Here is a 57,671-nt window from a genome sequence, read left to right on the forward strand (position 1 = left end):
CAGCTTGCGACCGGTCGGGTCGGCGTTGTACTCGCCGACCAGGAACGCCGGGTGCAGCGCCGGGAACGAGTACGGCTTCTGCCACTGCCAGTTCTGCTCGCGGTAGACCTTGTTGCCGCCGTACCAGTTGCTGGAGAACAGCAGGTGGCCCTGCGGATTGGGCAGGATGATGCGCTCATCGAAGGCCTTCACCGTCTCCATCAGGCGCTCGACGGTGAGCGGGTCGCCCCAGTTGAGGTACAGCATCGCGCTGTTGGTGTTGATGCCCTCCTCGTAGGCATGCAGCTCGTCGGTCTCGATCGTGCTCAGCCCGTGGGAGAACATGCCGTTGCGGTACACCGCGTCGGACAACGCGGTCAGCGAGGCGTTGAGCTTGTCCGGCTGCACGCCCATCAGGGCCAGCCCCGGCCACTGCTGGGTCAGGTCGGAATCGTCGGAGATGCCACCGCCGAAATCGCCGTATGCCACCTGCCGTTCGTCGATCCACCAGTCGACGAAACGGCGCACGTGCTTGAGGTCCTCGAGCTGGTTGAACGCCCACGCCGGCACGCCCTTCGGCGCTTGCGGCGCGGTGAACGGTGGCTTGCCCTGGCTGTTGTAGCTGATGTAGTTCCAGTACAGGCGGCCGAGCGCGTGGTCCGGGTCCACCCGCAGCAGGTCACTGAGGTCGGCGTAGACGCGCGCGTACAGGCGCTGCCGCTTGGAGGTGGTGTGCTCCTCGACCAGGAAGCCCCAGTTGTCGCGCACCTGGTTGAAGCGGTCGGCGACGTGCTCCTTGAGCGCTTCGCTGCGCTGCTTGAACACCAGGCGCACTTCGGCCCCGTCCAGCGAGGTGGCGTTGAAGCCCGGTGCGGCCGAGGCGATCGACAGCCACAGGCTGTCGGCGGTCAGGATGCGGTCGCGCAGGTCCAGCCACAGTGTGCGTGCCTGGCCCGGCTTCACCGACACCGAGACGTCGATCATGTCGCGCGCCGGCCAGATCGGGTCCTTGATGCGGATGTTGAGCGGGATGACCTTCCCGTCCGGACCGTCATGCGTGGCCGGCAGGTCGAGCGCGGGAATGTCGATGGCCACGCCATCCAGGCCATCGTGCATGTTCTCCCAGCTGTAGGCCCAGCTGCGGATCAGCGGCTGCGCCGCCGGCGCATCGCCCACCCCGGAGGTGATCAGCACGTGCACGATCGGTGCCGGCGCGGATGGCAACGTGTCCGCGCCACGCTTGCGTGCGCCCGCCCCTTTGGGCAACGCCATCACCGTGCTGCGCTCATCGGCGGCGAAGCGGCCGTCGATGTAGTCGCGCAGGGTGGCGATGTTGGTGTAGTCCGGCAGCACGCTGCTGTCGATCAGGTAGCGCTGCTTGACCGTGCCTTCCGGCTCGGCTGCATCACTGACGTGGTAGCCCCAGAGTTCCTGGATCGGCGTCTCCTGCGCCACGTTGCTGAAGTGCAGCACCCCGCCGCGCTGCTCGGCGAAACCGTCAACGCTGCGCACCACGCCCTTGGGGCGGGTGAACAGGGTGCCGGCGGTGCCGGCCAGCGTGCCGAACGCCGCGCCGCGGATCTCCACGCGGTTGATGCGTTCGCCTTCGGGCACGGTCAGGTCCAGCCGCTGCCCGCCTTCGACGTAGGTGTTCCAGTCCGGCAGCTGGAAATAGTCATTGCGTCCGGGCAGGCGCGAGCGGTTGTAGACGCCGGGCCAGGTGGTCTCGGCGATGCCGTCGGTGCCCTTCCACATCCACTGCTGCTTGTCCTTGACGTCGGCGAACTCGATCTTGCGGACCGTGGTCACCGGCGTGGACAGCAACGGCGGTGGCGCGCCATCCCAGCCGTGGCGGTGCCACCACGCGCGTTGCGAGCCGGTCCCCTCCCCGGCGATGCGCGGCTCGGCATTGCGGGCCAATGCAGCGACGGCGGTGGCATCGAGCAGGCGGTCGTAGACGCGGATCTCGTCGACGTCGCTGCCGCGCAGGAAGTTGTAGCGACTCTGTACCTGGTAGGGCGCCATCACCCGCCCGGCCAGGCCGAACTGGTCCAGCGCCGCATCATAGTCGCCGGTGGTTTCGGCGCGCGCCACTTCGCGGCCATCCACGAACAGCCGCACGCCATGGTCCTCGTCCCAGCCGAAGGCGATGTGCTGCCACTGCTCGGGACGGGGGATGTGGTCGAGCTTGAACGAGACGCGGGTACGCGCCAGGTTGGCGTCGGTGACGAAGGCGTCGAAGCCCTGCCCGTTCCAGTCGATGCGCAGCCAGGCCATGTCCCAGCTGCTGTGGTCGGCGTAGCCGACGCGGAAGATTACGAACGGCGCCTCACCCACCGCGTAGCGTGCGCGCCAGAAGAACGACAAGGTGCCGCGCGCGGCCTGGATGTTGCCCGGCGCGTTCCAGGACAGCACGCCGTCGTCCTGCCATTGGATGGCGCGTCCGTGCGCGCCGTCATCGACCAGGCTCACCTTGTCCTGGAAGTTCGGTACCGGGTCGCCCTGGGCGCTGTCGGCGACGAAACCGTTGTCGGCCGATACGCGGAACAGCATGCCCGGCGAAGAAGCCCGCGCTGCCACCGGGAGAGCAGCAAGCAGCGCGGAAGCCAGGAGCAACGGGGGCAGTACGGAAACAATGGAGCGTGGGGACATCGGGCGTCTCTTGGAAGCATGCAGCGGCGGAACGGTTCCGCATGCGGGGGGCCAAGTTAGCGACGCCAACGCGTCTTCACATCCTGCGTCGCACCATCATTGCTCCGCCCCGGCCTTGCACCGGGGCGGGTTTGCAGCATCAGAACTTGTAGCGCAGGCCCAGCGTGTACTGGCGCCCGGTCTCGCTGTACTCCAGCGGCAGCGACACCGACGGGTTGGACACCCACGACTCCTGTGCCTCGTTGGTCAGGTTGGCGCCTTCCAGGCTGAGCTCCAGCTGGTCGCTGATGCGGTAACGGATCGAGGCATCGAGGAAGGTGGTGCCGCTCTGGCCGTGCACGCCTTGGGCAGCGCTATTGAAGCCGGCCTCGGTGCCCGGTACCTGGATCAGGTAGTCGTCACGGTTGGTGGCCGAGACACGCCCGGACCAGCGCTCGCCTTCGTAGAACAGCGTGGCATTCCACGCGTTCTTCGACAGGCCGGTGAGGTCGGTCTTCTGCGCCGCGGCGCCGGAGCTGGTCAGGTACTGGATCTTGGATTCGACGTAGGTGTAGTTGAGCTGCATGCCCAGGTTCGACCACTTGCCCGGCAGGAAGGTGAACGGCTGGGTGTAGTTGAACTCCACGCCGGTCAGGTCACCGCCCGGGGTGTTGATCGGCACGGTGAACACGAACTCGTCGGTGACGCTGGCGGTGGTGCCATCGAGCAGGTTGGCCGGCAGGCCGCTCTGCGAATAGATGCGGCTTTCGCGGGTGTTCTGGATGAAGCTCTCGATGTCCTTGTAGAACACCGCCACGCCCAGCATCGCACCGGCGTTGAAGTACCACTCGAAGCCCAGGTCGGCGGTCTTGGCACGGATCGGGTCGAGCATCGGGTTACCGCCGCTCACCGTGCGGGCACTGCCGCTGACATTGACCGTCACGCCGGGGGTCAGGCTGCCCAGGCCCGGACGCGACATCACCTTGGCCGCGCCGAAGCGAACCAGGAAGTCCGGGGTGATCTCCGCCACCAGGTTCAGCGACGGCAGGAAGTCGTTGTACTCGCGGCCGACCGTGGTGCTGATCGGCGTGCCGCTCGCGGTGGCCACGCCGGTGGAGCTCTGCTTGGTCTTCACGTAACGGGCACCGATGTTGCCCGATACCGGCACCGAGCCGATGTCGAAGCCGAACGTGCCCATCAGCCAGGCGCCGCGGTCCTGCTCGGTGACGCTGCGCATGCTGGCCGCGTAATCGACCAGGGCGTAGTCGCCGGTGCCGTTGAGGATGCCGTAGGCATTGACGATGGCGTCGAAGTTGGGGACCACCCACTTGCCCGGCGAGCCGCTCATGCCCTGCAGGCTGGCCTGCTCGGTCATGTCCGCCGGCACGATCTTGCTGCCGTTGAAGGTCGGCACGTTGGTCTCGGTGGCGGCACGGCGGCGTTCGATCGAATCGAAGCGGAAATTCTTGGCCTGGATGCCGCCTTCCAGCGTGAACGACGGCGCGATGGCCCAGGAGAATTCCAGCTGGCCGTTGTCGAAGTCGTTGGAAACGTAGTTCTGGCGCAGGCGCACGGTGGACAGCGTCCAGCCGTTCGGGTCGGTCGGATCGATGCCGTAGTTGAACACCGGCTTGTTGGCGTTGCCACGGTAGTCGTAGCTGTAGCCCTGGACGTTGAGCTTGTCCATCATGATCGTGGCCTGGATCGGGTTCTCGTGCTTGGAACGCGAGGTGCCGACCTTGCCGGTGATCGTGAAGTTGTCGCTCAGGCGGTGCTCGCCGTCCAGGCTGACCTGGTAGAACTCGGTGCTCCACTCGTCGTGGCGGTTCTCGGCGCGGATGTCGACGTTGTCCATCTGCGCGTAGACCAGCGCGCCGTTGCGCACTTCGCCGTCGTTGACCAGGATTTCCTTCTTGCCATCGGCACTGGACTTGCTCAGGCCGTTGGCCTCGATGTACTTCTCGTCGCGCTTGGCGTCGATCTTGGAGTACAGCGCATCCAGGCTGAAGGTGGTGCGGTCGGACGGCTTGAACTGCAGCGCGCCGGTCACGCCCAGGCGCTTCTGGTCATGCTCCATCAGCGTGTAGCGCGGGAAGCGCGGCGAGTATACGTCCGAGCGCAGCGCATCCTTGAACGCGGAGGCCGGGTTGAAGCCACCATTGGTGGTGCCACCAGCCCAACGCACGGTGCCGGTGCCCTCTTCCACCGTCTCGCGCTCGGAATACGCCACCGACAGCAGCGCACCGAACTTGCCGTCGGCCCAGCTGTTGGCGATCAGCCCGGCGAAGCGCGGCATTGCCGACTGCGAGGCATCGTTGTAGCCGGCCTGCACGTTGCCGACGATGGTCAGGCCGTCATAGTCGAACGGACGCGCGGTGCGCAGGTCCACGGTGGCGCCCAGCGAGCCCTCTTCCACGTCGGCCGAGGCGGTCTTGCGCGCGATCAGCTGCGAGAACAGGTCCGAGGCGAACACGTTGAAGTCGAAGCCGCGGCCGCGGTTGGTGCCGCCCTGGCCATCGCTGCTGCCGACCGTGCTCAGCGCTTCCAGGCCGTTGATGCGCACGCGGGTGAAGTCCGGGCCCAGGCCGCGCACCGAGATGTTGCGGCCTTCGCCGCCGTCACGGGTGATCACCACGCCGGGGATGCGCTGCAGCGATTCGGCCAGGTTGCTGTCCGGGAACTTGCCGATGTCCTCGGCGACGATGGCATCGACCATGCCGGTTTCGCCGCGCTTGATGTCCAGGGCCTTCTCGACGCTGGCGCGGTAGCCGGTGACGGTCACCGCATCCAGTTCGGTCGCCGCGGTACCCGCGTCCTGGGCGGCGGCGGAGCCGGCCTGCAGGGCCAGGCCGATGCCCAGCGCGAGCAAGGTAACCGGTGTCTTTTTTGATGCGTTACGTGGATCCATGTGCTTCCCCTCTCCAAGGTCTACATGCGAATCGGCTGATCGTTATGTACTGCTGAGCGCGGATGACACCGCTAGTCAAAACGGAAAGTAGCAGCTGCGTGAAGGTGGGGCATCTTGCACTGCAACAGGCCGCAAGACCCTTGTAATACCTTGTCCCAAGGACATTCCCGCCCATTGCGGCGACGGGACAGGAGGACAGAAACGGTGAAATGACACCGATAGTCAATTTCCCGTGCCATGATGCGCGCCGGTTCGACGATGAGCAGGAGTCCCGATGAATTCCCCCCGCGTTGTCTGTTTCGGTGAGCTGCTGCTGCGGCTGGGCGCCCCCGGCCACCAGCTGCTGCTGCAAAGCCCTTTCCTGGAGGTGCACTGCGGTGGCGCCGAAGCCAATGTCGGCGTGTCGCTGGCCCACTTCGGCCATGACGTGGCCATGGTCAGCGTGGTCGCCGACAACCCGCTCGGTGCGGCGGTCACCGGTGAGCTGCGCCGCCACGGCGTGGACACCGGCCGGGTGCGCCGCGCCGAAGGCCGCATGGGCCTGTACTTCCTGACCACCGGTGCCGGCCACCGTCCCAGTGAAGTGGTGTACGACCGCGCCGATTCGGCCTTCGCCAGCGCGCGCGCCGACAGCTACGACTGGCCGGCGCTGCTGCAGGGTGCGCAGTGGCTGCACCTGTCCGGGGTGAGCCCGGCACTAGGGCCGGAGGCGGCGCAGGCCACGCTGGACGCCGCGCGCGCAGCCTGCGCACTGGGCATCAAGGTCTCCTTCGACGGCAACTTCCGGCCCAAGCTGTGGGAACGTTGGGGCGGGGACGCCAAGGCGATCCTGCGCGACCTGTTCGACTGCGCGCACATCGTGTTCGCCGACTACCGTGACATCGGCGTGGTGCTGGGCGGCGAGTTCGCGCAGGCCGACGCGCAGGCGCGCGTGGACGCGGCCGCGGCGATGGCCTTCGCCGCCTTCCCGCGGCTGCAGTACATGGCCTGCACGCAGCGCACCGCGCACAGCGTGGGCCACCATTCGATCGGCGCGATGCTGCTCGGCCGTGATGGCACGCGCGCGCTCGCACCGGTCGAGGAGCTGACCGATATCATTGACCGCATCGGCGGTGGCGACGCGTTCGCTGCCGGCGTGCTGCACGGGTTGATCGAGGGCCTGGACGCCGACACCACCCTTCGCTTCGGCCTAGCGGCCGGTTGCCTGAAGCACTCGATCCCCGGAGATTTCAACCCGGTCGGCGTGGCCGACGTGATGGCCCTGATGGGCGAAGGAAAATTCGATGTCCGGCGCTGATCCGCGCGTACGCGCAGTGCTCAAACTGGCCCCGGTGATCCCGGTGTTCACCCCCGAGGACGTCGACGATGCGGTGCAGGTGGCGCATGCCTTGTTCCGTGGCGGGCTGCCGGTGATCGAGGTGACGTTGCGCACGCCCATCGCGCTGGACGCGATCAAGGCGATGGTCGAGGCGGTGCCCGATGCGGTGGTGGGCGCCGGCACGGTGCTGACCGCGGCGCAGATGGAACAGGTCAAGGCGGTTGGCGGGCGCTTCGCGGTATCGCCAGGCGCCACCGACCGGCTGTATGCCGCCGCGCGCGACACCGACCTGCCGTTGCTGCCGGGCGTGGCCACCTCCTCGGAACTGATGCGCGGGCTGGAGCAGGGCCTGGATACGTTCAAGTTCTTCCCGGCGGTGCAGGCCGGTGGTGCGGCCATGCTCTCGGCCTGGAACGGCCCGTTCGGCGACGTGCGCTTCTGCCCGACCGGCGGCATCAGCGCGCAGACCGCCGCGCAGTTCCTGCACCTGCCCAACGTGCTGTGCGTGGGCGGCAGCTGGCTGACCACACGTGAGCTGTTGCAGGCACGTGACTGGGCCGGCATCGAGCAGTTGGCGCGACAGGCGTCGGTGTTGCCGGGCTGATTGGAAGACGGGGCAGGGCGCTTACCCCTCCCCAACCCTCCCCTTGGCTGCGCCAAAGGGAGGGAGCAGAAGCGGCAATCGCTGCTATCTGCAAGACCTCGCATGACCGCCCCCTCCCTTTGGCGCCGCCAAGGGGGTGAAGAGGGGCGTGTGCACGCCACGGGCGTGCGACCCGGTGAACGCCCGAGGCCGTGCCGCAGGGCCGGACGGGCCGGGGAGGGGTCTGGCTCCTAAAGCTTCAACCGCCGATACAACGTACTGCGATTCACCCCCAGCCGCTTCGCCGCCTGGCTGACATTGCCATCGCACGCCGCCAGCGCCTGGCGCATCACCTCCAGCGTCATCTCCTGCAGGCTGCCGTCGCCGGCCGGGACGACGGCAGGTGGGGACGCCACAAGCAGATATTCCGGCAAGCCCTCCGCCGCGATCACCGCGGTCGGCTCGCTCAACGCCACCAGCGTGCGCAGGCAGGCCACCAGCTGCCGCAGGTTGCCCGGCCAGTGGTAGGCCGCCAGCTTCTGCAGGGCCTGGTCCGACAACGTGCGCTGCTGCGCCAACGGCGCCCACAGCGCCTGCACCAGCGCGGTACGGTCCGCTTCCTCGCGCAACGCCGGCAAGCGCATCACGTGGTCGGCAATGCGGTAGTACAGATCCGAACGGAAACGACCTTCATCCATCGCCTGCTGCAGATCGCAATGCGTTGCGCAGACCAGCATGAAATCCAGCTTGACCGGCTTGCCACCCCCCAGCGGTGACAGTTCGCGGTCCTGCAGCACCCGCAGCAGGCGTGGCTGCAGGGCCAGTGGCATGTCGCCGATCTCGTCCAGGAACAACACGCCGCCCTGTGCCTGGCGCAGCAGGCCCGGGCTGCCCTGGCGACGCGCGCCGGTGAAGGCGCCTTCCTCGTAGCCGAACAGCTCGGCCTCGATCAATCCTTCCGGCAGCGCCGCGCAGTTCACCGCGACGAACGGCTTGCCGGCACGGCTGCCACGCGCATGCAGCGCGCGCGCCGCAACCTCCTTGCCGGTGCCGGTCTCGCCTTGCAGCAACACCGGCAGACCGGCCTCCAGCACACGGCCGGCGCGCCCCAGCTGCTGTTCCTGCGCCGCACTGAATACCGTGCCGGCCGCCGGCAAGGGCAGGGCGGGGCGCGCCTGCGGCACCGGCACGGATACCGCCTGCGTACGCGCCACGCGCGCCGCCGACGCCTCCAGTTGGCCGTGCAGGATGCGGCCACTACGGTCCTGCAGCATGCCGTCATCGCGCATGCGCGACAGCGGTGCATCGAACAATGCCTCATACGAGGCGCGGCCGATGTCACCACGCTCCAGCCCGAACAGGCGCAAGCCCACGCCGTTGGCCGCCACCAACCGTCCGTTGCGGAAGCCCAGCACTGCTTCGCCGGCCGTACCCAGCAGCGCACGGTCATGGTGCAGGCGCAGCAGCTCGCAGCTGTCCATGCCGTTCTCGAAGAAGCGGTGCTCGATGCGATTGGCCGCCAACCGCGCCAGGCCCAGCGCATGCATCTGCTGCACGCTGGCCGGTCCGGTGAAATCCAGCACGCCGACCAGTTGCCCATGCGGGTCATGGATGGGCGTGGCCGCACAGCTGAGGATGCCGTGCGGCGCGAAGAAGTGCTCGCCGCCGCGCACCTCGATGGCCCGTCCTTCGACGATGGCGGTGCCGATGGCATTGGTGCCCACCGCCGCTTCGCTCCAGCACACGCCGGGCATCAACGCGACGCGGCCGGCCCTGTCCAGGAAGCCGGCATTGCCCTCGGCATTGAGGATCCAACCGGATTCGTCGGTGAGCAGCACGATGCTGTCGGTGCTGGCGGCATGCGCGGCCAGGCCATCGAGCTCGGCCCGCGCCAGGTGCCACAGGCGCTCGTGGCGCTCGCGCAGTTCACGCAGGTTGGCACCGGGCAGCGGTTCCAGCTGCGGCTGCGCATCGACCGCCAGGCCGCTGCGCTGGCAACGTCGCCACGATTGCAGGATGGCATCGGGCACGGTGCCGACGGGCAGGGTGCCCCGCTCGAAGAACGAACGCCGGGCGTTGCCCACGCGGTGTTGCGGTAGCTGTGCCATGGAAACTCCTGTGTCGCAGATTGCGACAGGTGTCCGTTTGCCTGTTCCGATTAACAGCACAGTGCCGTGGCCACTGCAACGTCCGGGGCTGATGCGGCGCAACACCGGCCGCCCCGCGGCGCCGTCCCGGCGGCATTTGCCGCGTGCGGCAACGCAGCACGGCGAAGTTGGCACTGCTCTTGCGCCTTGCAGGGACCACCGCCGCGCGCGGTCCATCCCATTGCTGATCCCGGAGATGCACGCATGAACGCAGTCCTGTCCACCAAGCCCATGGCCACCGACCCGCAGTCGCTGTTCAAGCCCCGCTATGGCAACTACATCGGCGGCCAATGGGTGGCGCCGCGCAGCGGCCAGTACTTCGACAACATCACCCCGGTCACCGGCAAGGTGTTCACCCAGGTGGCGCGCTCCAACGCCGAGGACATCGAACTGGCACTGGACGCCGCGCATGCCGCCAAGGACGCCTGGGGCAAGACCTCCAGCACCGAGCGCGCCAACCTGCTCAACCGCATCGCCGACCGCATCGAGCAGAACCTGGAGCTGATCGCCCACGCCGAGACCTGGGACAACGGCAAGCCGATCCGCGAGACGCTCAACGCCGACGTGCCGCTGATGGCCGACCACTTCCGCTACTTCGCCGGTGCCCTGCGCGCACAGGAAGGCAGCCTGTCGCAGCTAGACGAGGACACCGTGGCCTATCACTTCCACGAGCCGCTCGGCGTGGTCGGGCAGATCATCCCGTGGAACTTCCCGCTGCTGATGGCCGCCTGGAAGCTGGCCCCGGCACTGGCCGCCGGCAACTGCGTGGTGCTCAAGCCGGCCGAGCAGACCCCGGCCTCGATCCTGGTGCTGATGGAAGTGATCGGCGACCTGCTGCCGCCGGGCGTGCTCAACATCGTCAACGGCTTCGGCCTGGAGGCCGGCAAGCCGCTGGCCAGCAGCCCGCGCATCGCCAAGATCGCCTTCACCGGCGAGACCAGCACCGGCCGGTTGATCATGCAGTACGCCAGCCAGAACCTGATCCCGGTGACGCTGGAGCTGGGCGGCAAGTCGCCCAACATCTTCTTCGCCGACGTGATGGCCGAGGACGATGATTTCCTGGACAAGGCGGTGGAAGGCTTCGTGATGTTCGCCTTCAACCAGGGCGAGGTGTGCACCTGTCCGTCGCGCGCGCTGATCCAGGAGTCGATCTACGAGAAGTTCATGGAACGCGCGTTGGCGCGCGTGGCGGCGATCGTCCAGGGCAACCCGCTGGACCCCAACACCATGGTCGGCGCGCAGGCCTCGAAGGAGCAGTTGGACAAGATCCTGTCCTACATCGAGATCGGCAAGGCCGAAGGCGCGCAGGTGCTGATCGGCGGCGAACAGAACGCGCTACATGGCGACCTGGAGGGCGGCTTCTACGTCAAGCCGACCGTGTTCAAGGGCCGCAATGACATGCGCGTGTTCCAGGAGGAGATCTTCGGGCCGGTGGTCTCGGTGACCACCTTCAAGACCGAGGAAGAGGCCCTGCAGATCGCCAACGACACGCTGTACGGGCTCGGCGCCGGGCTGTGGAGCCGCGATGCCTCGCGCCTGTACCGGATGGGCCGCGCCATCCAGGCCGGCCGGGTGTGGACCAACTGCTACCACGCCTACCCGGCGCACGCCGCCTTCGGTGGCTACAAGCAGTCGGGCATCGGCCGCGAGAACCACAAGATGATGCTCGACCACTACCAGCAGACCAAGAACCTGCTGGTCAGCTACTCGCCGAAGAAGCTCGGCTTCTTCTGAGCCCCCACGCCCGGCACGGCAACGTGCCGGGCGTGATCACGATCAATGCGCCGGCCCCGGGTTGGCGTCAGATTGCAGCTACCCCTTGGTATGGAGATCGATGATGGACAAGACGATGAAGGCAGCGGTGGTACGCGAGTTCGGCAAGCCGCTGGCCATCGAGGAAGTACCGGTGCCGCGCCCGGCGGCGGGCGACATCCTGGTCAAGATCGAAGCCTGTGGCGTCTGCCACACCGACCTGCACGCCGCCGAGGGCGACTGGCCGGTCAAGCCGAACCCGCCCTTCATCCCCGGCCATGAAGGCGTCGGCCACGTGGTGGCGGTGGGTGCCGGCGTCACCCACGTCAAGGAAGGCGACCGCGTCGGCGTGCCGTGGCTGTACTCGGCCTGTGGCTACTGCGAGCACTGCATGGGCGGCTGGGAGACCCTGTGCGAGAGCCAGCAGAACACCGGCTACTCGGTCAACGGTGGCTTCGCCGAATACGCGCTGGCCAACGCCGGCTACGTCGGCCACCTGCCGGCCAACGTCGGCTTCGTCGAGATCGCCCCGGTGCTGTGCGCGGGCGTCACCGTGTACAAGGGCCTGAAGATGACCGACACCAAGCCCGGCAACTGGGTGGTGATCTCCGGCGTCGGCGGGCTGGGCCACATGGCGGTGCAATACGCCAAGGCGATGGGCCTGAACGTGGCCGCGGTGGACGTGGACGACGCCAAGCTGGCCCTGGCCAAGCGCCTGGGTGCCACCGTCACCGTCAACGCCCGCACCACCGACCCGGCCGCGTTCCTGAAGAAGGAGATCGGCGGTGCCCACGGTGCGCTGGTCACGGCGGTGTCGCCGAAGGCCTTCGAGCAGGCGCTGGGCATGGTCCGGCGTGGCGGCACGGTATCGCTCAACGGCCTGCCGCCGGGCGACTTCCCGCTCAACATCTTCGGCATGGTGCTCAACGGCGTGACCGTGCGCGGCTCCATCGTCGGCACCCGCCTGGACCTGCAGGAATCGCTGCAGTTTGCCTCTGATGGCAAGGTCGCCGCGACGGTCAGCACCGACACGCTGGAAAACATCAACGACGTGTTCGCGCGCATGCGTGCCGGTGCCATCGAAGGCCGCGTGGTGTTGGATTTCAGCGCCTGATGGCTTGACCCCCTCCCTTGGGCACAGCCCAGGGGAGGGTTGGGGAGGGGTCGCCTCGGGCTTGCTCCCTTACCCGATCCGCACGTGCACCGCGGCAGTCGGCATCCGATCCAGCGCCAGCCACGCATCCTCGATCACCCCGCGCACCTTCTCCCAGCCCAGCCGCGATTCACCACGGCTCTGCTCCCAGTGCGCGGCCAGCTCGGCTTCGGTGTCGGCACTGCCGCGCGGCCAATCCGCCGCGTGCGTGACCAGCGCGAAGGCATAGGCCGGTTGCAGGTCACGCCAGCGCAGTGCGCCACGACGGCGACGCGCGTAGTCATCCAGGCTGTACTGCACGAAGTCCTGCGCCACCTCGTCGGCGGCATGCGCGTTGCGCTGCAGTCGCCCGCGCCGGATCACGCTCGGATCAGCCCTGAACAACGTCGGGGCGGGGCGGTGTTCGACACGGTCAGGGCGGTACATGGCACGACCCTCCTCCTGCGGGGCAGCCACAATTACGCCCCCTCCCGTCAGTTCGCCGTGAGCTGCCTGTTAGCGAACAGTGAGAGACGGCCGGTGAATGGGGCAGGGCAGAGCGGGACCCTGGACGGCTGCCCGCCGCAGGCTCAGGAACCCCGGTCCCACAACCATTGCAGCCCCAGCGTGACACCGCGGTCCGGTCCCGGCTCGTAGTAGCGCTGGTTGCCGTCGTTGACGATGACCGAGCCGATGTAGCGCTGGTCCAGCACGTTGTCCACGCGTGCGAACACCCGCAGCGGGCCGCGCGTGGTCGGCCATTCCCGTGCCGCCTCCAGGTTCAGCAGGGCGTAGCCCGGTGCGCGCGCATCGGCCAAGTCGTTGACCACCATGTCGCTGGCAGCGACCACTTCGGCAGCCCACTGCCATGCCCCCGGCTGCCACTGCCAACGCGCGGACAGCTGCTGGCGCGGCACGCCCGGCAGGCGGCTGCCGGGCGCCACCCGGTTGGTCGGTACCCGGCACGGCGCGGGTAGGCCGGTGCAGGTCAGGTAGCCGTCACGCACGCTGGCCTGCAGCCAGGTCCAGGCCAGCTGCAGGTGCTGGCTTTCGCCGATCGGCTGCTGCCATCCCAGCTCCACGCCCTGGCGACGGGTGGCGCCGATGTTGCGGTAGCTGCTGCGCCCACCGCTGTTGGTCGCCACCGCCAGCTCGTCATCGGTATCGGCGCGGAACAGCGCCAGTTCCAGGCGCGCCCCGCTCTGTGCACGCCACTTGGCGCCCAGTTCGTAGTTGCGGCTGGTCGAGGAGGACAGGTCCAGCGCCATCCCCGCACCGCCATCGGCGCGGTAACCCAGCTCATTGAAGGTGGGGCTCTCGAAGCCGCGGCCCGCCGAGGCGTACAGGCGCAGGCCGTCGTTGGCGCGGAACACCAGTCCGCCGACCGGCGTGGTGGCCGAATAGTCGCGGCGGCCGCTGTCATCCGGGTTGCCGGCGGTGCGGTAGTGGTCCTGCGAGCGGAACCGCACCTGCGTGTGCCGCGCACCGACCAGCGCCGACCAGCGCGGGCTGAACTGCCACCATGCCTGCGCGAACTGGTCCACGTTCTGCACCTGGTCGCGCTGGTCACGGCGCAACCGGCCCTTGATGCCGTAGGTGGTGCCGATGAAGTTCTCGTAGCCGGTGCGGTGCTGGCGCTGGCGGTCGGCATTGGCGCCGAGCACCAGCTCCAATGGCCGGCCGGCAAGCGCGCCATGCCAGGCCCAGCGCGCGTCCAGGCCGCCGTAGTTGCCGTCCAGATCGATCACGCCGCCGGAATGCAGCGGGTTGCCCTGGGTCGCCGGCGGGATCGCCAGGAACTGTTCGACCGCACGCTGCCCGGCATAGCCCATCAAGCGCCAGGTCTGGTGTTCCCGGTCCAGCGTGTAGACCAGCCCGGCCTGGTTCTGCCGCACCGACTTGCGGGTGTCGTACTGGGCGGCGACCGGCGTGGCCTGGCGTGGATCGGCCTGCACCTGCGCGCGGGTCAGGCCCAGCGGGTCCTGCGCGTGCGGGGCATCGAAGCCGTTGAGCAGCAGGTCCAGGCGCTGCCCGGGGGCCAGCGCGAACCCCAACCGCGCCGCGAGCGACTCCCGTCGCGCCGCACTGTGGTCACGCCAGCCATCGGTGCGGAAGTGGTTGGCGGCCACGTTGTAATGCATCGCCCCCGTCTTGCCCTTGAGCTGCACGCCGGTGCTGGCGCTGCCATTGCTGCCGGCGCTGCTGCGCAGCCGCCACGGGTCACCGGCCTGGCCATCGGCGCTCCACAGCTGCAGCACGCCACCGGAAGAGTTGCCATGCAACGCCGAGAACGGACCGCGCAGCACCTCGATGCGGTCCGCGCCGAGCAGGCTGAAATGCGACAGTTGGCCTTGCCCATCGGGCATCGTCGCCGGCACCCCATCGACGAGCAGGCGCACGCCGCGCACGCCGAAGGTGGAGCGCGCGCCAAAGCCGCGGATCGACAGCTGGGTGTCCTGGGCAAGGTTCTGGCGTTCGCGCGCCGACAGGCCCGGCACGCCGCCCAGCGCTTCGCCCACCAGCGCGCCGCGGCCATTGCCAGCAGTGCCCACGTCCACCGTGGTGCTGGAGGCGGGCAATTCGAAGTCATCCACCGCATGCACCTTGGCCGCCTGTACCTGCACGGCACGCAGGGTTTCCGGCACCGGTTCGGCGGCGTGGACGGGATCGGCAAGAAACAGGCCGGAAACGATCAGGAACGGGGCAGGGGGGCGCATCCGTTCATGATCGCGCAGGTGGTGCCTGCGACGCGTGCATGACTGCCGCTGTAGTTCCAACTGAAATCCTCCGGCCATCGCCGCCCCACCCTGCTACGATGTGGCGGTTCTGGCCGCCGTGCGTGATCCGCGCCGGACACCCCCACTCCCCGCCACTCTGAAACGAGTACCGCCGTGTCCTTCTTTGCAAACGTGGAACAGGTTCCTGGCGACCCGATCCTGGGTCTGACCGAGGCATACAACGCTGACAGCCGCCCGACCAAGGTCAACCTTGGCGTCGGCATCTACTACGACGAAAACGGCCGCATCCCGCTGCTGCGTGCCGTCAAGCAGTACGAGCAGCAGTTGGTGGCCGAGGCCAAACCGCGTGGCTACCTGCCCATCGACGGTCTGCCGGCCTACACCCTGGCCACGCAGAAGCTGGTGTTCGGCGAAGGTTCGGACCTGCTGGCCGCCGGCCGCGTGGCCACCTCGCAGACCATCGGCGGCAGCGGCGCGCTGCGCGTCGGCGCGGACCTGCTGCGCACGCTGCTGCCGCACGCCACCGTGGCCATCAGCAACCCGAGCTGGGAAAACCACCGCGCCGTGTTCGGCGCCGCCGGTTTCGACGTGGTCGATTACACCTACTTCGACAACGCCACCCACGGCCTGGATTTCGCCGGCATGGTCGCCGACCTGCAGAAGCTGCAGCCGGGCACCGTGGTGCTGCTGCATGCCTGCTGCCACAACCCGACCGGCGCGGACCTGAGCACCGAGCAGTGGAAGCAGGTTGCCGCGCTGCTGAAGGACCGCCAGCTGTTCCCCTTCATCGACATGGCCTACCAGGGCTTCGACAAGGGCATCGAGCCGGACGGCCAGGCCGTGCGCATCATCGCCGAGGCCGGCATCGACAGCTTCATCGTCGCCAATTCGTACTCCAAGTCGTTCTCGCTGTACGGCGAGCGCGTCGGCGCCTTGTCGGTGGTGGGCCCGGATGCGGCCTCGACCAAGGCCGTGCAGTCGCAGGTCAAGCGCATCATCCGCACCATCTACTCCAGCCCGTCCACCCACGGCGCCGCCCTGGTGGCCGGCGTGCTGGGCAGCGCCGAGCTGCGTGGCCTGTGGGATGCCGAGCTCACCGAGATGCGCGAGCGCATCCACGCCCTGCGTGCCGGCATGGTGCAGAAGCTGGCCGCCCTGGGCGCGCCGGAGTTCAGCTTCATCGAGAAGCAGGCCGGCATGTTCTCGTACTCGGGCCTGAGCAAGGCGCAGGTGGACCGGCTGCGTGACGACTACGGCATCTATGCCGTGGGCACCGGCCGCATCTGCGTAGCCGCGCTGAGCCAGAAGAACCTGGACTACGTGGCCAAGGCCGTCTACGAGGTCAGCCGCGGCTGATCGACCGTCGCTGACCTGTTGAAAAGCCCGGGGAAACCCGGGCTTTTTTAGTGCCGCGCGAAGGGTTTTGCCTCTCCCCAACACGCCCTCGGCGAACCGGAAGCCAGCGGCCAAATGCCTGATGCGTGGGGTTCCGCAGGATCGCAAAGCCCTTCCGCTCCCCGACGTTCCTCATCCGACCAGCCAGGCCACCACTGCAGCGCCAACCACCATCCCGCCCAGCCCCACGCTGACGATGCCGCCATAGCGTGCACCGCCACTGAGGAAGGCCAGCACCGACTTGGCCAACGACGCCGACGCCAGCAGGGCGATCACGCCCCAACGCGCCTGGCCCAGCTCCAGCCCGCCGGACGTGGTCAGGCTGGCGATGCTTGCCGCCGCCGCATGCAGTTCACCCAGCGCCGCCACCGTCGCGCCCACCAGCGCCCCGGCCTGGCCGAACAGCTGGCGCAACCCTTCCGATACCAGCAGCACCGCGGCAATCGCCACCGCGATCATCAGCGCATGCTGCAGCTGGAATGCCTTTGCCGTCGAAGTCTCGGGCACCGCTTCATCCGGCACATGGCGCAGGCCCAGCGCCGCGAACCCCAGCAGTACCAGCGCGCCGGCCAGCAATGGCCACGCACTGGCGCGCAGCAGGGCCGGCGAGGTGGTGCCGATCACCGCCGCGAACAGCAACAACGAGGCCAGGTTGGCCAGCAAGGCGGCCGATGCCGAAGGCGGGACCAGCGCCGGTGCCGCCCGGCTGCTGCGCCCGAACCCCGCCACCGAAGCGGTGGAGGAGGCAAAACCGGAAAAGAAGCCGGCCACCGGCAGGCCCCAGCGCGCGCCCACCGCACGCAGCGCGACATGCCCAAGCATGCCGGTGCCCATCACCAGCACCACGATCTGCCAGAGCTTGTACGGCACCAGCACGCCCCAGGGATCCACCGCCTCGGACGGCAGCATCGGCAGCACCACCAGCGCGCACGCTGCCAGCAGCAACGCATCGCGCACCTCCTGGTCGGTGATGACTTCGCGGCTCAACCGCGCCAACGGCGCCTTGGCCCACAGCAGGATCGCCACCACCACGCCCAATGCGGCGGCCAGCGCCGGTTGCTCCAGTGCCAGCCCGCCGAGCAGCACCGTGGTCAGCATGGTGATCTCGCCGGTCAGGCCCGGGTCGTCGGCCGCGCTGATGCGGTAGCTGGTCCAGGCCAGGGCCGCGGCGGCCAGCAGCGCCACCAGGAACGCAGGCAAGCCCAGCAGCATCGCCACCGCGCCCATCAGCGCCAGCAGGGCGTGCGTACGCACGCCGGCCTGCAGCGTGCGGCTCGTGCCGTGCTGGCGCTCGCGCACCGCACCGATCAGCAGCCCGATGCCCAGGGCTGCCAACAAACCATGTGTCACCTGATTCCAATCCATGCCACTCCCCTCCGGGCCTCCATGGTACGGACCCTGTGGATAAAGCCAACGGCAGCGCCGCATGGCTGCTTTTGTCCGCAAAAGGACACAGCATGGCCATCAGCTCGAAAAAAGCAGGACAACCCGCGACAATAGCGCTCCTTTTGTCTGAAGGTAGCTCCCGTCCATGTCCCGTACGTCGCTGACCCGCTTCCTGATCGAGGAAGAACAGAACAAGCGCATCAACGCCGACCTGCGCCAGCTGGTCGCGGTGGTCGCCCGCGCCTGCACCTCGATCGCCATCGCCGTCAGCAAAGGCGCGTTGGGCGGCGTGCTGGGCGATGCCGGCACCGGCAACGTGCAGGGCGAGGCACAGAAGAAACTGGACGTGATCTCCAACGAGATCCTGCTCGAAGCCAACGCCTGGGGCGGCCACCTGGCGGCCTGCGCCTCGGAGGAGATGGACCACAGCCAGCCGGTGCCGTCGGAATACCCACAGGGTGACTTCCTGCTGCTGTTCGATCCGCTCGATGGCAGCTCCAACATCGACGTCAACGTCTCGGTCGGCACCATCTTCTCGGTGCTGCGTGCCCCGGCCGGCGTGAAGCAGCCCGGCGACGAACACTTCCTGCAGCCGGGCGTGCAGCAGGTGGCCGCCGGCTACTGCATCTACGGGCCGAGCACGATGTTGGTGCTGACCGTCGGCCATGGCACCCACGCCTTCACCCTGGACCGCGAGACCGGCGCCTTCATCCTGACCCAGCGCAACATGCAGGTCCCGGCGGACACCAAGGAGTTCGCGATCAACATGTCCAACCAGCGCCACTGGGAAGCGCCGATGCAGGGCTACGTGGCCGACCTGCTGGCCGGCAAGGAAGGCAGCCGCGGCAAGGACTTCAACATGCGCTGGATCGCCTCGATGGTGGCCGACGTGCATCGCATCCTGACCCGCGGCGGCATCTTCATCTATCCGTGGGACAAGAAGGACCCGGGCAAGGCCGGCAAGCTGCGCCTGATGTACGAAGCCAACCCGATGGCGCTGCTGGTCGAGCAGGCCGGCGGCGCCGCCACCAACGGCCGCGAGCGCATCCTCGACCTCCAGCCGACCCAGCTGCACCAGCGCGTGCCGGTGTTCCTCGGTTCGAAGAACGAGGTGGCGCAAGCCACCCGTTACCACACCGACCACGACGCCAACTGATCACCGCTCGTTGCAGCGGGACCACGCTCCGCTGCAGCCCTCCCGGCAATGCACCGCCGGGAGGGCCTGGCACTACCCAAAGCAGGTGTTCCACGCCACCATCGGCCTCAGTTCTCCTGGGAACCACCGATGAGCGACGTGGATTTCATCGAGGTTTACGACGACGCGCTGTCCGCCCAGGACTGCGCGGCGATCGTGCAGCGCATGCAGCACAGCAACCAGCTGCAACCCGGCCGCGTGGGCGGCGGCGTGCATCCGGACCTCAAGCACAGCCGCGACCTGCGCATCAGCGGCAGCGAGGATTGGCGCGATGTCGACCAGCGCCTGCAGGTCGCCGTCTTCAATGGCCTGCTGCGTTATCTACGACGTTATCCACAGGCCCTGATCTCGCCGCTGATGTTGCAGGTCCCCGGCAGCGACGGCCAACCGCGCCGCCTCACCGCCGATGATTTCCCCGCCATGGACGAGCGCGCGCTGTCCGACCTGGCCCGCACCTGCCTGCGCCCGGGCGCGATCAACCTGCAGTGGTACACCGCGGGCGAGGGCGGCTACCCGTACTGGCATTGCGAGCTGTTCCCGCGCGACGCCAGCGGCGAAACCCTGCACCGCCACCTGCTGTGGACGCTCTACCTCAACGACGGTTTCGACGAAGGCCAGACCGAGTTCCTGTTCCAGCAACGCAAGGTTGCCCCGCGCACCGGCAGCCTGCTGATCGCACCGACCGCCTTCACCCACACCCATCGCGGCAACCGCCCGCAGGGCGGCGACAAGTTCATCGCCACCAGCTGGATCCTGTTCCAGTCCGCCCAGCGGCTGTACGGGCAGCCTTAGGCGCCACGTCCCCCTTCACGCGGCAGGCATTACGCTGCCCCGCACCCGGCCCGCATCACGCGAACACTGGAGCTCACCGATGAACTGGATCGCGCTTGCCGCGCTGTTGCTCGTCCTGGTCAATCTCCTCGCCACCGGCGCGGTGTTCCGTGTGCCGGACCTGTCCGCCTCGCAGCGCGTGCTGCAGATCGCCACGATCTGGCTGCTGCCGGTCATCGGCGCGGTGTTGTGCCTGAGCTTCGCCAGCACCCAGGCCAATGCCGCCGCCACGCCGCGCGATGACTCGTTCTCCGCATCCGACGGCGGCGGGCCGATCCTGGGAACCGATGCCTATGCCAGCGACTGCAGCGGCGATGGGGGCAGCTGCGATGGTGGCGGGGACGGTGGAGGTGGCGGCGATTGACCCGGCAACCGGCCTGCCCGCTCAGAACAACTCGCCCTGCAGCGACGGTTTCTTCGGCGGGGCCGGCGCGATGAAACGGCTGCAGTCCAGCTTCGGCCAATGGCTGTTCTGGGCATCAAACCCCAACCGCTTGCGCGCCAGCTTGAAACGGTTGGAAAGCAGGTCGGCGTACGCTCCTTCGCCCCGCATGCGCTTGCCGAACTGGCTGTCGTAATCCTTGCCGCCGCGCAGCTGGTTGATGGTGCTCATCACGTGTTCGGCACGCTGCGGGTAGTGCGCCTGCAGCCAATCGCGGAACAACGGTGCCACTTCGTAAGGCAGGCGCAGCAACACATAGCCCGCGCTGCAGGCCCCGGCATCGCGGGCGGCCTCCAGCACCGCTTCCAGCTCGGCGTCGTTGATCCACGGGATGACCGGCGCCACCATCACCCCCACCGGGATGCCGGCCTGGCTCAGCCGCCGCATCGCGCGCAGGCGGGCATGCGGGGCCGAGGCGCGCGGCTCCAGCTTCGCCGACAGGTGCGGGTCCAGCGAGGTCACCGAAAAATGCACGCTCACCAGCTGCTGCCCGGCCAGCGGGGCGAGCAGGTCGATGTCACGCTCCACCAGCGCGTTCTTGGTGATCAGCGAGAACGGGTGCCGGGTCTCCAGCATCACCTCGATCAGCTGCCGGGTGATGCCCAGCTTGCGTTCGATCGGCTGGTAGGCGTCGGTGTTGATGCCCAGCGCGATCGGTTGCGGCACGTAGCCCGGCCGGGACAACTCCCGGCGCAGCACGTCGGCCGCGTTGACCTTGGCGAAGATCTTGGTCTCGAAGTCCAACCCCGGCGACAGGTTGAGGTAGGCATGCGTGGGACGGGCGAAACAGTACGAACACCCGTGCTCGCAACCGCGGTACGGGTTCACCGACTGGCTGAAACCCACGTCCGGCGAGGTGTTGCGGCTGATGATGCTGCGCGCGGTTTCCGGGCGTACGTCCGTGCGCAGCCGGGCCTGGGCGAACTCCTCGCTCTCCTCTGTCGCCCAGCCATCGTCCACGGCTTCGGTGAGCTGTGTCTCGAACCGGCCGGGCAGGTAGCTGCTGGCACCGCGGCCTTTGATGGGGGAGGGGGTCGACATCGGCCTACGCTAGCGCGCGCCTGTCTCACTGTCAGCGACTGGCCACATTCAGCTGCCCGGCGCTTCAGCCGGCCTTGCACAAGGTGATCGACCGGCGCCATGGGCGGCTTTTGTCCCTCGCGCGCACCGTCGGATGGCTAGAATCGGCGGATGCGCGATGCCTTCCACAGCCTCTGGGCCAGCTTGTCCAGCCTTCCCCACCTCGGCCAGATCCTGGCCGCCACCTACGTGGTCTACCTGGTCCTGCTGGCCTGCTACATCGTGCTGCAGAAGCGCGAACCGGTGGCCACGCTGAGCTGGATCCTGTCCTTGGCGGCACTGCCCTACATCGGCCTGTTCGTGTTCTACCTGTTCGGCCCACAACGCATCGTCCGCCAGCGCCTGCGCCGCGGGCGCTCGCGCGAGGGGCTGGGCACCTACGACGCGGTCGGCGCGCAGGATGACACCTGCACCGAGCTGGCGCGCGTCGGGCAGGCCACCACCGGCCTGCCGCCCAGCACCGCCACCGAAGTCGACTGGCTGGTCGATGGCGCGGCCACCTACGCGGCGATCATCGCCGCCATCGGCCAGGCACGTCGCCACGTGAACCTGGAGTACTACATCTTCGAGCCCGACCACGCCGGCACCGCCATGCGCGATGCCTTGGTCGAACGCGCCAAGGCCGGCGTCAAGGTGCGCCTGCTGCTCGATGCGGTGGGTTCCTCGCGCATCGGCAAGCGCTTCCTGCAACCGCTGCTCGACGCCGGCGGCGAGGTGGCCTGGTTCCACCCGCGCCAGTTGTTGAAGCCGTTCAAGCGCCCGTGGCTGAACCTGCGCACGCACCGCAAGCTGGTGGTGGTGGACGGCGAGGTCGCCTTCACCGGCGGCATCAACGTCACCGACGAGGAAGACGACAGCCGCAACCCCAATGCGTATCGCGACCTGCACATGCGCATCCGGGGCCATGTGGTGCACAGCCTGCAACTGGTGTTCCTGGAAGACTGGATCTACGCCACCGGGCAGGGCGCGGGCAACTTCCGGCGCGAGGACCTGTTCCCACCCGACGTGCCGCGGCGCGACCAGGGCACGATCCGCGCGCAGGTGCTGGTCTCCGGGCCGGATTCGGCATGGGAGGCGATCCACCGCCTGCACGTGGCCGCCATCCAGGAAGCCCGCCACCGCGTCTGGCTGGTCACCCCGTACTTCGTGCCCGGCGAAGCCGCCCGGATGGCGCTGACCTCGGCTGCGCTCGGCGGGCTGGACACGCGCTTGATGGTCCCGCGCCAGAGCGATTCGAAGTTCGTCACCCTGGCCGCCCGCTCCTACTTCGACGAGTTGCTCGAGGCCGGCGTGCGCATCTTCGAGTACGGCCCGCGCATGCTGCACAGCAAGGCCTTCATCGCCGATGACCACACCTGCATCGTCGGCACCGCCAACTTCGACCACCGCAGCTTCCGCCTGAACTTCGAGCTGTCGATGATGTACAACGACCGCGGGTTGACCGCCGAGCTGGACGCCATCCTGCAGCAGGAGTTCGACAGCGCCACCGAGGTGGTGCCAAGCAGCCAGCGCCCCCTGTGGCGGCAGCGGCTGCCGGAGGCCGTGGCCCGGCTGGCCTCACCACTGCTCTGAAGACCGCGCGGCACGCCCCGCCTGGCATGGCTGAACCGGCGGCGACAGGGGCGTTTCGCCGTCCATGCCTTCCAGCGCTCCGTCCATTCCGCGGCCCATGGAACCGGGCTTGCAGCGGCCGTTAAACTGCAGTCCTCTCCGGGGAGGTCGAGACCATGTATTGGTTGTTCCTGTTGCTTGCGCTGGCTGCATTCGTGTTCGCCCTGTCCACGACGAACATGGCCCTGCTGGTGCTGTCGTTGGTGGCGGCGCTGGTGTTCATGCTGCTGTGGGTGAAGGGGCTGTACGCGGCCAAGTTCGACGGCGTGGTCAACGATGTCCCGCGGCCACTGCACGCGGCCGAACTGCAGGCGCTGCGCGAGCAGCTCCGTCCCGCGGCCACTGCCGACGCCGCGACCACAACGCCCCCTTTGCCGGCGCCGGCAGCGGCTCCCGCCCCCCCGCAGCTGCAGGACCCCAACCAGCCATGACCCAGCTCAGCGTCAACGTCAACAAGGTCGCCGTGCTGCGCAATTCGCGTGGCGGCAGCGATCCGGACGTCGTGCGTGCCGCGATGACCTGCCTGCGCGCCGGCGCGCACGGCATCACCGTGCATCCGCGCCCGGACCAGCGCCACATCCGCGCCGACGACGTCTACGCATTGTCCGAACTCACCCGCCAGCATGGCGTGGAGTTCAACATCGAAGGCAATCCGTTCGCGCCGCCGCGCGAGGGCTATCCCGGCCTGCTGCCGCTGTGCGAGCAGACCCGTCCGGCGCAGGTCACCCTGGTACCCGACGGCGACGGCCAGCTCACCTCCGACCATGGCTTCGATTTCGGCCGCGACAGCGAACGCCTGCGTCCGTTGATCGCCACGCTCAAGGGATATGGCTGCCGGGTCAGCCTGTTCGTCGATGTCGGCAATCCCGACCTTGCCCAGGCCGCAGCCCTGGGGGCCGATCGCATCGAGTTGTACACAGGCCCTTACGCCGAGGCCTTCGCCACCGGCCCGGTGGACCCGGCGTTGGCCCTGTTTGCCGATGCCGCACGCCGCGCGCAGGCCGCCGGGTTGGGCGTCAATGCCGGACATGACCTGTCGCAGGCAAACCTGTATCACTTCCTGACCCAGGTCCCCGACGTGCTGGAGGTCTCCATCGGTCATGCACTGATCGGCGAGGCCCTGTATGAAGGCATCGAAGCCACGGTGGCAGGCTACCTGACGATCATCGAGCGGGCAGGGGAGCCGGCCGTCGACGCCTGATCCAGGTCGGAGGCGGGGTACCCGGCGATGGACGACATGCGCATGCGGCATGAGCACATGATCATTCACATGGTTATCCACAGGCCGGGCGCTGGCTCTCACAGACACCCACTGCCATCCCCTCAAGTGCGGGCCCTGCCCGCCTGATGCCGGAGCGGGGAAGGAACGCCGGGCCACCCGAAGAGGACTTGCAGGACACGCGGGGCATGTAGCAGGAAGCGGATGCTCTCCTGGGCCCCTGACGACAATGCCCTGTGGATGGATTCGCCGTATCGAAAAGGGCAGTTTCGGCGGTTATCTTCTCCTAAATTCTACCAATAGGCCGACAAGTAGCGTTATTTTCCCGGGCGCCGCGTACTTCCGGCCCGGACTTGTCCACAGCTGCAACGGTCCACGTACAGGCAACCCGCCTGATCCGGACAGCGCCTGTGGATAAATCAGGTGTCGTCCGGGTCACGAAGCACACCGGAGGCCTGCGAAGCCGCTTATCCCCAGATTGCTGTGGATAAGCAGGCATCCCTCGTCGCTTGAACGCATTTTTATCCACAAACGGGAGCATCCGGGGCCATTCGGGGTATTGGTGCAGCACTGCTTTGCCCTTCTCCTGTGGATAAACACCGGTTCGATGGCAACCGGCAGCCCTCCCGCTGCTCTGTTGTGGATATCTGGCGCCCGGTACGTTGAGAGGCATGACTTATCCACCGGCCCCCTGTAGCGCTCCTGGACCTGCCACGCCGGGGGTGGGGCAGGCCAGCCTGATTTCGTCGGCGCCCCTGCTCGGGCATTCCTGATGCGTCGGGTTTCAGGCGCAAAGATCGCTGAATATCGCTCAATTTCTGTAGATTCTCGGAAATCCGGCTGTTCTGGTAGTGATAGCGCTTCGCGAGGTATAGCAGGCGTTATCCACAGCCAGACCGATCATCCGCCCGGATCCGCCTTGGCAGAGTGCCGCCACTCGCTGGCGGTTGTGGATAAGCGCCATCCGGCATCCCGAAACGGATGCACCATGGCCTGTGGATAACCCTGGAATCCGCGTTCACCAGGCCGGAGAATCGAGCCGTTCAGCACAGGAGCTGTGGATAACAACGCCTCCTGATGGCCTGCAATCGCGCATCCGGACGATGCATCGGATTGGATGAGGCTGCAGTTTCATCCACAGCCTGCGCCGCATCTGTGGATATCCCAACAGGCACGTCTTGTTTCTCCGATCGATGGCGCCGAATCAGGCTCGGTGCCAAGCATTCTGCAGCGCAATCCCACGTGGAACCCAGCGATTTCCGCACACGTACCTAGCCCGGCGCATGTTTATCCACAGCGGGAGGCTCGCGATGCAGGGCTTTCCGGCGCAACGCAATCTGCACGCCGCCACGCGCTTCCCCTTCCAGGTGCGCTACCGCGGCCGCCTTCTGCTTCGTTTATCCACAAGCCCGTCGCTCGCCACCCAGCACCTGGCGCTCGTGTCCAACCGCTCCCTGCCGGTGCACAGCAGGGCAGGGCAGCAGCGCCCCATCCCGTTTCCACCGCTGCGCACCATTACGATTCGCGAAGCAAAAAAAAACGCCCCCGTTTCCGGGGGCGTTTTCCAGTCGCGTCATGACTTGGTGTTGCAGTATTACTGCACGAAGCCAATCTTCTTCATCTGAGCATTCTTGGCCTGGGCAAGGATCTTGGCCATGACTTCATACTCCGAATCCGGGCTTGCTTCGATGCGAAGTTCCGGCTGGTTGGTCGGATCCTTCTGTACTTCTTCTTCCATCTTCTGCTGCAGGTCAGCCACGTTCACCGGACTGTTGTTCCAGAAAACCTGGTTGCTCGCATCCACGCGCAGATCGATCGGCGGCGGCGGCTCGCGCAGCTGCGGCGGCGGGTTGATGACCCGCTGCGGCAGATCCACGGCGATCGGGTACGTCATGATCGGCGCGGTCACGATGAAGATGATCAGCAGCACCAGCATCACGTCCACGAGGGGCGTGACGTTGATGTCGGCCATTGGGCCCTTGTTGTTGCCACTACTGAATGCCATCGCTTATTGCCCCTTTTCTTTGGTGGCAACGAAACCGACGTCCAGCATGCCCTGACCCTGCGCGATCTTGGTCACTTCGTTGATCACGCTCATCTTGGTGGTCTTGTCACCACGCAGATTCAGCGGCGGCTGCGGCGTCTGCTGCGCAGCGGTGGCGAAACGCGATTCCAGGGTCTCCTTCGAGACCGGCTCGTCGTTCCAGTAGAGCGAACCGTCTTCCTTGACGGCAACCGTGATCGGATTCGGACGCTTTTCAGCATCGTCCGGATTCTGGATCAGGTTGGCCTCGGGCAACTCCACCTTGACCTTGTGGGACATCAGGGGAGCCGTGATGATGAAGATGATCAGCAGCACCAGCATGACGTCCACCAGGGGCGTCACGTTGATGTCGGCCATCGGGCCGCTGCTGTTACCACTACTGAAAGCCATAACGGGCTCCGTCTATATCGTTGCGAGGACTGCTCGGCTTACTGGCTCAGCGAACGCGCGAGCCAGTGGCGAAGAAGTCGTGCAGATCGTGCGCGAAGGTATCGAACTTGCTGATGGTCGCGCTGTTGATCTTGCTGAAGAAGTTGAAGGCGAACACGGCCGGGATAGCCACGAACAGACCGATGGCGGTCATGATCAGCGCTTCACCCACCGGGCCGGCAACGGCGTCGATCGAGGCCGAACCGGTTGCACCGATCTTGATCAGCGCGCCGTAGATGCCCCACACGGTACCCAGCAGACCCACGAACGGAGCGGTTGCACCGACGGTGGCCAGCAGGATCATGCCGCCCTGCAGCTTGTTGGACTCGCGGGTCACGGCCTGACGCAGGGCGCGATCGACGAACTCCGAACGGCTCAGGGTCTCGGCGGCACCGGCCTGCTGGTGGTGGGCAGCAGCCTGGGCAGCGTCCAGGGCGATCTTCGAGAACGGCTCGGAAGCCGGCTGCTCTTCCATGGCGCGGATGGCGTCCTGGGCGTTCGGGGCATCCCAGAACAGGCTCGGAACGCGGCCGGCGGCCGACTTCAGGCGGGCAGTACGGAAGATGTTGATGACAGTCCAGTACCAGGACATGGCCGACATCGCCACCAGGGTGATCAGCACGACCCAGGAGACGGCGAAGTCACCCGGCTTGGAGGTCATTTCGTGGATCAGGTGCTCGAAGCCCATCTGCGAGAGGGCGTTGTTTGCGTTGCCCCCGGCAGCAGCGGCGATGAAAATTTCCTGCAGCATGACGCTTACCTTTGTTGTGTGTGGTGTTAAAGGGTGTAGCTAAAGTTGAACCGTTCCAGCAGCGGCCAGTCCTGGCCGCCACACGGATCAGCTCAGCGCAAAGTTGACCGGGACGCGGACGCGACCAGCCGCCTTCTGTCCACCGCTTGAGGCGGGGTTGAACTTCCACTTGCGCGCCGCTTCCATGGCAGCACGGTCGAGGTCACGGTTGCGGCTGGACTTCTCGACGGCGACATTGGTGACGTTGCCGTTGGCATCGACATCAATGATCAGGATGACCTCGCCCTGGATACCGGCGCGGAAAGCGGCCGGCGGGTAACGCGGCGGGTTCATGTTCTTGGACGAGATGTCCACGCTGGCCTGGATGTCGACCGGCGGGGCGGGCGGAGCCGGCGGGGCCGGCGGCGTCACCACGTCATTCGGGCGCGGTTCCGGCACGTCGATCACCGGGGCTTCCGGCGGCGGCGGCAGCGGCGAGGGCTTCGGCGGCGCCAGGTTCTTGACCGGCGGCGGCGGGATGTCCTGCGGCGGCGGCGGCGGCGGCGGTGGCGGCGGCGGCGGCGGGGCGTCGACCAGCGTCACCATGACGTTGCGTTCCTTCTCCGCAGCGGCCTTCGGGGCCACGGCCGGGATCAGAAGCATCATCAGGGCTGCCAAGTGCAGTGCGATTACAAAGGCGATGCCAGCGATACGGGGCCAGCTCAGACCCTTATCCTTATCGCTGTCGTCGTACCTGTGGTGGAAGACCAATTGTTCCGTCATGCGCCAAGAGCTCTGTAGTGAGGCGGGGCAAGCATTACTGTCGCCCCTGAGATTCAGCGGTGCATGACACCGCAGGAACCTCCAAGCTTATACCAATCCTGACCAGCTGCGCATCTCAAAAACAGCTGTTCAGGCGTTATTCCTGCTTACTTCAGGTTGATGATTTTGTCGGCATCAGCCGGGTTTTTGACACCCTTGGCCTTTGCGTCCCGGGCAGCCTGCTTTGCTTCCGGGATACGGCCTTCCGAATGCAAAACCTTTGCCAGGTTCAGGTACGTCTCACCATCCTTGGACAGCGGAGCGGCCTTCTGCCAGGCCTCGATCGCCTGGGGGATCTGCTCGCTGTAGTAGTACGACTGCGCCAGGGCCAGGTAAACCTGGTAATCCGGCTTGAGGATGCCCTTCTCCAGGCCCTCGTTGATCACCGCAATGACGTCCCGTTCCTTGTTCTCGGTGTTTGCGTAGATCGAGTACAACTGCTTGTACTCGCGCTCTTCGGTGAGCTGTCCGGACGCACGCAGCTTGTCCATCACTGCGGCGGCCTTGTCCATCTGGTCGGCCTGCATGTACATGCTGGCCAGGTTGAGCTGGGCCTTCTTGTCCGAGGGGTTGCGGCTGGCCAGCGCCTCGGCTTCCTTGACCGCTTCACCGGTCTGGCCGGCTTCGGCGTAGGACGCCATCAGCAGCTGGTTCCAGTTGTCCTTCGGCTCGGGCGAGGCGGCAATGGCGGCGCGCAGCACCGGGATGGCCTCGGCGTACTTCTCGGTCTGGTACAGGGCCTGGCCCTTGATGATCAGCTCTTCGGGCTTGTTGGACTTGGACTCGGCGAAGTACTTGTCCAGGTTGGCCAGGCCTTCGGCGTACTGCTCGTCCTGGATCTGCAGCTGGGCCAGCATCAGCAGTGCCTGGTAGTGGCCGTTGTTGTCCAGCTGGTTCAGGGTGAGCGCCTGCTGCAGGTACTGCTTGGCGCCGGCGTTGTCGTCCAGGTTGTAGGCGGCCTGCGAGGCCAGCTGGTTGGCCACTGCCTTGTCGTAGTCGTTGGCAGCCTCGGCGGCGATGATTTCATCGGCCAGCGCACGGGTCTGCTCGAACTCGCTCTTGTTGTAGGCCTCGAACAGCTTCTGCAGCTTGCCGCTCATCTTCGAGGAAGCCTTGCCGTTGGGCTCCTGGCGGGTCGCCTCCGGGAACAGCACTTCAGCCTTGGCGCTACCACGGCCACCGCGACGCTCGTTGCGATCGGACGAACGCGACTGTGCAACGGCATCAGCCACCACAACACCACCGAGCGCGGTCGCGATAAGGACGGAAAGCACGGCTTGTTTATGGCTGCGGAAGATCATGGTTCACCTCGATGGGACCGCTTGGGAGCGGAGTTCGGACTATTCGGAAAGAAACCGAGCACGCAAACGTAGCAGAAATTATTTGACGGAGAAATCACTTCCGTTGGTGTACTGCAGCAATGTCCCGGGTCATCCGCACCGCGGGATCCGTCCGGCCTGGCGGGCCTGCTGGAAAACAGGCATCAGCGCCGGCGCATCGCGCTGCAGTTCACGGATGCGGTTGGCCGGGTCCGGGTGGGTGGAAAGCCATTGCGGGGAGCGGTTTCCGCTGGCCGCCATCATGTTCTGCCACAGGTTCACCGCCTGCGAGGGGTCGAACCCGGCCTGGGCCATCAGCCGCTGGCCAACCACGTCGGCCTCGCTTTCCTGGGTGCGCGAGCCGGGCAGCAGGAACATGGTCTGCGCCCCCATGCCACCGAGCTGGCTGACCGTGCTGGCCGCGCTTTCACCGTAGGCGGCGCCGGCCAGCACGCTGGCCACCTGCAAGAGCCCGGAGGCGCCCATCTGCTTGGTGATGCGTTCTTCGTGGTGGCGCGAAATGACGTGGCCGATCTCATGGCCGATGACGGCCGCCAGCTGGTCCTGGTTGCGGGCCACGCTGAAGATGCCGGTGTTCACGCCGACCTTGCCGCCGGGCAGGGCGAAGGCATTGGGTTCCTTGTCGACGAACACCGCCGTCTCCCAACGTACGCCATGGTACTGGGAGGGCAGCTGGGCGACGAGCGCGTTGACCACGCATTGCACGTAGGCGTTCTGCCGGGCGTCGCGGTTGACGGTTTCCTTGGCCTTGGTTTCGGCGAAGGCCTGCGCGCCCAGCTGGTCCAGCTGTTGCTGGGAAACGCCACCAACGACCTGGCGACGCCCGGTCGGCGATGTGGTGGTCGCGCAGGCGCCGAGCAGCAGGATGGCAGTGATGGCGAAAGCAGCGGCTTTCATGATGGATCCCCCACATTCATGGCTGCAGTGTGCGAGCGTCCTGCTTAATTTTTCGTCAACCGCGCGTTCGGCTTACTGCGCGCCGAACCAGACCAGCGCGCCGAGCGCGATGGCGTTGTTGATCGCATGCGCGGCGATGGCCGCCCACAGCGTCCCGGTCTTGCGGTACAGCCAGGCAAAGGCGATGCCCATGCCCCCGTAGATCAACCACAACAGCAGCATCTCCGGCAGCCCGTTGGGGCTGGTGCCGGGCACCTCGTGCACCAGCGCGAAAGCCGCGCCGCTCAACAGCATGCCCAGCCATGGGCGGCCGGCGGCCCACAGGCGGCCGAACAGGACGCGCCGGAACAGCAATTCCTCATAGGCCGGGGCCAGGAACACGGCGAAGACCACCAGCAGCAGGGGATAGTTGGCCAGTGCCTGTTCCATCAGCGGCAGGTTGGTCGGGGCCGGCTCGATGCCGAACTGCTTGCCGATCCAGCTGATCAGGCTGCTGCCAATGAACACGCAGGCCGCTACCAGCAGCGTCCAGCCCCAGGTCGTGCCGCGGCGGGCATTCCGGTGCGATTGCGCGCGCTCGGCCGGCGTGGCGCGACGACGCCAGAAGTACAGCACCAGTGCCGCGCCGCCGGTGGATATCAGCGCGATCAGGATCTGCGCCAGCGCGCCCGGGTCACCCAGCAGGCCCGACAATTCCTTGCCGGCCGGCATGCCATTGCCGTTCTTCGCGGCCTCCATGCCCACCATGACGCCACGCCACAGGCCCCAGGCCAGGCCACACACCAGGCTCAGGCACAGCAGGAAGCCGGCGGCGAGCAACAGGTCCGCGATGAAGCCGATGACCGGCGATTGCTTGCGTGCCATGGGCGGGGAGAGCGGGGGAGGGACGGACATCGCGGGCCTTTGCAGAGCAGGCGGTGGGCAGAAGACGGGCGCCATGGATGCCTGGCGCCCGGGTCTTGCGGCTGGATCTCTCAGATATCCAGGTTCATGACCTTCAGCGCGTTGTCCTCGATGAAGTCGCGGCGCGGTTCAACCACGTCGCCCATCAGGGTGCTGAAGATCTGGTCCGCTTCCACCGCATCCTCGATGCGTACCTGCAGCAGGCGGCGCGTATCCGGGTTCACGGTGGTGTCCCACAGCTGTTCCGGGTTCATTTCACCCAGGCCCTTGAAGCGCTGGATCTGGCGGCCCTTCTTGGCCTCTTCCATCAACCAGGCCTGCGCCTGCGCGAAACCGGTCACCTCGGTGCTCTTGTTGCCACGGCTGATGGTCGCGCCCTCGCGGATCAGGCCATGCAGCAGCTGCGACGCCTGGTGCAGCGGACGCAGCTCGCCGGACTCGAACGCGGACAACGGCAACACCTGGATGTGCTCCTCGCCCATGTGGCGACGGGTCACCAGCACGGCCGCCGGCCGCTGTTCGTTCGGTTCCTGCAGGGTCAGGGTGAAACGCGGCGTGCCCAGGCTGCCCTGGTTGAGATGCTTGGCCAGCGCATCCAGGCCTTCGCCCTCACCGGCGCTGCGCAGGTGCTGCAGGTCCATCGGGGTGAAATCGACCAGCGCCTCGAGCAGACCGCGGTCATAGCGGTGCGCGTTGCGCTCGATCGCATCCTGCGCGCCGGCGTAGACCATCAGCAGCTTTTCCAGCGCCACGCCCTCGATCGGCGGCTCGCCGGTGGCCGGTACCAGGGCGGCGTTTTCCACCGCGCTGTTGGCCAGGTAGGCATCCAGCGCCGGGTCATCCTTGAGGTACAGCTCGGTCTTGCCCTGTTTGATCTTGTACAGCGGCGGCAGGCCGATGTAGACGTAGCCGCGCTCGATCAGCTCCGGCATCTGTCGGTAGAAGAACGTCAGCAGCAGGGTGCGGATGTGGGCGCCGTCGACGTCGGCGTCGGTCATGATGATGATCTTGTGGTAGCGCAGCTTGTCCGGGTTGTACTCGTCGCGGCCGATGCCGGTACCCAGCGCGGTGATCAGCGTACCGACCTGGTCCGAGGCCAGCATGCGGTCGAAGCGTGCGCGTTCCACGTTGAGGATCTTGCCGCGCAGTGGCAGCACCGCCTGGTTCTTGCGGTTGCGACCCTGCTTGGCCGAGCCGCCTGCCGAGTCACCCTCGACGATGAACAGTTCCGACAGCGCCGGGTCCTTTTCCTGGCAGTCGGCCAGCTTGCCCGGCAGGCCGGCGATGTCCAACGCGCCCTTGCGGCGGGTCAGGTCACGCGCCTTGCGGGCGGCCTCGCGGGCACGCGCGGCATCGACGATCTTGCCGGCGATGACCTTGGCTTCGTTCGGGTTTTCCTGCAGGAACTCTTCGAGCTTGGCGCCGAAGGTGCTTTCCACCGCCGGCTTGACGTCGGAGCTGACCAGCTTTTCCTTGGTCTGGCTGGAGAAGCTCGGGTCCGGCACCTTGACCGACAGCACCGCGATCATGCCTTCGCGCATGTCATCGCCGGTGAAGCTGATCTTGGCCTGCTTGGCGATGCCGTTCTGCTCGATGTAATTGTTGAGCGTACGGGTCAGCGCGGCACGGAAACCGGCCAGGTGGGTGCCGCCGTCCTTCTGCGGGATGTTGTTGGTGAAGCAGTACATCGTTTCCTGGTAGGAATCGGTCCACTGCAGCGCCACTTCCACCACGATGCCGTTGGACTCGCCGGTCACCGCGATCACGTTCGGGTGCAGCGGGGTCTTCACCTGGGCCAGGTGTTCCACGAAGCTCTTGATGCCGCCTTCGTAATGGAAGTCATCCCGACGGCCTTCGCCGCGTTCGTCGACCAGGGCGATCTTGACGCCGGAGTTGAGGAACGAGAGTTCGCGCAGGCGGCGCGCCAGGATCTCGTAGTGGAACTCGACGTTGTTGTTGAACGCGACCACCGACGGCCAGAAGCGCACGGTGGTACCGCGCTTGTCGCTGGTTTCCAGCTTTTCCAGCGGACGCACCGCCGCGCCGTGGCTGAACTCCTGCTGGTAATGGAAGCCGCCCTGGAAGATATCCAGCATCAGCTTCTCCGACAGCGCATTGACCACGCTGACGCCGACGCCGTGCAGGCCGCCGGAAACCTTGTAGCTGTTGTCGTCGAACTTGCCGCCGGCGTGCAGGACGGTCATTACCACTTCGGCCGCGGACACTTCGCGGTCGAGCTTCTTGCTCATCTGCTCGTGCTTGCCGACCGGGATGCCGCGGCCGTTGTCCGACACCGACACCGAACCGTCGGCATGGATGGTGACGGTGACGTTGTCGGCGTGACCTGCCAGCGCTTCGTCGATCGAGTTGTCGACGACCTCGAACACCATGTGATGCAGACCGGTACCGTCATGGACGTCGCCGATGTACATGCCGGGGCGCTTGCGGACCGCTTCCAGGCCTTCCAGGGCGGTAATGCTGTTGGCGTCGTAATTGCCGTTCGTGGCCGGGGTGTTCTGTTCTTCGCTCATTGCGCTTGCCGTAGGCTCCGCAGGTCATGCACTGCCGGTACGGCAGGGGCATGGGGGGTAGGGGTGACGTTCCGATTATACCTACCGGGCAGATTTCCGCCCTGAAGGCTCAAACCACGGCCTGGAGCGTGCCGTGTTCCACGTGGAACATTGCCGCCGGGCGCAGCTCTTCTTCCAGGGCTGCCGGTACTTCGGTGGCGGTGATGAACACCTGGGCCGGCACCTGCGCCAGGCGGTGCAGCACCCGCCGCTGGTGATTGCGGTCCAGTTCCGAGCCCAGGTCATCCAGCGCGATGACCGGCCATTCACCGCGCAGGGCAGCGTAATCCTCGGCCTGGGCCAACAGGCAGGCCAGTGCGGTCAGCTTTGCCTGCCCGCGGGACAGCGCGTCGCGGCCAGGGATCTGCGCAAAGCCCACATCCCAGTCCGCGCGATGTGGTCCCACCGACGTGAAGCCGGCATTGCGGTCACGTTCGCGGGCCAGCAGCAGGGCATCCCCCAGCGATACCTCGTGGCGGCGCCACCCCGGCAGCAGTTCCAGGGTCTGCAACTGCAGGGTCGGGGCCAGATCGGCGGCAATGGCAATGGCCCGCTCCTGCAGACGTTCCACGTAGTGCTGGCGGCGCGAAGTCAGCGGCACGCCCGCTTCAACCAATTCCCTGTCCCAGGCATCAAGCTGATGGCCCGGGGCCCCGGCCTTGAGCAGCGCGTTGCGTTGCTTCAACGCCCGGGTGTAACGCCGCCACAGGGGGAGAAAGTCCGGTTCCACGTGGAACAATCCCCAATCGATGAAGCGACGACGGGGCTCGCTCCCCCCGCTGACCAGGGCATGGCTGCCCGGTTCGAAGGTCACCACCGCCAACGCGGCGCACAATGTGCCCAGTTGCGCGACATCCTCGCCATCCAGACGGCCCTTCCAGCTCTGGCCACCATGACGCAGCCCGGCTCGGCGTGGAACTACGGTCTCACCGCCGGCTCCGCGCTCTTCCCATTCCACAAAGACGTCCAGGCTGTCCGCACCTTTCTGGACCAGGCCATCGCGTACGCGCCCGCGGAAACTGCGGCCGTAGGCCATCAGATGCAGCGCTTCCAGCAGGCTGGTCTTGCCAGCGCCATTGGCGCCGGTAATCAGGTTGATGCCAGGGCGGGGCGCCAATTCCACCGAATCGAACCGACGGACGCGGTTCAGGGCAACACGGACGATATGCATTGACGCTCAAGTACCCAACCACCGCGCCATCCGCGGCGGACAAGGGCGCAGCTTAAAGCATCTGCCAACGGGGTGCGGGCAATACGCTCACCCAGGCGCTCCACGTGGAACACCTGCAATTTCGCGAATTCTGCAGCATCCAACCCTTCACGCCGTTTCAGATTTCACGAAATCAGGCCCCGCGCCCGGTGGGCCGTTCTTGGGGGCTTTTTCTTCGCGGGACAGCTCTGGGGGAAAGGTCTGTGTATAACTTCGGCAATCTGTGGATAAATTTGGCACTTTTCCACAGAGATCACCTTATGCACAGATATCCACAGGCTTGACGGCCACTTTTCAAGGGGGTTTCGAAGCTAATATATTTAGCTAAAACAGTCACTTAGCATAGTTTTACATGAAATCCGGCTCTACCAGCACCACCAAGCTTTTGATTTATTCTCAGATTTAAAGCATAGAGCTGCGAAAAAGCGTCGCCGCACCAGGGCCGGGACAAAGCGGCTCAAATGGCGAAATCCGGGAGTCCTGCACGCCACCTGACTTTCAGATTTGAAGAAATCCCCGGGCGCTGAGCTGGGTTCGAAGGCGCCGCGTGGAACCTGCCGGCCTTCTCGCCCCACGCAGGTATTCCGAAACCGCGGATATCGCCGTTTCTGGACTCGTCATGCGGCCCGATACCGGCAGAAGTCAACGAAACCAGGGGCAAACGGCGGACGCTGGGCGAAGCGGCATCGGGGATCTGCTGCCTGCGCGCTTCGCTTTTCGGCCGAACGGCTGCGGAACCGGCGAAATCTACGGTCCCATGGCCGGCCAAGCTCAACGGAACAGCCCGCTTGCCGAGCTTCTGCGGGAAAATGGCGTTCTCGATACCCATCAGCCGGGCAACCAGAACCGCAGCATCTCCCGTTACTCCGAAGATGGCCTCCAAGCCGGGGCCATCTGAGCCCGGAATCGGATCACAGTGGGAAGAACCCGGCGCTTGGGGCAGGTCCCGTCGCCGGAAATCGAGATCCAGGAAGGGAAAAAGCAGGCGGGGTGATGGCAGATGCGAAGTGCCGTGGGCCTTTGAGAGGAAATTGCGCGAGACCGGCTGCAATGGCGGTCCTTTGCCACCACCGCGAACGGCTTCCGAAACGTCCGCTCCGGAATCAGGTTCCACGTGGAACCTTGCAAGAAAAAAGCCCGGCATTCGCCGGGCTTCTTCATGTTCCACGTGGAACACCGGTCAGAGACGCAGCGGCATCACGACGTGGCGCGACTTCTCGCTGCTGGCTTCGCGCACCAGCGCCGAGGAGTTCGAGTCGCGCAGCTGGATGACCACGTGCTCGTCGCGCAGTGCAGACAGGGCGTCGAGCAGGTAGTTCACGTTGAAGCCAATGGCCAGATCATTGACTTGGGTATCGGCCTCGACTTCTTCCTGCGCTTCTTCCTGTTCCGGGTTATGCGCGCTGATCTTCAGCTGCCCCGGGGTCACCTCGACGCGAACGCCGCGGTACTTTTCGTTCGACAGAATGGCGGCGCGCTGCAGCGAAGCACGCAGGCTTTCGCGCTCGATCTTCACTTCGCGGTCGGCACCGATCGGGATCACCGCTTCGTAATCCGGGAAGCGGCCGTCGATCAGCTTCGAAGTAAAGGTCACATCGTCGCGCTTGACGCGGACATGGCTGCGGCCGACTTCCAGTTCCACCTCACGATCGCCGCCTTCCAGCAGACGCTGCAGCTCGGTCACGCCCTTGCGCGGCACGATGATCTGGCGCTTGCCGGTGCTGCTTTCCAGCTCGGTTTCGCACAGCGCCAGGCGATGGCCGTCGGTGGCCACGCAACGCAGGGTCTTGTCGCGCAGATCGAACAGCAGGCCGTTGAGGTAGTAACGCACGTCCTGCTGGGCCATCGCGAACGCGGTGCGCTCGATCAGCTCCTTCAGCGCCGCTTCCGGCACGGCAACGCGCTCGGTGGCTTCGACTTCGTCAACCGACGGGAAGTCGTTAGCCGGCAGGGTCGCCAGGGTGAAGCGGCTGCGGCCTGCCTGCACCGTGATCTTTTCGCCGGTCTGCGAAACGGTGATGCGGCTGCCATCAGGCAGGGCGCGGATGATCTCGAACAGCTTGCGCGCCGGAATGGTGGTTTCACCATCCTGGGCGTCTTCGACCGCGATGCGGGAGACCATCTCCACTTCCAGGTCGGTACCGGTCAATGAAAGCTGACCACCCTGCACCTGGACCAGGAAATTGGCCAGAACCGGCAGAGTCTGGCGGCGTTCAACCACGTTGACGACCTGGGCCAACGGCTTGAGAAAGGCTTCGCGCTGCAGTGTGAAACGCATGTGGTTTCGTGCCCCTATGCTTTTAAAAGATGTGGGTTAAATCAAAAGCTTGGTGGTGCTGGTAGAGCCAGATTTGGTTTAAAACACACCCAAGTATTTGTTTTCAAAAGGTTTCTATGCACTGAAACCCTCTGTACTACTGGCCCGGAACGGGTGGGGAATGCTGTGGATAACTTTCCGCGTTTTTGGAGACGCGTTTTTATCCACAACTTCCCCAACGTCTGCCCCCGAATCATGCACCGTTTTGTGCGATGACGCCTCTGCGGCGTCGGTGCATGATTCGTCCGGCTTCTTCCCTACGACCTATCCGGTGCCCCGAATGGCTTACTCACTCAACTTGCGGATGAGCTTGTCCCAGTCCTCGCGGAGCTTGCCGTCGGTTTCCATCAGCGTCTTGATCTGGCGGCAGGCGTGAAGCACGGTGGTGTGGTCACGGCCGGCGAAGGCATCGCCGATTTCCGGCAGGCTGTGCTCGGTCAGCTCCTTGGTCAGCGCCATGGCGACCTGGCGCGGACGGGCCAGCGAACGGGTGCGGCGCTTGGACAACAGGTCCTTGATCTGCAGGCCGTAGTAGTCAGCGACGGTCTTCTGGATGTTGGGAATGCTGATCGCCTGCTGCTGGGCACGCAGCAGGTCGCGCAGGGTTTCCTGGGCGAACTCGGTGGTGATCGCGCGGCCGGTGAAATTGGCGCGGGCGGTCAGGGTGTTGAGTGCCCCTTCCAGGTCGCGCACGTTCGAGCGCATCTTCTTGGCGATCAGGAACGCCACGTCATCCGGGATCTCGGCACCGCGTTCGCGCGCCTTGGCCAGCACGATGGCCGCACGGGTCTCGAAATCCGGCGGCTCGATCGCCACCGACAGGCCCCAGGCCAAGCGTGATTTCAGACGCGCTTCCAGGCCTTCGACCTCGCGCGGGTAACGGTCGCAGGTCAGGATGATCTGTTGCTTGCCGTCGAACAGCGCGTTGAAGGTGTGGAAGAACTCTTCCTGGGTGCGGTCCTTGCCGGCGAAGAACTGGATGTCATCGATCAGTAGCGCGTCCACCTGCTGGAACTGCCGCTTGAACTGGTCCATGGTCTTTTCCTGCAGCGCCCGGATCATCGCGCTGAAGAACTGCTCCGAACGCAGGTACAGCACCTTGGCACCCGGGTTGGCCTGGCGCATGGCATTGCCGGCGGCCAGCATCAGGTGGGTCTTGCCCAGGCCGGTGCCACCGTACAGCAACAGCGGGTTGTGGGCGCGGTCGCCGGGCTTCTGTGCCGCCTGGAACGCGGCGGCCAGGCCCAGCTGGTTGCTGCGGCCTTCGACGAAGTTGGTGAAGGTGTAGTGCGCATCCAGGTTGCCGTTGAACGGCACCACCGGTGCCGATACCGGCGCCTGGACGCCGCTGCTCACCGGCAGCGGGGCCGGCTCGGCCACGCGGGGGCGCGAGCCGATCTCCAGGATGACCTCGGAAAAACCGGCGAAATGGGCGAGCAGCTCGGAGATGCGCGACAGGTAACGCTCGCGCACCTGCTCGACGATGAAGGCATTGGGCGCGTACAGCACCAGGCTGTCAGCGCGCTGGTCGGCCTGCAAGGGCTTCAACCAGGTGTGGACATCTTCCGGCGGGAATTCCGCTTCAAGACGTTCAAGACAAAGAGACCAGGCATCCATCAGCAATAATCATCAAAGGCCTTGTCGGCAAGGCGCAGGAAGCCGCCGGGCCACAGGCCGGAACAGGGAAAAGTGGATGGCCCAGACTACCACCGCAGACCGGATGCGGGAATGCTTGTCCCGGATTTATTCACAGGCTCATCCACAAGCTGTGCACCGGCCTGTGAATATCCGTCGTTTCGGAAGCTTGACGGGGTGGTGGGCGCTTCTATAGAATTTCCGGTTCTTTCCGTCCCATTCATACAGGTGCCCCCATGGCCACCAAGCGCACGTTCCAACCCAGCAACCTCAAGCGCAAGCGCGATCACGGCTTCCGTGCCCGCATGAAGACCGCTGACGGCCGCAAGGTCCTGTCGCGTCGCCGCGCCAAGGGCCGCAAAGTCCTCAGCGCTTGATTGCGTTGCCGCTCTCCGCGGCACATGCAACTTCAATCGTGAGCAGTGCCTTCCCGCGCAAGCGATTCCCTCGCTCTGCGCGGGTTCGTACGCGCGCTGAATACTCTACGGTCTTCAACGGCGCCCGCCGTGTGTCCGACCCGCTGATGACACTCCACTGGCTGAAAGGGGATGCCCCCGCTCGGTTGGGTATGGCCGTGTCACGGAAGGTGGATACGCGTGCGGTCGGCCGTAACCGTATCAAGCGTGTGTTGCGCGATGCAACACGCCATATTTTGCCGTGCCTGGCCGGTGGCGATTTCGTCGTCGTTGCCCGCTCGGCGGCCAAGACGGCCAGCAATCAACAGATCCGCGAGGCGTTCGAACGCCTGCTGCGCCGTGCCGGCGCATTGCCCGCTGCGGGCGCGGACGGCACAATGCCGCCGCGCAAGGGCGCTGAACCCACTCCTTTGAACGCGCCGGATGCTTCGTCCGGCCGAGCCGAGCCAGCCTGCTGATGAACCAGACCCGTGTATTCCTGATTTTCGCCTGGCTGATGGTGGCCGTGCTGCTGTGGATGGAATGGGGTCGCGAGAAGAACGCGCCGGATCCGGCCACCGTGGCCGCGACCCAGCCGGCCGTGCCGGTGTCCAACGATGCCGACCTCGCCGTGCCCGGCACCGGTACTGTGCCGCAGGCCACCGTCCCCGGCCATGAGGCTCCGGCCGCCCCGGCGGTTGCCGGCGTCGAAGCGGCCAGTGCCGCACCGCGCGTGACCGTCACCACCGACGTCCTCAAGCTGGTGCTGGATGGCCGCAGCGTGCTCGACGCCGACCTGCTGCAGTTCCCGCAGACCAAGGCCGCCGGCAGCCCGCCGGTGCAGTTGCTGACCGAGGACAAGGCGCACCCGTATACCGCCACCGCCGGTTGGGCCAGCCAGTCCGGTTCGCCGGTACCTGGCGCCGCCGGTTTCCAGCCGGCCGGCAACGCCACCGAGGTGGTGCTGGCCGACGGCCAGAACCAGGTGCAGGTGCCGTTCGTGTGGAATGGCCCCAACGGCGTGAGCATCCACCGCACCTATACCTTCACCCGTGGCGAGTACGCCGTTTCGGTGAAGGACGAAGTGAGCAACGCCGGCAGCGCGCCGTGGCAGGGCTACGTGTTCCGCAAGCTGGACCGCGTGCCGTCCATCGTCACCCGCGGCATGACCAACCCGGACTCCTTCAGCTTCAATGGCGCCACCTGGTTCAGCCCGGAAGATGGCTACCAGCGCCGTGCGTTCAAGGACTACATGGATGACGGCAACCTCAACCAGACCATCACCGGTGGCTGGGCGGCGATGCTGCAGCACCACTTCTTCACCGCGTGGATCCCCCAGGCCGACCAGGCCGCGCTGTACCGCCTGTCGCAGAACGGCCCGCGCAACGTGATCGAAGCCAGCGGCCCGGGCTTCACCGTGGCACCGGGGCAGAAGGTCAGCACCGAGGCGCGCCTGTGGGTGGGCCCGAAGCTGGTCAACCAGATCGCCAAGGAAGACGTGAAGGGCCTGGACCGCGTGGTCGACTACAGCCGCTTCTCGATCATGGCGATCATCGGCCAGGGCCTGTTCTGGGTGATGAACCAGGTGCACAAGCTGGTCGGCAACTGGGGCTGGTCGATCATCGGCCTGGTGATCCTGCTCAAGCTGGCGCTGTTCCCGTTGGCCAATGCGCAGTTCAAGTCGCAGGCCAAGATGCGCAAGTTCCAGCCGCGCATCGCGCAGTTGAAGGAACGTTATGGCGATGACCGCCAGAAGTTCCAGACCGCGATGATGGAGCTGTACAAGAAGGAAAAGATCAACCCGATGGGCGGCTGCCTGCCGCTGCTGATCCAGATGCCGATCTTCTTCGCCCTGTACTGGGTGCTGGTGGAGTCGGTGGAACTGCGCCAGGCCCCGTGGTTTGCCTGGATCCAGGACCTGACCGCGCGTGACCCGTACTTCATCCTGCCGGTCATCAACATGGCGGTGATGTGGTTCACCCAGAAGCTGACGCCGGCCGTGGGCATGGACCCGATGCAGCAGAAGATGATGCAGTTCATGCCGCTGGTGTTCGGCGTGATGATGGCCTTCATGCCGTCCGGCCTGGTGCTGTACTGGGTGGTCAACGGTGGCCTGAGCCTGCTGCAGCAGTGGTACATGATCAAGAAGCACGGCGAGGACACGCTGCCGGCCAAGGTCGAAGCCAAGTAAGTCGAGGAGCCCGCCGCAAGGCGGGCTTTTCGCATGTGGCGTTAGAATCGCCCCGCGTTCGCGCCCCTTCCACCGTTTTCCGTCGTCGAGCCCGCCATGCCCCGTTCGCTGCCTTCGTCCCGCGCGCTGTTGTCGCCCCTGTTGCTGGCCTGCGTGCTGGCCTCCGGTTGTGGCAGGCAGCAGGAACTGGCCGGCAAGGCGCCCGTCGCCCAACCCAGCGCCGCCGCGGCAGCAGCGACGGACCCGGCGGCGGCACCGCTGCTGGGCGCGTTGCAGAAGCAGTTGGATGGCCATCGCCGCATCGTCGTGCTGCTGGCCGATGAGGCACAGCAGACGCCGGCCGACCGCACCACCTCCAGCCGCATTGGCCAACAGCTGTTCCATGACGGGCTGGAGCAGCGCGAGGCCATCGCCGCGCAGTTCGATGCGTTGCTGCGCCAGAGCAGCCCACAACGCTTCGCCACGCTGGGCACGGTGCTGGACTACATCGAATCGGCACCGGAGCTGTACGACGCCGACCGCCTGGCGTTCCGCGAAGTGCTGCGTGACCTGCACGAGCGGGTCGGCAAGGACTCCTCGTTGCCGGCGGTGAAGCTGCACCAGCGCATCGGCGAGGACCTGGAGGCGCTGGACGAGATCGAGCGCAACTACAACCAGGAGATCACCCGGATCTTCAGCCGTTTCGATCGCACCCGTGCCATCACGCTCAAGCGCGAGAAGTGGGACGACTACATCGCCCACCTGCATACCCAATACAGCCGCGAGGCGATCCTGCGCGACTACGGGGTGATCGAGCCCTACCCGATGTCGATGAAGGACAGCGAGCGCGAGATCTTCGGCCGCGACCTGCCGGCCAAGACCGTGGTGCTGACCTTCGATGACGGCCCGCACAAGGCCTATACCGATGAAGTGGTGGCCATTCTCAAGCGCTACGACGTGCCGGGCGTGTTCTTCGAGGTGGGCCGCAACCTGGGCGCGATCCAGCCCGATGGCAAGGTCACGCTCGGGCCGATGGCCGGCATCAGCCGCAACCTGATGGAGCAGGGCTACGCGGTGGGCAACCACAGCCTGACCCATGCACAGCTCTCGCGGACCAGCGGCGACGCGCTGCGCGAGCAGGTGCTGGGCACCGACATCCTGCTCAAGGACGTGGATAGCCGCCGCGCGCCGTTGTTCCGCTTCCCGTATGGCGCGCGCAACGCCGAAGGCCTGCAGCTGCTCGGCGAGGCCGGCCTGAAGTCGATCATGTGGAACATCGATTCGATGGACTGGGCCGACCCGGTGCCCGAGTCGATCGTGCAGCGCGTGGTCGAGCAGGTGCAGAAGGAACAGAAGGGCATCATCCTGTTCCATGACATCCACGACCGCGCGGTGAAGGCGTTGCCGCAGATCCTGGACCGGCTGATCGCCGACGGTTACCAGTTCGCCGGCTGGAACGGCCGTGATTTCAGCGTCAGCCGCCCGCGCAAGGGCGCCACCAGCGACGCCACCGTGACCACCGGCTACGAAAAATCCTGGGCCATCGTGATCGGCATCGACGACTACGCCAGGTGGCCCAAGCTCGAGTACGCCAGCCATGACGCGCAGGCCATCGCCGACACCCTGACCGGGCAGTTCGGCTTCCCGTCCTCGCAGGTGATCGTGCTGAAGAACGAACAGGCCACGCGCAACAACATCCTGGCCGCCTTCCACGACCGCCTGGCCGATGACCGCACCGGCCGGAACGATCGCGTGTTCGTGTTCTTCGCCGGCCATGGTGCCACCCGTCAGCTCGCCTCCGGGCGCGACCTGGGCTACATCATTCCGGTGGATTCGGACCCCAACGAGTTCGCCACCGACGCGATCGCGATGACCGACATCCAGAACATCGCCGAGAGCCTGCGCGCCAAGCACGTCATGTTCGTCATGGATGCCTGCTACAGCGGCCTGGGCCTGACCCGCGGCGGGCCATCCTCGTCGGCATTCCTGCGCGAGAACGCGCGCCGCAGCGCCCGCCAGATGCTGACCGCCGGTGGCGCCGACCAGCAGGTGGCCGACAGCGGTCCGAACGGGCATTCGGTGTTCACCTGGGTGCTGCTGCAGGCGCTGGCCGGCAAGGGCGACCTCAATGGCGATGGCCTGATCACCGGCACCGAGCTGGCCGCGTACGTGGCGCCGGCGGTGTCGGCGGTGTCGCGGCAGACCCCAGCATTCGGCAGCCTGCCCGGATCGCAGGGCGGCGAGTTCGTGTTCCAGGTACCGGACAGCCAGGAATACCTGACCGCCGATACCCGCCAGCTCTCGGCCGACGCGATCGCGCTCAACAACCGCGTCGACGCCGCCCAGGATGCCAAGGGCGAGGCCGAGGCACCGGTGACCGTGACCGACCTGCAGGGCGGCAGGAGCACGCTGGTGGTGCCGGCGGCCGGGGCGGTGTCCGACCGCCAGCGTGCCCAGCAGGCCAATGACCGCGGCCTCCAGCTGTACCGCGAGAAGCGCTATGACGAGGCCGTGGCGCAGTTCACCGAAGCGCTGAAACTGCGTCCGGACTTCGCCCTGGCGGCCAACAACCTGGGCTTCGTCTACTACCGCCAGCAGCGCTATGCCGAGGCTGCGCGCTGGCTGGAGAACACCGTGAAAATCGATCCCTCGCGTGCGGTGGCCTACCTCAACCTGGGCGATGCGTACTTCAATGCCGGCGACAAGGCCAAGGCCAGGCAGGCCTACAGCACCTACCTGGAGCTGCAGCCGCAAGGCAGCGGCGCGGCCCAGGCGCGCGCGCAACTGCAGAAGCTGTAGCGGATGAGCGCGTTGTCCACCGGCCAGACCATCGTTGCCATTGCCAGCGGCGCCGCTGCCGGCGGCGTCGGCATGCTGCGCGTCTCCGGGCCGCGGTCATTGCAGATCGCCGTGGACCTGGGTTGCCCGATGCTGCAGCCGCGGCACGCGCACTACGCCAGGTTCCGCGATGCAGGCGGCGAGGTGATCGATGACGGCATCGCGTTGTACTTCCCCGGCCCGCGCAGCTTCACCGGCGAGGACGTGGTGGAACTGCAGGGCCACGGCAGTCCGGTCGTATTGCGACAACTGCTCGCGCGCTGCATCGAACTGGGCGCGCGCCAGGCGCGTGCCGGTGAGTTCAGCGAGCGGGCCTTCCTCAACGGCAAGCTCGACCTGGCCCAGGCCGAGGCCATCGCCGACCTGATCGCCGCCGGTGACGTACGCGCGGCCCGCGCGGCGCGGCGTTCACTCGATGGCGTGTTCTCGCGGCGCGTGGAAGAGGTGGGGGAACAGCTGGTGCGCTTGCGCATCCATGTCGAAGCGGCCATCGACTTTGCCGATGAGCCACTGGATACGCTGGGCGGTGCGCAGGTGCGCGCCGGCATCGAACAGGCGCGCGCGCTGCTGGAGCAACTGCGCATCGACGCCGAGCGTGGCCGCAAGCTGCGTGATGGCCTGCACGCGGTGCTGATCGGCCCGCCCAATGCGGGCAAGAGTTCGCTGCTCAATGCATTGGCCGGCAGCGAGCGCGCCATCGTCACCGACATCGCCGGCACCACCCGCGACACGCTGCGCGAAACCATCCGCATCGATGGCCTGGAACTGGAACTGGTCGATACCGCCGGCCTGCGCGAAGGTGGCGATGCCATCGAACGCGAAGGCATGCGCCGCGCCCGTGCCGAAATGCAGCGCGCCGACCTGGCCATCGTGGTGCTGGATGCGCGTGATCCGGACGCGGGCAAGCAGGCCATTGGCGATGCCGCCGCCCAGGCCGCGCGGCAGCTGTGGATATTCAACAAATGCGACCTGCTGCCACAGTGGCCGCAGGACCTGGGGGCCGACAGCATCGCGTTGTCGGCGGCCAGCGGGGCAGGGCTGGAGCAGCTGCACGCGCGCCTGCGCGCCATCGCCAGCGACGGTGCCGGGGAAGGCATGCAGGGGGAGTTCTCCGCGCGCCTGCGCCATGTCGAGGCCATCGCCAGTGCCGCCGGGCACCTGGAAATCGCCGACGCGCAGCTGCACCACGACCAGCTCGAACTGGCTGCCGAGGAGCTGCGGCTGGCCCACGATGCACTGGGCGAGATCACCGGCCGGATGACGGCCGACGACCTGCTGGGGCGTATCTTTTCGAGTTTCTGCATCGGCAAGTGATGCCCCGCCTGAGATGACACATTCAGCCTGCGCGCAGTAGGCTATGCGCCGTTACGGGATCCCCCCGCCTGCGGAGCCAGTCCAATGCGCCATTGATGCCACCGTCGCAATGACGGTCCCTTCCAGTCCCTGCTGCCGTTGGCGGCCGGGTGCTTCGGGCATCGATGGAACCACGCATGACAACTTCCGTATCCGTGACGCTGGATGGCGTCGCTTGGCACACGCCCGATGGGCGCTGCCTTTTCTCTGATCTCACTGCACGCTTCGATGGACGACTGACCGGCCTGGTCGGCCGCAATGGCGTGGGCAAGTCCGTGCTGGCGCAGATGATGGCCGGGCTGCGCGTACCCAGCGCCGGACACTGCCGGCGCATGGGCCGCGTCCACTACCTGCCGCAGCAGGTGGCGGTGACTCCCGGGCAGCGGGTAGCCGAGCTTGCCGCTGTGGATAACGTGTTGGCGGCGCTGCTGCGGATCGAGGCGGGCAGCACCGACCCGGCCGACTTCGACGCGGTGGGCGAACAGTGGATGCTGCGCGAAACGCTGCAGCAGGCGTTGTTCGACGCGGGACTGGAGGGTGTCTCTGCGGACATGCCTGTGGATAAGCTCAGTGGCGGGCAACGGATGCGGGTGGCATTGGTGGGCGCGCTGCTGCAACCGGTGGAGCTGCTGATCCTGGATGAGCCCAGCAATCACCTGGACCTGGCTGGCCGGCAGTGGCTGGCCGCGCAACTGCGGGCACGGGGGCAGGGCGTGCTGCTGGTCAGCCACGACCGCCTGTTGCTGGCCGAGGTGGAGTGCATCGTCGAATTGTCGCCGCAGGGCCTGCGCAGCCATGGTGGCGACTACGCCAGTTATGCACAGGCGCGCGCTGCCACAAAGGTGGCGGCCGAAACCCTGCTACAGCAGCGTCGCCATGAACGTCGCAAGGGCGAGCAGGAGTTGCGCGTCCAACGCGAACGGCTGGAGCAGCGCAGCGCGCGTGGCAGCCGCGATGCGGCCAGGGCCAACCAGGCGCCGATCCTGCTGGGCCTGCAGCGCCAGCGTGCCGAAGCCAACGCCGGCAAGGCACGACAGCAGCTCCAGCAACGGCATGCGGGGCTGGACGACGCGGTGCGGCAGGCGCATGCGCAGCTGGATGCGCCGCCACCGGTGCTGCTGATGCCGGCGCTGCTCCCCGGTGGCCCGGAATGGGTGGTGCGGTTGGAAGGCGTGCGTCTGCCGTGGAGCGACCCGGCGCAGCCAGCGCTGGACCTGTCGCTGCGCCGGGGCCAGCGCCTGGCCGTGAGTGGAGCCAACGGCACCGGCAAATCCACCTTGCTCAAGCTGCTGGCCGGTCAGTGCGAAGCGGTGGCGGGGAACGTACAGGTTGCGGTGCCCGCAGCGCTGCTGGACCAGCAACTGGCGGTCCTGCCGCCGCAATGCAGTGCGCTGCAGGGGCTGCGCGAAAGCAACCCGCTGCAGGAGGAAGCCGCCTCTCGCAGCCGTCTCTCGCTGCTGGGCCTGGACGCCGCGCAGGCGGTGCTGCCCTCGGCCCGGCTCAGTGGCGGGCAGCGGCTCAAGGCGGCGCTGGCCTGCGTGCTCTACGCGGACCCGCCGGCGCAGCTGCTGTTGCTGGACGAGCCGGGCAACCACCTGGACCTGGAATCACTGGAAGCCCTGGAAGGCCTGCTGCGGCAGTACCGCGGCACGCTGGTCGTGGTCTCTCACGATCCGGCCTTCCTGCAGGCCATTGGCATCGATGCCACGTTGCAGCTGGACAGGGATGGCTGGCGATTGCAGCCGGCCTGAGGCTGTTCTTTCTTTCGCCGGTCACATCGCAGCGGCATCATTGCGCCTTCGTTTTTTTATGAAGGTGCGGTGCGATGTCCAGGTGGGGATGGTTGATGATGGCAGGCATGGCATGCTGCCCGGTAATGCACGCCAACGCCGCCCAGAGTTATCCACACGTTTCGGTCTACGCGCACCGTGGTGCCAGCGCATTGCTGCCCGAACACACCCTGGCCGCGTACGCCCAGGCCATCTCCGACGGCGCCGACTACATCGAGCCGGACCTGGTGATGACCAAGGACGGCGTGCTGGTGGCACGCCATGAGAACGAGATCGGCTCGACCACCGATGTCGCCGCGCACCCGGAATTCGCCGAGCGCCGTACCACCAAGGTGATCGACGGGAAGAAGATCGACGGTTGGTTCACCGAAGACTTCACCCTGGCCGAGCTGAAGACCCTGTACGCCCGCGAGCGCTTGCCACAGGTGCGCGGTACTGCGTTCGACGGGCAGTTCCGCATTGCCTCGCTGGACGAGATCATCAGCTTCCTGGTGCAGCAGGCCGGCCGCGCCAACCGCGGCATCGGGCTGGTGCCGGAGATCAAGCACGGCAGCTACTTCCGCGGCATTGGCCTGCCGATGGAAGACAAGCTGCTGGCCGCGCTGCAGGGCAATGCCTATACCAAGGTGGCGCCGGTGATGGTGCAGTCCTTCGAGACCGCCAACCTGCGCGCGCTGCGCGCCAAGCTGGGCCGCGATTCCAACATCCGCCTGCTGCAGCTGCTGGATGCTGCCGGCGACATGCCGGCCGACGTGGTGCTGGCCGGCGGCACGCTGACCTATGCGCAGATGGCGACGCCGGCCGGGCTGAAGGAGATCGCCGGCTACGCCGACGCCATCGGCCCGGAACGGCGCATGGTGATCCCGTGGAACGCGCAGGGGGGCCTGGCTGCACCCACCGCACTGGTCGGGGATGCGCATGCCGCCGGCCTGCAGGTGGTGGTCTACACCTTCCGCCCGGAGAACTCGTTCCTGCCGCCGGCAATGCGCCAGGGTGCGGAGAATGCGCGCAACCCGGAGGCATCGGTGGCCGAGATGCGCGAGTACCTCAAGGCCGGCATCGATGCGTTGTTCACCGACGATCCCGCACTGGGCCGCCGCGCGGTGGACGGCACTCCGTAAGGAGCGGACTGCACCGCGACGCCGCAGCTGCTTCGGCCCGGGCCGCCGCGGGTTGGCGGCACCGGATCGATCACGTGACGCCCTGTCATCGCTTGCCAGTCACGGCGGTGCCCAAAGGGAGGGTGGTTGTCCTGTGTGAAAATGCCGGCAGTGGGCATTGGCAGGATCATGGAGGGACGCTTTGCTGATCGGCTACCGGTTCGAGGAAGGCGCCGTGCTGCGCATCCATTCGCGCAACGCGGTGGCGGCGGTGCTGCTGGTCGCTTTCAGCCTGGTCTTCACCGTCGGCCCCGTGCTGCTGCTCTTTTCGCGCGACCTCCATGGCACGGGGATGGATCCGGTGCTGGCAGGGCTGGCATCGGCTTTGATGATCGCCATGGCGCTGGCTTCGCTCTGGTATTTCCGTCTGCGCGAGACGCTGGTGTTGGATAGGCCCGGCAACCAGGGCATCCGCATCTCCCACAACCTGTTTGGAAGGGCGCGGCGCGTCGACGCGGCGTTCGTGCTGGCGGGTCAGCCTCGCCTGCAGCTCCGGCGCCATGGCGATAACGCCCGTGCCCCCGTGCGGCTATGGCTGATGCACGTCGATGGAAGCGAGCACCAGCTCAGTTTCGAAACGATCGCCGTGCGGCCGGGCAGCGGCGTCACCGGCGAATGGCTGCAGCGGATCGCCACGCATCTGCAGGTGGAGGCTCCGGCCGGGATCGTGGTCGTGCCGCTGAACTCGCCGGCAGCCGCGCCCCGGCACCGGCCCCCACGGCAGGCCAGCGTCGTGGAGGACGCCCCTGGAACGCGACCGCGCGCCCCTCGACAGGACGATGCCCTGCCGGCAGGCGTCCGCGTCGTCATGGCGCTGATCGGGGCATTCCTCGCCGTTCTGGCGCTCAGCCAGGCCTGGGTGCTGTTGCACGCACTGGGCAGTGGAACGCTCCGCGTGAGCCACTGGCGGGGCAGTGGTTCGGTGGTTTATCACTGGGAGGCCGAACCCTACGGCTTCCTGCTGCAGCTCTTCATCGCGGTGCTGGAAGTACTCGTGCCTGCCGCCTTGGCATGGGGCGGGTTGCGCCTGGCCATCGTGGGGCGCTACTCGCGGCAGGGGTAGGCCTGACGGCCCGGGCCGCACTTACGCGGGGTCGTTCGGGTCGCGCCGGCGCAGCGGCACCACCACTTCGTAGTCGCGGCCCTCGCGAGGCTGCCACAACACCGGTACCTGCCGCGGGGACGGTGGCTCGAGCTCATCGGCGTCGGCCAGCACCTCGTCTTCCTCCTCGTCTTCCCAGCTGTAGCGCTTGCGGGGGGCCATCGGGTCGGCGTGGCGGAACATCAGCGCGGCGATGACGCCGGCGGCGGCACCGCCCATGTGCGATTGCCAGGACACGCCCGGCTCATGCGGCAGGATGGTGATCAGCATGCTGCCGTAGAACAGGAAGGCGATCATGCCGGCGGCGATGGCCGGCCGGTCGCGGCGCAGCAGGCCCAGCACGAACACCAGGAACATCAGGCCGTGGGTCACGCCGCTGGCACCGAGGTGATGGCTGCCGGGCTCGCCCAGCAACCAGGCACCCAACCCGGAACCCCCCCACAGCAGCGGCAGCGCGCGTACGGTGGCCTTGGGGTAGACGCTGCCGGCCAGCGTGCCGAGGATCAGCAGGGCCACCGCATTGGCACCGAGGTGCTCGATCGAGCCATGCAGCAGCGGGGCGCCCAGCAGGCCCCACAGGCCCTTGGCTTCCAGGGGCGCCACCGACCAGGCGCGCCAGTCCCAGCCGCTGCTCTGCACGGCGAACACGGCCACCAGCAGCAGCACGAAGCCCAGGCTCAGGTTGAAGGCGCGCAGCACCCGGTTGCGGTCGCTGCGGTCATTGGCCGGCGAGGCGCCGGTGGCGGGGACGTTTGGCGTATCCATGTCATTGGGATTGCGGCGGGTCCCCGGTTTGCAAGGGGGACGGGCATGGGAACCGCTGTGCCGCCAACGGGACAGTCCCGTTGGCGGCGGTGGATCAGCCGTGCTTCTGCTTCGGCGGGATCTTCAGGCTCAGGACCATGGTGGTGACCAGGATCGCGGCGACCACGCCCAGCGACACCGGCACCGGGATCTTGTACAGGTCGATCAGCAGCATCTTGGCGCCGATGAACGCCAGGATCACCGCCAGGCCGTACGGCAGCAGGTGGAAGCGGTCGGCCATGCCGGCCAGCAGGAAGAACATCGCGCGCAGGCCCAGCACCGCGAACACGTTCGAGGTCAGCACGATGAACGGGTCGGTGGTGATGGCGAAGATGGCCGGGATCGAGTCCACCGCGAAGATCACGTCGGTGACCGCGATCAGGATCAGCACCACGAACATCGGGGTGAACCAGCGCACGCCGTCCTTCTCGGCGACCAGCCGGTTGCCGTTGTACTCGTGGCTGATGCGCAGGTGCTTGCGCATGAACTTCAGCGCCGGGTTGTCATCCAGGCTGGGCTCCTGGCCCGCGGCGAACCACATCTTCCAGCCGGTGAACAGCAGGAACGCGCCGAACACGTAGAGCAGCCAGTGGAACTGGTTCACCAGCACGGTGCCGGCGAAGATCATCACCGTGCGCAGCGCGATGGCGCCGAGGATACCGATGATCAGCACGCGCTGGCGCTGGGTCTCGGGCACCGCGAAGTAGCCCATGATCAGCAGGAACACGAAGATGTTGTCGACCGCCAGCGCCTTCTCGATCAGGTAGCCGGTCAGGAACTGCAGGCCGATCTCGTTGGCCACCGCGGTGCCGGCGGTCTCGTTCAGGTAGTACCAGAGGCCGGCATTGAAGGCCAGGGCCAACGCCACCCAGCCGATGGACCACAGCAGGGCCTCCTTGAAGGTGACCTTGTGCGGGCCGCCGTGGCGCATCAGCACCAGGTCGATCAACAGGGCGGCGATGACGACGGCGATGAAGCCGCCCCAAAGCCAGGGATTACCGATTGTCTGGATCATGGGAAATTCCGGTCGTTAAAAGGGTTCTCGGAACCACACAGGCCAAGAGCTGGACACGGAATCGGGGAGACCGGGGACAGAGCTTCGCCAATGCGGCGAAGGTCTTGCTCACAGTACCGGAGGCCGGAACTGCCGTTGCACCGGAGCCTTGCGGCTCGAACTGACGGCGACAACGTCTGGGAGCTACTCCCCTTCTGGGGCTGAATACTGCCGGCTGCGCCCCGCACAGTCAATGAGAGCACCGCGGGAGCGGCCCCCGGCGCGGCTACAATAGCGGCATGAATACCCCACTCCCCGTCGTACGCCTGAAGAACGCGTGGCGCTCCAGCCACCCGTGGATTTTCCAGAAACTGGTCGAGAAGCCGACCGTCAAGCCGAAGTCCGGCACCATCGTCGACGTGGTCGGCGTGGACGGTGAGTGGATTGGCCGGGGCTTCTACAACGGTCATTCGCGGATCGCCGTGCGCATTCTGGAAACCCATCCGGAGGTGGCGGTGGACCAGGCCTGGTTCAGCCGCAAGATCGCCGAGGCGGTGTCGCTGCGCCGTGACGTGCTCAAGCTGGACCAGGTCTCCAATGCCTGGCGCGTGGTGCACAGCGAGGGCGATGGCCTGTCCGGGCTGGTGGTGGACCGCTACGACGACCTGATTGTGGTCGAGTTCTTCGCCGCCGGCATGTTCCGCCACCGCGAGTGGATCTACGAAGCGCTGCGCGAACAGTTCCCGGGTTGCCGTTTCCACAGCTTCGCCGACGAGCACGTGCAGAAGCAGGAAAGCTTCGACTTCCACGGCAACACCACCACCGAACCAGCGGTCATCACCGAGTACGGCATCAAGTTCCGTGCCGACCCGGCCGGCGCGCACAAGACCGGTTTCTTCGCCGACCAGCGCGAGAACCGCGAGTGGCTGAGCCAGCAGGTGGAAGGCAAGAGCGTGCTGGACCTGTGCTGCAACACCGGTGGCTTCGCCGTGTACGCTGCCGCGCGCGGCGCCAGCGACGTGCTGGGCGTGGACATCGACCAGGACGTGATCCAGATCGCCAAGGGCAATGCACGCCTGAACAACGCCAAGCCGCGGTTCGTGCAGGCCGACATCTTCCCGTGGCTGCGTGATGCGGCCAACCGCGGCGAGCAGTACGACGTGGTGATCCTGGACCCGGCCAAGATGACCCGCGACCGCGACCAGGTCATCAATGCGCTGAAGAAGTACCTGGACATGAACAAGCTGGCGCTGGGCGTGGTCAAGCCCGGTGGCCTGTTCGCCACGTTCTCCTGCACCGGCCTGGTGGCCGAGGACCAGTTCCTGGACATGCTGCGCCGCGCCGCGTTCTATTCCGGCCGCACCATCCAGATCCTGAAGGTGGCCGGTGCCGGCCCGGACCATCCGTTCATGGCGCACGTGCAGGAATCGCGCTACCTCAAGGCGGTGTTCTGCCGCGTGGTGGATTGATCCGGGATTAGCGGGAGGGCCTTACCCCTCCCCAGCCCTCCCCTTGGCTGCGCCAAAGGGAGGGGGCGGATCGCGCGCGGCGGGTGTCCGGCGCGCCCATGCCGTCCGTCACTGGCCGTGGCCGGTAGGCGGGGCTAAGGTCGGGCCTTTCCACCCCTGGTGAGGCCTCATGACGCTGCGTCCCCTGTCCCTGTTGGTATCCCTGTCGCTGTGCTTCCCGCTGGCGGCCTCGGCCGTGGAGTTCAGTCAGGCCGAACTGGCCAAGGCCAGCGAACTGCAGCGCCGCCTGCTGACCCTGGACTCGCACCTGGATACCCCGGCCAACTTCGCCCGGGCGGACTTCAACATCATGCAGCGCCACGACCACAACGCGCTGTCGCAGGTGGACTACCCGCGCATGGTCGAAGGCGCGCTCGATGGCGGCTTCTTCGCCATCTACACCGACCAGGGCGACCGCACCCCGGCCGCGCACACCACCGAACGCGACCATGGCCTGCAGCGCATGCTGCAGATCCACGAGATGCTGGCCGCCAACCCGGACAAGTTCCAGCTGGCGCTGAGCGCCGATGACGCGGCGCGGATCAAGGCCGCCGGCAAGCGCGTGGTCTACATCAGCATGGAGAACGGCAGCCCGCTGGTGGCCGACCCCTCGCTGCTCAGCTTCTACTACAAGGCCGGCCTGCGGTTGATGTCGACCGTGCATTTCGCCAACAACGAGTTCGCCGATTCGGCCACCGACCCCAAGGGCGCGGAGTGGAAGGGGCTGAGCCCGGCCGGCAAGGCGCTGGTCAACGAGGCGGTGAAGCTGGGCATCGTGATCGACCAGTCGCACGCGTCCGATGCGGTGTTCGACAACCTCATCGAGATGATGCCGGTGCCGTTCATCCTGTCGCATAGCTCGGCCAAGGCGGTGTTTGACCACCCGCGCAACCTCGACGACGCGCGCCTGCGCCAGCTCGCCGCCAAGGGGGGCGTGATCCAGGCCAATGCCTATGGCGGCTACCTGATCGACGAGACCAAGACCGCCGAGCGCAAGCAGGCCGAGGAAGAACTCGGCAAGCGCCTGGGGGGCTGGGACGACATGAGCATGACCAAGGGCGTGGAACTGGCCCGGGCGATGGCCGAGCTGGACCAGAAGTACCCACGCCGCAAGGCGACGCTGGATGACTTCTTCCAGCACCTGGGCCACATGCTGGACGTGGTCGGGCCGGACCACGTGGGCATCGGCATGGACTGGGATGGCGGTGGTGGCGTGATCGGCATGGAAGACGCCGCCGACCTACCCAAGATCACCGCATGGTTGCAGCGCCGTGGCCTGAGCGAGGCGCAGATCGCCAACATCTGGAGCGGCAACGTGCTGCGGGTGATGCGCCAGGCGCAGGACTACGCGGCCAGGCAGGCTCGGTAACGCAGGTAGGCGGGGATGTAATCCCACAAACACAAGGCGGGCCGAAGCCCGCCTTGTGTCATCCACATGGAGCGGTGGATTACCGCTTGCCCAGCACCGCATTGCGGCGGCTGTACACCGCGTAGACCACCAGGCCCAGTGCGTTCCATGCCAGGAACCACAGCTGGGTGCGGGTGGGCAGGCTGAAGAACAGGTAGATGCAGCCCAGGATGGCGACCGGGCCGACGATCCACGCCAGCGGCGCGCGGAACTTGCGCTCGCGGCCGGCCTCGCGCTTGCGCAGCACCAGCAGGCACAGGCCCACTGCGGTGAACGCGGCCAGGGTGCCGGCGTTGGCCAGGGCGGCGATCTCGTCCAGGCGCGCCACGCCGGCCAGGGCGGCGACCAGCACGGCGGTGAACAGGGTGATGACCACCGGCGTGCCGGTGCGCTGGTTGACCTTGGACAGGCCGCGCGGCAGCAGGCCATCGCGCGACATCACGAAGAAGATGCGGCTCTGCCCGTAGAAGAAGGCCAGCAGCACGGTCGGCAGGGCGATGATGGCGACGATGCCGATCACCAGCGCGGCGGTGCCGTGGCCCAGTTCGCGCATGATCAATGCCAGCGGCTCGGCGCTCTTGCCGAACACCGTGTAGCTCATCGCGCCGACCGCGGCAGCGGCCACCAGCAGGTAGATGATCGTGCAGCCGACCATCGAGCCGATGATGCCGATGGACAGGTCGCGCTTGGGGTTCTTGGTCTCCTCGGCGGCGGTGGAGATCGCGTCGAAGCCGTAGAAGGCGAAGAAGATGATCGCCGCGGCCGCCATCACGCCGCGCTCCACGCCGTCGGCGCTGACCGACTTGGGGAAGCCGTAAGGCATGAACGGCTGCAGGTTCTCGGCGTTGAAGGCCGGCAGCGCGACGGCCACGAACACCGCCAGCGCGATCAGCTTCAGCACCACCAGCACCGCGTTGACCGTGGCGCTCTCGCGCGTGCCCAGCATCAGCATGCCGGCCACCAGGAAGGTGATGACGATGGCCGGCAGGTTGATCACGCCACCGGCGTGCGGGCCGGCGGCCAGCGCCTGCGGCAGCATCACGTTCCAGCCGAAGGAGGTGTGCAGCCACTCCAGGAAGCCGACGAAGTAGCCCGACCAGCCCACCGCCACGGTGCTGACCACCAGCGAGTACTCCAGGATCAGGCTCCAGCCCACCACCCAGGCGATGGTCTCGCCCAGCGCGCTGTAGCTGTAGGTATAGGCACTGCCGGCGGCCGGCATCATCGTCGACAGCTCGGCATAGGCCAGCGCCGCGCAGGCGCAGATCACGCCGGCGATGATGAAGGACAGCAGCACCGCGGGGCCGGCCTTGTCCGCGCCCACGCCGATCAGCGTGTAGATGCCGGTACCGACGATGGCGCCAATGCCCAGTGCGACCAGGTGGGGCCAGCTCAGCGAGGGGATCAGGCGGCGGCCTTCTTCGTGTTCGGTGAGCTGGTCGATGGGCTTGCGCCGGAGCCAGGACTGCATGCGGACCTCACGGTTCGTGGTGATTCAGGAAGTCGGCGAGTGTCGCCGAATGCAGTGCAGCAAAGCCAGAAAGATGCGCGGTTTCAGCGGGCTTTGGCGATTGCCATTGGCATCGCTGCCGGAACCGGCACAAAACCGGGGCCGCGCGCTGATCATGAATGGCGAGGGTGGGCGAGCAGGTAATCCCGCAGCGCCACGGCCTGGTTGTACCGGGTGTCGCGCGCGCCGTAGACCAGCGTGACCGGGCCGGCGTCGAGGGCGTCGCGCAGCGGTTTCAGGTGTTGCGGGGAACCGGCCAGTTCCGCGGCATAACGGTGCTCGAACGCCTCCCAGCGCTCGGGCTGGTGGTCGAACCACTGGCGCAATGCGGTGCTCGGGGCCACGTCCTTCAGCCAGGTGGCCTGCAGCTTCTCGCGGCTGACGCCGCGCGGCCACAGGCGGTCGACCAGGAAGCGCTGGCCGTCGTCGGCGCTGGCGGCCTCATAGGCCCGTTTGCAGGAGATCTTCATTGCCCGCCTCGCACAGCCAGGGTTATCGGCTGATCGTACCGCTCTGGCGCAGCGGCTCCTATTCCAGGCCCAGCCGCACGCCGAACACCATCAGGCACACGCCGACCGCGCGGCGCAGCCAGACCCCGACCCGTGGATACCCGGCCAGGCGCCGGGCGATGAATTGCCCGCCAAAGATCAGCACCGAGCACCAGCCGATGCTCAGCACGGCGATCAGCACCGCCATGGTCGCCAGGGTCAGCGCGCCACGTTGCCGCGCCGGGTCGATGAACAGCGGGAAGAAGGCCATGTAGAACAGGATGGCCTTGGGGTTGAGCACGCCGACCAGCAAGGCCTGCCGGAACCAGCGCCGGCCGTGCTGGACCGCGTCGCTGCCATTGCTGCCGGCGGCCGGTTCACGCAGCAGCTGCACGCCCACCCAGATCAGGTAACCCGCACCGAGGTAGCGCAGGCCGGCGAACAGCGCCGGGTGTGCCTGCAGCAACGCGGCCACGCCGGTGGCGGCGATGGCGATCAGGATCTGGTCACCCAGCATCAACCCGCCCAGCGTCGCGTAGCCGGCGCGCACGCCGCCGCGCGCGGTGGCGGTGAGCAGGGTGAAGGTGCCCGGGCCGGGCAGCATCAGGAACAGGATCACCGCCACCACGAAGGTGCCGACGTCGTTGATGCCCATCCACGGCATGGCTCAGGTCCCGGGCTGGGCCGCGCGCTGTGCGGCCAGGCGCTGCTTCACCGCGGTGATCAGCGCCGGCAGGTCGTCATGGCGCGGCACGCCGTAGCGGTCACCGGTGATGTCCAGGTTGCCCTTGCGCCAGAAGCCGGCCGGTGCGGCGACCAGCAGCTTGCCCGAGCGCGCGTACAGCCCGAACTCCAGCAGCGTGATCGGGCTCTGCGTGCCCGGCGTGAAGTACATCAGCACGATGTC

General features: G+C 66.7%; 47 protein-coding genes (2 of these 47 running past the window's edge). 22 read left to right on the top strand and 25 right to left on the bottom strand.

Annotation, left to right across the window (positions count from 1 at the left end; all coding sequences use genetic code 11):
• On the bottom strand, positions 1-2,631 hold the 5' portion of the coding sequence (locus AC06FE_RS15855; RefSeq protein ID WP_478073585.1) for a LamG-like jellyroll fold domain-containing protein. It extends 1,176 nt beyond the left edge of the window; 2,631 of the gene's 3,807 nt are visible here — the first part of the coding sequence; its start codon is at positions 2,629-2,631; its stop codon lies off the left edge, out of view.
• 139 nt (positions 2,632-2,770) lie between these two features.
• Positions 2,771-5,518: a TonB-dependent receptor gene (locus AC06FE_RS15860; protein ID WP_478073586.1), complete on the bottom strand. Its 2,748-nt coding sequence runs from the start codon at positions 5,516-5,518 to the stop codon at positions 2,771-2,773.
• Between the two features lie 274 nt (positions 5,519-5,792).
• On the opposite strand from AC06FE_RS15860, the gene AC06FE_RS15865 reads away from it, so the two are divergent.
• Both AC06FE_RS15865 and eda read left to right on the top strand, forming a co-directional pair.
• Positions 5,793-6,815 (top strand): sugar kinase, encoded by a 1,023-nt coding sequence (locus AC06FE_RS15865; protein ID WP_132864037.1) that lies wholly within the window; start codon positions 5,793-5,795, stop codon positions 6,813-6,815.
• The gene (gene eda, locus AC06FE_RS15870; RefSeq protein WP_478073587.1) at positions 6,802-7,440 is read left to right on the top strand and encodes a bifunctional 4-hydroxy-2-oxoglutarate aldolase/2-dehydro-3-deoxy-phosphogluconate aldolase; all 639 of its coding nucleotides are present in this window, start codon (positions 6,802-6,804) and stop codon (positions 7,438-7,440) included. The genes AC06FE_RS15865 and eda overlap by 14 nt, the downstream gene beginning before the upstream one ends.
• Positions 7,441-7,670: 230 nt before the next feature.
• Here the strand turns inward: eda and AC06FE_RS15875 are convergent, their stop codons facing one another.
• Positions 7,671-9,527: a sigma-54-dependent Fis family transcriptional regulator gene (locus AC06FE_RS15875; protein WP_478073588.1), complete on the bottom strand. Its 1,857-nt coding sequence runs from the start codon at positions 9,525-9,527 to the stop codon at positions 7,671-7,673.
• 243 nt (positions 9,528-9,770) lie between these two features.
• Here AC06FE_RS15875 and adh point away from each other — a divergent pair, with 243 nt between their 5' ends.
• Together adh and adhP are read left to right on the top strand one after the other, a co-directional pair.
• Positions 9,771-11,300, top strand: coding sequence for an aldehyde dehydrogenase (gene adh / locus AC06FE_RS15880; RefSeq protein ID WP_478073589.1), 1,530 nt, complete (start codon positions 9,771-9,773; stop codon positions 11,298-11,300).
• A gap of 103 nt (positions 11,301-11,403) precedes the next feature.
• Positions 11,404-12,432 carry an alcohol dehydrogenase AdhP gene (adhP, locus tag AC06FE_RS15885; protein ID WP_478073590.1) on the top strand — a complete coding sequence of 343 codons (1,029 nt, stop codon included), beginning with the start codon at positions 11,404-11,406 and terminating at the stop codon, positions 12,430-12,432.
• Positions 12,433-12,501: 69 nt separating this feature from the next.
• Here adhP and AC06FE_RS15890 read toward each other — a convergent pair whose 3' ends face one another.
• Positions 12,502-12,897 (bottom strand): hypothetical protein, encoded by a 396-nt coding sequence (locus AC06FE_RS15890; RefSeq protein ID WP_478073591.1) that lies wholly within the window; start codon positions 12,895-12,897, stop codon positions 12,502-12,504.
• 143 nt (positions 12,898-13,040) lie between these two features.
• The gene (locus tag AC06FE_RS15895) at positions 13,041-15,167 is read right to left on the bottom strand and encodes a TonB-dependent receptor family protein (RefSeq protein ID WP_478073592.1); all 2,127 of its coding nucleotides are present in this window, start codon (positions 15,165-15,167) and stop codon (positions 13,041-13,043) included.
• Positions 15,168-15,341: 174 nt separating this feature from the next.
• Here AC06FE_RS15895 and AC06FE_RS15900 point away from each other — a divergent pair, with 174 nt between their 5' ends.
• Complete coding sequence (locus AC06FE_RS15900; RefSeq protein ID WP_132864043.1) at positions 15,342-16,544, top strand: amino acid aminotransferase; 1,203 nt, start codon at positions 15,342-15,344, stop codon at positions 16,542-16,544.
• A 171-nt stretch (positions 16,545-16,715) separates the two neighbouring features.
• On the opposite strand, the gene AC06FE_RS15905 is transcribed toward AC06FE_RS15900, so the two are convergent.
• A complete protein-coding gene (locus AC06FE_RS15905; protein ID WP_478073593.1) occupies positions 16,716-17,948 on the bottom strand; it encodes an MgtC/SapB family protein in 1,233 nt (410 codons plus the stop codon).
• 166 nt (positions 17,949-18,114) lie between these two features.
• Between AC06FE_RS15905 and AC06FE_RS15910 the strand changes: the two genes are divergently transcribed.
• The 3 genes from AC06FE_RS15910 to AC06FE_RS15920 all read left to right on the top strand — a co-directional run bounded on the left by AC06FE_RS15910 (position 18,115) and on the right by AC06FE_RS15920 (position 20,359).
• Positions 18,115-19,125: a class 1 fructose-bisphosphatase gene (locus tag AC06FE_RS15910; RefSeq protein ID WP_132864045.1), complete on the top strand. Its 1,011-nt coding sequence runs from the start codon at positions 18,115-18,117 to the stop codon at positions 19,123-19,125.
• Positions 19,126-19,254: 129 nt separating this feature from the next.
• On the top strand, positions 19,255-19,956 hold the full coding sequence (locus tag AC06FE_RS15915; protein ID WP_192287183.1) for a 2OG-Fe(II) oxygenase: 702 nt from the start codon (positions 19,255-19,257) through the stop codon (positions 19,954-19,956).
• Positions 19,957-20,035: 79 nt separating this feature from the next.
• Entirely contained in the window at positions 20,036-20,359 is a 324-nt protein-coding gene (locus tag AC06FE_RS15920; protein WP_478073594.1) for a hypothetical protein, read from the top strand.
• A gap of 21 nt (positions 20,360-20,380) precedes the next feature.
• Here the strand turns inward: AC06FE_RS15920 and AC06FE_RS15925 are convergent, their stop codons facing one another.
• Positions 20,381-21,478, bottom strand: a complete 1,098-nt coding sequence (locus tag AC06FE_RS15925; protein ID WP_192287185.1) for a PA0069 family radical SAM protein — start codon at positions 21,476-21,478, stop codon at positions 20,381-20,383.
• Between the two features lie 150 nt (positions 21,479-21,628).
• Between AC06FE_RS15925 and cls the strand changes: the two genes are divergently transcribed.
• The 4 genes from cls to AC06FE_RS15945 all read left to right on the top strand — a co-directional run bounded on the left by cls (position 21,629) and on the right by AC06FE_RS15945 (position 25,972).
• A complete protein-coding gene (cls, locus tag AC06FE_RS15930) occupies positions 21,629-23,089 on the top strand; it encodes a cardiolipin synthase (RefSeq protein ID WP_478073595.1) in 1,461 nt (486 codons plus the stop codon).
• Positions 23,090-23,244: 155 nt separating this feature from the next.
• Positions 23,245-23,559 carry a hypothetical protein gene (locus AC06FE_RS15935; RefSeq protein WP_478073596.1) on the top strand — a complete coding sequence of 105 codons (315 nt, stop codon included), beginning with the start codon at positions 23,245-23,247 and terminating at the stop codon, positions 23,557-23,559.
• The gene (locus tag AC06FE_RS15940) at positions 23,556-24,329 is read left to right on the top strand and encodes a pyridoxine 5'-phosphate synthase (protein WP_478073597.1); all 774 of its coding nucleotides are present in this window, start codon (positions 23,556-23,558) and stop codon (positions 24,327-24,329) included. Before AC06FE_RS15935 ends, AC06FE_RS15940 begins: the two co-directional genes overlap by 4 nt.
• Positions 24,330-25,630: 1,301 nt before the next feature.
• Positions 25,631-25,972: a hypothetical protein gene (locus AC06FE_RS15945; RefSeq protein ID WP_478073598.1), complete on the top strand. Its 342-nt coding sequence runs from the start codon at positions 25,631-25,633 to the stop codon at positions 25,970-25,972.
• On the opposite strand, the gene AC06FE_RS15950 is transcribed toward AC06FE_RS15945, so the two are convergent.
• From AC06FE_RS15950 to dnaA, 12 genes are all read right to left on the bottom strand, one after another.
• Positions 25,942-26,352, bottom strand: coding sequence for an ExbD/TolR family protein (locus tag AC06FE_RS15950; RefSeq protein WP_132864051.1), 411 nt, complete (start codon positions 26,350-26,352; stop codon positions 25,942-25,944). The genes AC06FE_RS15945 and AC06FE_RS15950 overlap by 31 nt on opposite strands.
• Positions 26,353-26,355: 3 nt before the next feature.
• Positions 26,356-26,781, bottom strand: coding sequence for an ExbD/TolR family protein (locus tag AC06FE_RS15955; protein WP_132864052.1), 426 nt, complete (start codon positions 26,779-26,781; stop codon positions 26,356-26,358).
• A gap of 46 nt (positions 26,782-26,827) precedes the next feature.
• A complete protein-coding gene (exbB, locus tag AC06FE_RS15960; protein WP_132864053.1) occupies positions 26,828-27,571 on the bottom strand; it encodes a TonB-system energizer ExbB in 744 nt (247 codons plus the stop codon).
• An 87-nt stretch (positions 27,572-27,658) separates the two neighbouring features.
• Complete coding sequence (locus tag AC06FE_RS15965; RefSeq protein ID WP_132864054.1) at positions 27,659-28,333, bottom strand: energy transducer TonB; 675 nt, start codon at positions 28,331-28,333, stop codon at positions 27,659-27,661.
• Between the two features lie 146 nt (positions 28,334-28,479).
• Positions 28,480-29,673 (bottom strand): heme biosynthesis protein HemY, encoded by a 1,194-nt coding sequence (locus AC06FE_RS15970; protein ID WP_132864055.1) that lies wholly within the window; start codon positions 29,671-29,673, stop codon positions 28,480-28,482.
• Positions 29,674-29,802: 129 nt separating this feature from the next.
• Positions 29,803-30,609: a M48 family metallopeptidase gene (locus AC06FE_RS15975; RefSeq protein ID WP_313255805.1), complete on the bottom strand. Its 807-nt coding sequence runs from the start codon at positions 30,607-30,609 to the stop codon at positions 29,803-29,805.
• A gap of 72 nt (positions 30,610-30,681) precedes the next feature.
• Entirely contained in the window at positions 30,682-31,548 is an 867-nt protein-coding gene (locus AC06FE_RS15980; protein WP_478073599.1) for a lysostaphin resistance A-like protein, read from the bottom strand.
• Positions 31,549-31,583: 35 nt separating this feature from the next.
• Complete coding sequence (gyrB, locus tag AC06FE_RS15985) at positions 31,584-34,043, bottom strand: DNA topoisomerase (ATP-hydrolyzing) subunit B (RefSeq protein ID WP_192287190.1); 2,460 nt, start codon at positions 34,041-34,043, stop codon at positions 31,584-31,586.
• 109 nt (positions 34,044-34,152) lie between these two features.
• Positions 34,153-35,253, bottom strand: coding sequence for a DNA replication/repair protein RecF (gene recF, locus AC06FE_RS15990; RefSeq protein ID WP_478073600.1), 1,101 nt, complete (start codon positions 35,251-35,253; stop codon positions 34,153-34,155).
• A gap of 496 nt (positions 35,254-35,749) precedes the next feature.
• Positions 35,750-36,460, bottom strand: coding sequence for a hypothetical protein (locus AC06FE_RS15995; protein WP_478073601.1), 711 nt, complete (start codon positions 36,458-36,460; stop codon positions 35,750-35,752).
• A gap of 12 nt (positions 36,461-36,472) precedes the next feature.
• Positions 36,473-37,570 (bottom strand): DNA polymerase III subunit beta, encoded by a 1,098-nt coding sequence (gene dnaN, locus AC06FE_RS16000; protein ID WP_132864061.1) that lies wholly within the window; start codon positions 37,568-37,570, stop codon positions 36,473-36,475.
• Positions 37,571-37,894: 324 nt separating this feature from the next.
• Positions 37,895-39,226 (bottom strand): chromosomal replication initiator protein DnaA, encoded by a 1,332-nt coding sequence (dnaA, locus tag AC06FE_RS16005; RefSeq protein ID WP_132864062.1) that lies wholly within the window; start codon positions 39,224-39,226, stop codon positions 37,895-37,897.
• 254 nt (positions 39,227-39,480) lie between these two features.
• Here dnaA and rpmH point away from each other — a divergent pair, with 254 nt between their 5' ends.
• The 8 genes from rpmH to AC06FE_RS16045 all read left to right on the top strand — a co-directional run bounded on the left by rpmH (position 39,481) and on the right by AC06FE_RS16045 (position 50,013).
• The gene (rpmH, locus tag AC06FE_RS16010; protein WP_132864063.1) at positions 39,481-39,621 is read left to right on the top strand and encodes a 50S ribosomal protein L34; all 141 of its coding nucleotides are present in this window, start codon (positions 39,481-39,483) and stop codon (positions 39,619-39,621) included.
• 38 nt (positions 39,622-39,659) lie between these two features.
• Positions 39,660-40,118: a ribonuclease P protein component gene (gene rnpA / locus AC06FE_RS16015; RefSeq protein WP_478073602.1), complete on the top strand. Its 459-nt coding sequence runs from the start codon at positions 39,660-39,662 to the stop codon at positions 40,116-40,118.
• Positions 40,118-41,830, top strand: coding sequence for a membrane protein insertase YidC (gene yidC, locus AC06FE_RS16020; RefSeq protein ID WP_192287193.1), 1,713 nt, complete (start codon positions 40,118-40,120; stop codon positions 41,828-41,830). The genes rnpA and yidC overlap by 1 nt, the downstream gene beginning before the upstream one ends.
• Positions 41,831-41,926: 96 nt before the next feature.
• Positions 41,927-44,608, top strand: a complete 2,682-nt coding sequence (locus AC06FE_RS16025; protein WP_478073603.1) for a polysaccharide deacetylase family protein — start codon at positions 41,927-41,929, stop codon at positions 44,606-44,608.
• 3 nt (positions 44,609-44,611) lie between these two features.
• Entirely contained in the window at positions 44,612-45,961 is a 1,350-nt protein-coding gene (mnmE, locus tag AC06FE_RS16030; protein WP_478073604.1) for a tRNA uridine-5-carboxymethylaminomethyl(34) synthesis GTPase MnmE, read from the top strand.
• Between the two features lie 176 nt (positions 45,962-46,137).
• Complete coding sequence (locus AC06FE_RS16035; RefSeq protein WP_478073605.1) at positions 46,138-47,751, top strand: ABC-F family ATP-binding cassette domain-containing protein; 1,614 nt, start codon at positions 46,138-46,140, stop codon at positions 47,749-47,751.
• 125 nt (positions 47,752-47,876) lie between these two features.
• Positions 47,877-48,911: a glycerophosphodiester phosphodiesterase gene (locus AC06FE_RS16040; protein ID WP_478073606.1), complete on the top strand. Its 1,035-nt coding sequence runs from the start codon at positions 47,877-47,879 to the stop codon at positions 48,909-48,911.
• Positions 48,912-49,092: 181 nt separating this feature from the next.
• Positions 49,093-50,013: a hypothetical protein gene (locus AC06FE_RS16045; protein ID WP_478073607.1), complete on the top strand. Its 921-nt coding sequence runs from the start codon at positions 49,093-49,095 to the stop codon at positions 50,011-50,013.
• 21 nt (positions 50,014-50,034) lie between these two features.
• Here AC06FE_RS16045 and AC06FE_RS16050 read toward each other — a convergent pair whose 3' ends face one another.
• The gene (locus AC06FE_RS16050) at positions 50,035-50,817 is read right to left on the bottom strand and encodes a rhomboid family intramembrane serine protease (protein ID WP_478073608.1); all 783 of its coding nucleotides are present in this window, start codon (positions 50,815-50,817) and stop codon (positions 50,035-50,037) included.
• 94 nt (positions 50,818-50,911) lie between these two features.
• Complete coding sequence (locus tag AC06FE_RS16055; protein ID WP_132866114.1) at positions 50,912-51,868, bottom strand: TerC family protein; 957 nt, start codon at positions 51,866-51,868, stop codon at positions 50,912-50,914.
• A 281-nt stretch (positions 51,869-52,149) separates the two neighbouring features.
• Between AC06FE_RS16055 and AC06FE_RS16060 the strand changes: the two genes are divergently transcribed.
• Both AC06FE_RS16060 and AC06FE_RS16065 read left to right on the top strand, forming a co-directional pair.
• The gene (locus AC06FE_RS16060; RefSeq protein ID WP_132864071.1) at positions 52,150-53,319 is read left to right on the top strand and encodes a class I SAM-dependent rRNA methyltransferase; all 1,170 of its coding nucleotides are present in this window, start codon (positions 52,150-52,152) and stop codon (positions 53,317-53,319) included.
• A gap of 169 nt (positions 53,320-53,488) precedes the next feature.
• Positions 53,489-54,727 carry a dipeptidase gene (locus AC06FE_RS16065; protein WP_478073609.1) on the top strand — a complete coding sequence of 413 codons (1,239 nt, stop codon included), beginning with the start codon at positions 53,489-53,491 and terminating at the stop codon, positions 54,725-54,727.
• 79 nt (positions 54,728-54,806) lie between these two features.
• Here the strand turns inward: AC06FE_RS16065 and AC06FE_RS16070 are convergent, their stop codons facing one another.
• The 4 genes from AC06FE_RS16070 to AC06FE_RS16085 all read right to left on the bottom strand — a co-directional run.
• On the bottom strand, positions 54,807-56,237 hold the full coding sequence (locus AC06FE_RS16070; RefSeq protein ID WP_192287200.1) for an amino acid permease: 1,431 nt from the start codon (positions 56,235-56,237) through the stop codon (positions 54,807-54,809).
• A 152-nt stretch (positions 56,238-56,389) separates the two neighbouring features.
• Positions 56,390-56,746: a DUF488 domain-containing protein gene (locus tag AC06FE_RS16075; RefSeq protein WP_132864074.1), complete on the bottom strand. Its 357-nt coding sequence runs from the start codon at positions 56,744-56,746 to the stop codon at positions 56,390-56,392.
• Between the two features lie 58 nt (positions 56,747-56,804).
• A complete protein-coding gene (leuE, locus tag AC06FE_RS16080) occupies positions 56,805-57,428 on the bottom strand; it encodes a leucine efflux protein LeuE (protein WP_192287201.1) in 624 nt (207 codons plus the stop codon).
• A gap of 3 nt (positions 57,429-57,431) precedes the next feature.
• Positions 57,432-57,671, bottom strand: partial view of a nucleoside 2-deoxyribosyltransferase domain-containing protein gene (locus AC06FE_RS16085; protein ID WP_446541026.1) — the 3' portion only. It continues 318 nt past the right edge of the window; 240 of the gene's 558 nt are visible here — the last part of the coding sequence; the start codon falls outside the window, past its right edge; the stop codon is at positions 57,432-57,434.

This window comes from Stenotrophomonas sp. Steno-C18, from assembly GCF_056393195.1.

Excerpts from the sequence above, each read along its gene's own strand:
- AC06FE_RS16075 (WP_132864074.1), bottom strand. The coding sequence starts at position 56,746 with ATGAAGATCTCCTGCAAACGGGCCTATGAGGCCGCCAGCGCCGACGAC.
- AC06FE_RS15890 (WP_478073591.1), bottom strand. The coding sequence starts at position 12,897 with ATGTACCGCCCTGACCGTGTCGAACACCGCCCCGCCCCGACGTTGTTC.
- AC06FE_RS15875 (WP_478073588.1), bottom strand. The coding sequence starts at position 9,527 with ATGGCACAGCTACCGCAACACCGCGTGGGCAACGCCCGGCGTTCGTTC.
- AC06FE_RS15955 (WP_132864052.1), bottom strand. The coding sequence starts at position 26,781 with ATGGCTTTCAGTAGTGGTAACAGCAGCGGCCCGATGGCCGACATCAAC.
- gyrB (WP_192287190.1), bottom strand. The coding sequence starts at position 34,043 with ATGAGCGAAGAACAGAACACCCCGGCCACGAACGGCAATTACGACGCC.
- AC06FE_RS16035 (WP_478073605.1), top strand. The coding sequence starts at position 46,138 with ATGACAACTTCCGTATCCGTGACGCTGGATGGCGTCGCTTGGCACACG.
- cls (WP_478073595.1), top strand. The coding sequence starts at position 21,629 with ATGCGCGATGCCTTCCACAGCCTCTGGGCCAGCTTGTCCAGCCTTCCC.
- AC06FE_RS15965 (WP_132864054.1), bottom strand. The coding sequence starts at position 28,333 with ATGACGGAACAATTGGTCTTCCACCACAGGTACGACGACAGCGATAAG.
- AC06FE_RS16065 (WP_478073609.1), top strand. The coding sequence starts at position 53,489 with ATGACGCTGCGTCCCCTGTCCCTGTTGGTATCCCTGTCGCTGTGCTTC.
- recF (WP_478073600.1), bottom strand. The coding sequence starts at position 35,253 with ATGCATATCGTCCGTGTTGCCCTGAACCGCGTCCGTCGGTTCGATTCG.
- AC06FE_RS15915 (WP_192287183.1), top strand. The coding sequence starts at position 19,255 with ATGAGCGACGTGGATTTCATCGAGGTTTACGACGACGCGCTGTCCGCC.
- AC06FE_RS16060 (WP_132864071.1), top strand. The coding sequence starts at position 52,150 with ATGAATACCCCACTCCCCGTCGTACGCCTGAAGAACGCGTGGCGCTCC.
- dnaN (WP_132864061.1), bottom strand. The coding sequence starts at position 37,570 with ATGCGTTTCACACTGCAGCGCGAAGCCTTTCTCAAGCCGTTGGCCCAG.
- AC06FE_RS16040 (WP_478073606.1), top strand. The coding sequence starts at position 47,877 with ATGCACGCCAACGCCGCCCAGAGTTATCCACACGTTTCGGTCTACGCG.
- AC06FE_RS15895 (WP_478073592.1), bottom strand. The coding sequence starts at position 15,167 with ATGCGCCCCCCTGCCCCGTTCCTGATCGTTTCCGGCCTGTTTCTTGCC.
- AC06FE_RS15905 (WP_478073593.1), bottom strand. The coding sequence starts at position 17,948 with ATGGATTGGAATCAGGTGACACATGGTTTGTTGGCAGCCCTGGGCATC.
- AC06FE_RS15920 (WP_478073594.1), top strand. The coding sequence starts at position 20,036 with ATGAACTGGATCGCGCTTGCCGCGCTGTTGCTCGTCCTGGTCAATCTC.
- exbB (WP_132864053.1), bottom strand. The coding sequence starts at position 27,571 with ATGCTGCAGGAAATTTTCATCGCCGCTGCTGCCGGGGGCAACGCAAAC.
- AC06FE_RS15910 (WP_132864045.1), top strand. The coding sequence starts at position 18,115 with ATGTCCCGTACGTCGCTGACCCGCTTCCTGATCGAGGAAGAACAGAAC.
- eda (WP_478073587.1), top strand. The coding sequence starts at position 6,802 with ATGTCCGGCGCTGATCCGCGCGTACGCGCAGTGCTCAAACTGGCCCCG.
- adhP (WP_478073590.1), top strand. The coding sequence starts at position 11,404 with ATGGACAAGACGATGAAGGCAGCGGTGGTACGCGAGTTCGGCAAGCCG.
- AC06FE_RS16050 (WP_478073608.1), bottom strand. The coding sequence starts at position 50,817 with ATGGATACGCCAAACGTCCCCGCCACCGGCGCCTCGCCGGCCAATGAC.
- AC06FE_RS15925 (WP_192287185.1), bottom strand. The coding sequence starts at position 21,478 with ATGTCGACCCCCTCCCCCATCAAAGGCCGCGGTGCCAGCAGCTACCTG.
- yidC (WP_192287193.1), top strand. The coding sequence starts at position 40,118 with ATGAACCAGACCCGTGTATTCCTGATTTTCGCCTGGCTGATGGTGGCC.
- AC06FE_RS15950 (WP_132864051.1), bottom strand. The coding sequence starts at position 26,352 with ATGGCATTCAGTAGTGGCAACAACAAGGGCCCAATGGCCGACATCAAC.
- adh (WP_478073589.1), top strand. The coding sequence starts at position 9,771 with ATGAACGCAGTCCTGTCCACCAAGCCCATGGCCACCGACCCGCAGTCG.
- AC06FE_RS15865 (WP_132864037.1), top strand. The coding sequence starts at position 5,793 with ATGAATTCCCCCCGCGTTGTCTGTTTCGGTGAGCTGCTGCTGCGGCTG.
- dnaA (WP_132864062.1), bottom strand. The coding sequence starts at position 39,226 with ATGGATGCCTGGTCTCTTTGTCTTGAACGTCTTGAAGCGGAATTCCCG.
- AC06FE_RS16070 (WP_192287200.1), bottom strand. The coding sequence starts at position 56,237 with ATGCAGTCCTGGCTCCGGCGCAAGCCCATCGACCAGCTCACCGAACAC.
- AC06FE_RS15980 (WP_478073599.1), bottom strand. The coding sequence starts at position 31,548 with ATGGCGCCCGTCTTCTGCCCACCGCCTGCTCTGCAAAGGCCCGCGATG.
- rpmH (WP_132864063.1), top strand. The coding sequence starts at position 39,481 with ATGGCCACCAAGCGCACGTTCCAACCCAGCAACCTCAAGCGCAAGCGC.
- leuE (WP_192287201.1), bottom strand. The coding sequence starts at position 57,428 with ATGCCGTGGATGGGCATCAACGACGTCGGCACCTTCGTGGTGGCGGTG.
- AC06FE_RS15975 (WP_313255805.1), bottom strand. The coding sequence starts at position 30,609 with ATGAAAGCCGCTGCTTTCGCCATCACTGCCATCCTGCTGCTCGGCGCC.
- AC06FE_RS15935 (WP_478073596.1), top strand. The coding sequence starts at position 23,245 with ATGTATTGGTTGTTCCTGTTGCTTGCGCTGGCTGCATTCGTGTTCGCC.
- mnmE (WP_478073604.1), top strand. The coding sequence starts at position 44,612 with ATGAGCGCGTTGTCCACCGGCCAGACCATCGTTGCCATTGCCAGCGGC.
- AC06FE_RS15860 (WP_478073586.1), bottom strand. The coding sequence starts at position 5,518 with ATGGATCCACGTAACGCATCAAAAAAGACACCGGTTACCTTGCTCGCG.
- AC06FE_RS15945 (WP_478073598.1), top strand. The coding sequence starts at position 25,631 with ATGTTTATCCACAGCGGGAGGCTCGCGATGCAGGGCTTTCCGGCGCAA.
- AC06FE_RS15970 (WP_132864055.1), bottom strand. The coding sequence starts at position 29,673 with ATGATCTTCCGCAGCCATAAACAAGCCGTGCTTTCCGTCCTTATCGCG.
- AC06FE_RS15940 (WP_478073597.1), top strand. The coding sequence starts at position 23,556 with ATGACCCAGCTCAGCGTCAACGTCAACAAGGTCGCCGTGCTGCGCAAT.
- AC06FE_RS16025 (WP_478073603.1), top strand. The coding sequence starts at position 41,927 with ATGCCCCGTTCGCTGCCTTCGTCCCGCGCGCTGTTGTCGCCCCTGTTG.